The sequence below is a fragment of the Bradyrhizobium sp. Kon56 genome, from assembly GCF_055807635.1.
This window is the reverse complement of sequence record NZ_JBVVOU010000006.1, coordinates 283405-327379: the sequence shown is the minus strand read 5'-3', so window position 1 is coordinate 327379 and position 43975 is coordinate 283405. Positions and strand designations below refer to the sequence as shown.

Genomic DNA, 43975 nt, shown 5'->3' with positions numbered 1-43975 from the left:
TGATCTACGCCAATACTGTCGTGCAACGGGGCACGCCCTGGATCGAAAAAGCCGCCTAGCCTTTAATGGTTGCTACGATTGCGCCATTCGACTACACCGCCGCGCATACGAAGCCACTGCCCTTGCGCCGGATCTTCCCAACGGACGGCGAGGGGAAATGCGCGGTGCAGCACAACGTGTCGGTATCGCAATAGCGTTCCAGGAAGCTGCGGCGCGTCGTTGCCGCCTCGGCCTGATCGAGGTCAAACTTGACCGACAGCTCCGGATAGAGCGTCTGGATCGGCGAGTGCATGAGGTCGCCGGAGAACACGGCGTCGTCCTTGCCGTGGCCCATCGTGATGGCGATATGGCCCGGCGTGTGGCCCGGCGTCGGCAGAATACGAACGTGGTCGCCGATCTGGTGATCGTTGCCGACAAGCTCGTGGCGTTTGGCCTCGACCACCGGCAGCACGCTGTCGGCGAAGGGCGGCACCTCCGCCTTCGCGTTCTGCTCGGTCCAATGATCGAACTCCTGCTTGGCGAAGACGTAGCGCGCTTTCGGGAAGGTCGGCACCCAGCGGCCGTTCTCCAGACGCGTGTTCCAGCCGACGTGATCGACATGCAGATGCGTGCACATCACGAAGTCGATGTCGTCAGGCGAGAATCCGGCAGCGTTGAGTCCGCGCAGATAGGTGTCGTCGGTCTTCATGTTCCATTTCGGGCGCTGCGGCCGCGGCTTGTCGTTGCCGATGCAGCTGTCGACCAGAATGGTGTGGTGCGGCGTCTTGATCACATAGGACTGGAAGCACAGCATCAATGTGTCGCTGTCATCCAGGGCTTTCGCCTCCCTCATCCACGCGCGGTTCTCGGCCAGCAGCTCCGGTGTCAGCCCCGGCAACATCTCCAGCGCCGGGACGAACGAGGTTTCCTGCTCGATGATGCGATGGATGGTGAGATCGCCGACCGCGTATTTCAGGCTCATGCTCGCTTCCTTGCACTCAGCGTGCGTCACGCACGGACGGAATGACGATGTTGGAGAGGACGTCGATCGCGGCCAGCCCTTCCTTCGGCTGGCCGTATTGGGCAGCGGTGGTCATCATGACGAGGTCAAGCTCAGGCACGATGAAAATGCGTTGTCCGCCCCAGCCGAAGGCGCCAACCCATTTGATTTCCCTTCCGCCGGCCAGCGAGCGGCCCATCCACCATTGATAGCCGTAGAACAGCGTGCCGCCAAAATAGCCGATCGCCTGGAAGCGCGGCGCGATCGATTGTGCAATCCAATCGGCCGAGACGATCTGTTGGCCGTTCCACTGGCCGCGATCGAGCACGAGCTGGCCGAGCTTGGCGGCATCTCGCGGACGCAAGCGCAGGCCGGCGGCCGCCGCGATCTTGCCGTTCTTCGGGTAGGCCTTCCACTCGAAATCGGTGATCCCGAGCGGCTGGAACAGCACCTCGCGCGCAAACGTCTCCAGCGGCTTGCCCGAGACGCGTTCGAGGATGTTGCCGAGCAGTTCAGTCCCGCCGCCATTATAGGTCCGGAGTACATCCGGCGGTGCGGCGATCGGTCTTGCGAGCACATAGCTGATCGGATCGGCTTCAAAGGTGAGATGCGGTTCGTCGTTGTTCGGATCGGTCCATGCTCGCGCCTCGTCCCATTTCATTCCCGAGGACATCGTCAGCAGATGGCGCAGCGTGATGGCCTCCCAGCCCGCTTGCTTCACCGCCTGATGATCGGGGAAGAACTTGAGCACAGGCTCGTCGACGCCTTCGATCAGCTTGCGATCGATCGCGATGCCGACGAGCAGCGAAACGATGCTCTTCGATGCCGAACGGATGTCGTGCTTCGTCGTCGCGGTGAATTCGCGCTGGCCTTCCGGTTGTCCCCAGGGTTGGTCGTAGCCGGCGAAGTATTGCTCGAAGACGAGCTTGCCGTGGCGCGCGACGACAACCGAATGGACCGAAGTCGCGCGTTGGCCCAGTCGTGCCGCGATGCCGCAGAGTTGCGCGCCGTCCATGCCGACGCTGTCGGGCGACGCAGCCGTCCAGCCGTCGTCGGTTGACGATGGCGGTTCGCAGGCGAGGTTTCGCTGTCCAGGCACCATGCCGTCGGCTTGCACGGAAGTGGTTGAGACGGTCAACGCGAGCATGAGGCTCGCGCCGAGAATGCCGAGGCGGGGGAAGCGATCGAGCATCATCCTTCTCCCCGCCGTCGCGATACTACGCCGCTGGCGGCACTGAGATCTTCACGGAGGGCCGCTCCAGCATTTTCTGGTGGAACGCGTCGAGCTTCGGATAGGCCTTGCGCCAGCCGCAATCGGCGAAGCGGAAGTCGGCATAGCCGAGCACGCAGACGAGGCCGATCTGCGAGATGTCGAACGGACCGTTAAGGACATCGGGCATGTTCTCGAAGCGCGCCATGCCGGTCCAGGCCCGGTTCCAATGGTCGTCCGACCACGCCTGCCATTGCAGGCCCTGCGGCCGCACCATCTTCTCGTAGCGGCACAGCAGCATGGAATCGAGCATGCCGTTGATCAGGGAATGATTGGTCTTGGCCTTCCAGCGCCGCGGACCGTAATCGGGGATCAGGCTGCCGCCGGCCATCTCATTGAGATATTCGACGATGACATACGAGTCCAGGATGACGTCGCCGTCATTGGTGATCAGCACCGGCAGCTTTTTCAGCGGCGTGATGCGTGAATAGTCCTCGTTGGCCGTGCCGGGCGCGACGCTCGCCGGCGTGAGTTCGATCTTGTCGATCAGCCCGAGCTCGATCGCGGCGATGCGCACCTTGCGGGCAAAGGGCGAGGCGGGGGAGAAGGTGAGCTTCATGGGACAATTCCCTGCGATCGGTCTTGAGCAAATGGTGTCTCGTCCGTCATGGCCGGGCTTGACCCGGCCATCCACGCGCGTCCGCGTGGCTAGACTGTGAGACGTGGATGCCCGGGACAAGCCCGGGCATGACGACGAGTGTGCGCTGGCCGCGGCTTACGCCGCGACGATCTCCTGGCGCTGCTCGCCAAGACCCTCGATGCCGAGCGTGATGACGTCGCCGACATTGAGGAAGGTCGGCGGCTTCATGCCGAGGCCGACGCCGGGCGGGGTGCCTGTCGTGATGATGTCGCCCGGCAGCAGCGTCATGAACTGCGAGACATAGGAGATGCACTTGGCCATCGAGAAGATCATGGTCTTGGTCGAGCCGGTCTGACGGCGCTGGCCGTTCACGTCGAGCCACATCGGCAGGTTCTGCACGTCCTTGATCTCGTCCTTGGTGGCGAGCCAGGGACCGAGCGGGCCGAACGTGTCGTGCGACTTGCCCTTGGTCCACTGACCCAGGCGCTCGATCTGGAAGGCGCGCTCGGAGACGTCGTTGCAGACGCAGTAGCCGGCGACGTGGTTGAGCGCGTCGGCTTCCGAAACGTATTTTGCGCGCGTGCCGATGATCGCGGCGATCTCGACCTCCCAGTCGAGCTTGGTCGAGCCGCGCGGCTTCTCGATGGCGTCGTTCGGGCCGGACAGCGAGGTGTTGGCCTTCATGAAAATGATCGGCTCGCTCGGGATTTCCGCGCCGGTCTCCTTGGCGTGGTCGCTGTAGTTGAGGCCGATCGCCACGAATTTCGACATGCCGATAACGGGGGCGCCGAACCGCGGCTTGCCGGAGACGGCGGGCAGCGAGGCCGGATCGAGCGCCGCCAGCTTCTTCAGGCTCTCGGGCGAATAGGCCTCGCCGGTCAGGTCCTTCACATGCGCCGACAGGTCCCGCAACTGGCCGGATTTGTCGATCAGGCCGGGCTTTTCCGCACCCTTCTCGCCATAACGAACAAGCTTCATTCTCGTTTCTCCCTGGAATGGACCGATCGGTTAAACAGCTTCATGGAACAGGGCGGCGGGAAATTCAACCGCTCAAAGAGGGCGCATTGCAGCCCTCTCGATTCGGGAGGTTCGTCCGGGGCACGAGACTAGGCCAGCGCCTCGAACCTGAATGCGTCCCCATCCCGCTTGATGTGCCCGGCCGAAAAGTGCCCGCCGATCACCAGCGTCGGGGTGTCGGCAAACCGGCCGAACAATTCGCGCCGCGTCGCGGCAGATTGGCTCTGATCGGAATCCGCGTTCGAGGACCAGCCGAGATGCGCCATCTGGCAGGGATGATGGGCGACGTCGCCCGTCAGCAGTCCCTGCTCGCCGTCCGACCGGATCAGAACGCTCATATGCCCGGGGCTGTGGCCGGGGGTTGGGATCATGCTGATCTCCTCGCTGAGCCGGTGGTCGCTCGCGACCAACTCCGCCCGGCCGGCATCGACGATCGGCTTCACGGAATCGACAAACACGGCCTGCTTGTCCGGCTCGGTGGAGTGGTCGCGCCAGTGCTGGTATTCGGTCTTGCCGAAGACGTAGCGCGCGTTGGGGAAGCTCGGCACCCATTTGCCGTCGACCCATTTCGTGTTCCAGCCGACATGATCGACATGAAGATGCGTGCACAGCACGGTATCGATGCTGTCGGGCGGAAAGCCCGCCGCAATCATCGTCTCCAGGAATGGTGTGGTGCGATTGTTCCAGGTCGGGACGTTGCGGCCCTGCTTGTCGTTGCCAAGTCCGGTATCGACCACGATGCGGCGCGAAGGAGTTTCGAGCACCAGCGAATGGATCGACATTTTCAGCCGGCCTTCTTCCGTGGCGAAATGCGGGATCAGCCAGGGCAGCTTCCGGATTTCATCGTTGGTTGCTGCCGGGAGGATGAAGCGGGTTGAACCCACCGTCTCCATCTCGACGAGTTTGGTGATCTTGACCCTGCCGACTTTCCACTGCATCCGGCGCATCCCCATGTTCTTGTTTGATGTTCTTGCTTTGCGGGGGAACATGCGCAGTTTCGCCCTCAGGCGCAATGGATCATCTGACGCCGTGCGGCGTTATCGCGGGAACCCAGGGAAAGACAAAGGGCCAGCCATGCCAGAGCTTGCGATTTCCGCGGAGAAGGTCGCCTTCATCATCGAAAAGGCGCGTGAATTCGACGTCAAGCAGGCGGATTCCGATCCGGATTCCGGCTCGAATGCGACTGATGACGATGCGGTCGACGTCCTCGAGGATGACGGCTCCGATCCGGTCGTCAACGAACTCGGAAGTTTCATCGTGGCCATGAACGAGGACGAGCAGATCGATCTCGTCGCGCTGACCTGGCTCGGCCGCGGCGACGGCACGATCGACGATTGGGACGATTTGCGCGCACGCGCCGTGGAGGCACGCGCGGAGTATCGCAGTCCCCGGCGCGAGACGGCGCATTATCTGCTCGGTGAGCCGATGCTGGGCGATCTGCTCGCCGACGGGCTCGATGAATTCGGCGTCGACTGGACCGACGGAGACCTGGTGGCCGATTCATCCGCTCCAAGCCAGCGGGACGAAGACGAGATCACCAAGCAGCGGTGATTCCGGCCGATATCAGCGCGCGCAGTCGACCACCACGGTGCCGAGCTTGTCGCCTTTCTCGACGGCGACATGGGCCTGCGCCGTCTCCGACAGCGCAAACTGCGCCGCGACATTGTGGATTCGCGGCCCCGCTGCCAGCCATTTCGAGATGTCGGCCTGCGCCGCCGCAAGCAGCGCCGGCGGCAGCGCGAACAAGACGAGCGAGCGGAGCGTGATGCACTTCTCCATCAGCTCGCGCATCGGCACGGTCGGCGTGCGGTTGCCGTTCGTGGCGTAGACCGCGATTGTCGAATTCATGGCCATCAACTTCAGGGTCGTCGCGATGTTGCCGCCGAAATCGACATCGACCAATTGGTCGACCCCGCGTCCGCCGGTGAAGGCCATGGCCTTGGCAACGACATCTTCGTCCCTGTAATTGACCACGAGATCGGCACCGGCTTGTCGCGCATGCTCGCCTTTTATCGCCGAGCTGACGGTCGCGATCACCTGCGCGCCGCCCCATTTCGCGAGTTGCACGGCGTAATGTCCGACTGCACCCGCGCCGCCGGTGACCAGCACCGACTTGCCGACGATCGGCCCGTCCGCAAACAGGGAGCACCACGCCGTCATTGCGGGAATGCCCAGCGTCGCGCCTTCCGCAAAAGAGAGATTGTCCGGCAACGGCGTCACCAGATGCTCGGCAAGCGCGATATATTCGGCCGCGGTGCCAAAGGCGCGGCCGTTACGCTGGCCGTTGAACAGCCAGACCCTGTCGCCGATCTTGAACCGCGTCGCGCCATCGCCGATCTGGTCGATAAAGCCCGCGCCATCGCTGTTCGGAATGACGCGCGAAAATTCCTTGGCGCGATAGCCGCCCCCGCGCCGGCCGACATCGGCCGGATTGACGCCGGAGGCTTCCAGGCGAATACGAACTTCGCCTGGACCTGCGACCGGCGTGGCCATCTCACCATAGGTGAGGACGTCCGCCGCCGGTCCTGTCTCCTCGTACCAGACCGCCCTCACAGCGTTCCCGGGAAGGCACCGCCATCGAGCAGAAGGTTCTGCCCGGTGATGAAGCCGGCCTTGGCGCCGCACAGGAATGCGCAGGCATAGCCGAACTCCTCGGGATCGCCGAAGCGGCCCGCGGGATTGAGCTTGGCGCGCTCGGCCAGAACCTGGTCCGGCGTGATGCCGCGCTTCTCGGATTCCCCCTTCGCGGTGCTGCGCAGGCGATCGGTCTCAAACGGGCCCGGCAGCAGGCCGTTGATGGTGACGTTGTTGATCACGGTCTTGCGCGACAGGCCGGCAATGAATCCGGTGAGGCCGGCGCGCGCGCCGTTGGAGAGACCGAGGATGTCGATCGGCGCCTTCACCGCCGCTGAGGTGATGTTGACGATGCGGCCGAACTTGCGGGCCATCATGCCGTCCACCGTCGACTTGATCAGCTCGATCGGGGTCAGCATGTTGGCATCGATCGCCTTAATCCAGTCGTCGCGGGTCCAGTTGCGGAAATCGCCGGGCGGAGGTCCGCCGGCATTGTTGATCAGGATGTCCGGCTCGGGGCAGGCCTTGAGCACGGCCTCGCGGCCCGCCGGCGTCGTGATGTCGCCGACGATCTCGGTGACGGTCACATCAGGATAGGCTTTGCGGATGTCGTCGGCCGTCTTCTTCAGGGCCTCGGCGCCGCGCGCGGTCAGCGTGACGTGAACGCCGGCCTCGGCCAGCGAGATGGCGCAGGCGCGTCCGAGGCCTTTGCTGGATGCGCAGACGATGGCGCGGCGGCCTTTGATCCCAAGATCCACTGTTTCACTCCCGTAATGTCAGGCAGGTTTTTAGAGCCGCTATTCTAGCCAACCTTGGCGCCGCTGATAAGGGATTGGCTCGCATCAAAATGCATGCACGCTTGCGCGGCGATGCAAATGCGCCTCATCAGATGCGCCGCTCCTGCTTGAGACGGTCGATCGCGGAGGCCGCCTCCGGCGGCAGCGACTTGAAGCCCATCTGGCCGACCGTCGAGAACAGCGGCCGCAGATGCGAACCGGCGAGGAACGGCGGCTGCCGGTTGGCCGGCACGATCTGGTCGAACACCAGCACCAAGGTGGTGGCGACGAGGCCGACCCTGATGGCGCCGAGCGCGGCGCCGCCGAGGCGGTCGCCGATGCCGGCGTCGCGTATCGTGTCGCTCAGCGCCAGCCGGCCGAGATGTCCAAACAGCATGCCGACCACCACGAAGATGCCGAAGAACCAGATCCAGTTCTGCAGCAGCGGCGCATTCGGATTGCCCGCGACCTGCGGGACGATCAGCGGCATCAGCGCAACCGCGATGGGGGCGGCGAGGAGATAGGCCAGGATCGTCATGGCGCTGCCGAGCAGGCCGGTCCTGAAACCGAAGCCGATCGCGATGGCGAGCGCCGCATAGACGGCGAGATCGAAACTGTTCATGCGCGGGAGCCTGCCATGGAACGAGTGAACGCAGAACCGATCATTCCGGTTTCAGATCGTTAAAATCGTCTGTATTGATGGCCAAAACCGATGACCCCAAAGCTCAGGGACGCGCCCAATGTCAGACCTATTCGACGTCAGTCGAGAAACCATCCTCGTCACAGGTGCGAGCCAGGGCTTGGGGCGGCAATTTGCCCGGGTGTTGGCGGCACATGGCGCGGCCGTCGCGCTCGCGGCGCGGCAGACCGACAAGCTGAAGAGCCTGGAAGACGAGATCCGCGGCAAGGGCGGCCGCGCCGCCGCCGTCGCGCTCGACGTCACCGACATCGCATCGATCGCCAGGGCCCTCGATGCCACGGAAGCCGCGCTCGGCCCGGTCACGGTGCTGATCAACAATGCTGGCATCGCGATCGAAAAGCTCGCGACCGAGCAGACCGAGGCCGATTGGGACGCGGTGATGGGCGCCAATCTCAAGGGCGCCTATTTCCTCGCGACCGAGATCGCGCGCCGCATGATCGCGAGCAAGCAGGCAGGCAACATCGTCAACATCGCCTCCGTGCTCGGCACCGGCGTGCTGAAGGCGGTGTCGCCTTACGCGATCTCCAAGGCCGGCATCATCCAGGCGACCAAAGCGATGGCGCTGGAGCTTGCGGGGCAGAACATCCGCGTCAACGCGCTGGCACCCGGCTACATCGACACCGAGATGAACCACGCGTTCTGGGCGACGCCGCCGGGCGAGCGCCTGACCAAGCGCATTCCCCAGCGCCGCATCGGCGCCGAGTCCGATCTCGACGGCGCGATCCTGCTGCTGGCCTCGAAGGCCTCGCGGTACATGACGGGCAGTGTGGTGACGGTGGACGGCGGGTTCTTGCTGAATTGAGAAGCTGCTATCGTCCCGGCCCCCCATGCGCAATTGCGCACTAGGCCGGGACGACGAGGTAGAGTCACCGCATCTCGCCCCTGATCATATCCGCCGCCTTCTCGCCGATCATGATCGCCGGCGCATTGGTGTTGCCGCCGATCAGTGTCGGCATGATCGAGGCGTCGACGACGCGCAGACCTTCCACGCCGTGCACCTTCAGCGCCGGATCGACCACGGCCATCGCGTCGGTGCCCATCTTGCAGGTGCCGACGGGGTGATAGACGGTGTCGACACGCGCGCGCAGGATGGCGCGGATATCGTCGTCCGTTCTCACATCGGACGTGAACATGTCCTTCTTCTGCAACGCGCGCATCGCGGGCGTCTCCATCAGCCTTCGCGTCGTCTTGAAGCCCGCGACCATCGTCTCGAGATCCTCCGCCTCGCCCAAGAAATTCGGATCGATCAGCGGCGCTGCCAGCGGATCGGCGCTTTTCAGCCAGACGCTGCCACGGCTCTTCGGCCGCAACAGGCAGACATGGCACGAGAAGCCCGCCTCCTTGTGCTTCTTGCGGCCGTGGTCGTCGAGCGTCGCGATGATGAAGTGCAGCTGGATGTCGGGCACATCGAGGTCGGCCCGGGTCTTCAGGAAGCCGCCACACTCGGCGAAATTGGTGGTCATCAGGCCGCGCCGCTCCCGGCGGTATCGTTGGATGGCGCGGAGCAGGGATGGTAGCCGGCCGAGCGACGAATGGACGAAGTGTGGATAGTCGGAGGCGTAGACGAACACGAAATCCGGATGATCCTGCAGATTGCGTCCTACGCCCGGCAAATGATGCACGACGTCGATCCCGTGGGCGGCAAGCGCCTTGCCGTCGCCTATGCCCGACAGCATCAGCAATTGCGGTGACTGGAAGGCGCCGGAGGCGAGGATCACCTCGCGACGGGCGCGTAGCTTCTTTGTCTGCTTGCCCTGGACATATTCGATGCCGACCGCGCGCCCACTTTCGAACAGGATGCGCGTGGCATGCGCCTGCGTCTCGACACGCAGATTGGCGCGCTTGTCCATGTGGGGATGCAGATAGGCGCGCGCCGCGCTCCAGCGCTCACCATTGTGCTGGGTCACCTGGTAGCTGCCGAGCCCTTCGTGATCCTCTTCATTGAAGTCCTCGCGGATGCGGAACTGCGCCTCGCGGGCGGCCTGATGGAAGATGTCGTGGATCGGATTGTCCGCGCGCAGTCTGTTGACATGCAGCGGGCCGCCCTTGCCATGATAGGCGCCGTCGAAATCGGCGTTGTTCTCCGAGCGGTTGAAATAGGGCAGCACGTCGGCATATGACCAGCCGGCATTGCCGAGCGAGGCCCAGTGGTCGTAGTCCCATTTGTTGCCGCGGATATAGACCATGGCGTTGATCGCCGAGGATCCGCCGAGTCCCTTGCCGCGCGGTTGATAGCCGATCCGGCCGTTCAATCCCTTCTGCGGCACGGTATCGAAACCCCAGTTCGCCGCCTTGTATGGCAAAGCCAGTCCGAACGGCGTGGTGATCCGCCAATTGTCGTTCCGACCGCCGGCATCGAGCAGCGCCACGGATGTCCCCGCATCCTCCGACAGCCGCCCCGCCACCGCGCAGCCGCCGGAGCCCGCGCCCACGACGACGAAATCGAATGTGTCCGTCACTGATGTTTCCCCCTGCATTCATTCTTTCCGTCATTGCGAGCGCAAGCGAAGCAATCCAGACCTTTGCCGCGGAGGGATTCTGGATTGCTTCGCTGCGCTCGCAATGACAGGTGCTGAAACCTACGACACGAATCGCATCATCTTCTCCAGCCGCGCGATCTTGCCGCCATAAGGCGGATAGAGGTCGGCGAGGCGGTTGAATTTCGAGCGGTAGAACACCGGCTTCAGCTTGCCGAACGTGCGAAAGCCCCATTCGCCGTGATAGGCGCCGGTGCCGGATGCGCCGACGCCGCCCATCGGCTGGTTGATTTGCGCGAAGTGGAACAGACAGTCGTTGACCGTGACGCCGCCGGAGACGGTGCGCGCCAGCACCTCGTCGCGCGCAACGCGGTCCTTGCCGAACCAGTACAACGCCAGCGGCCGGTCGCGGGCGTTGACGAAGGCGATGGCGTCGGCCGGGTCGCGATAGCCGAGCACGGGGAGCACGGGGCCGAAAATCTCCTCCTGCATGGCCGCCATGTCTTCGCTCGCGCCCACGATCAGCGTCGGCGGGAATTTGCGGTGCGCCTTCCAGTTGGGATCGTCCGGCTTCGCCGGCTGCAGGATCTTTGCGCCGCGACGTGCCGCATCGGAGACGAGATTTTCCAGCCGCGCATAATGCCGGTCGGAGATCACGGAGGTGTAGTCCTTGTTCGAGGGGTCGGTGCCGAACATGCGTCGCATCTGCGCGCGAACTTTTTCGGCAAAGGCCTGCAACGCGCGCTCGGGCACCAGCACATAGTCGGGCGCGATGCAGGTCTGCCCGGCATTGAGCAGCTTGCCGTAGGCGATGCGCTCGGCGGCCTCTTCGAGATCAGCCGAGGCGTCGATGATAACAGGCGACTTGCCGCCGAGCTCGAGCGTGACGGGCGTGAGGTTACGCCCCGCGGCCTCCGCCACCAGCCGCCCCACCCGGGTCGAGCCGGTGAACACGAGATGATCGAACGGCAGATGCGCGAAGGCCTTTGCGACCTCGTCTTCGATGCCGGTGACGAGCAATTCCGCAGCGTCGAACCGCTCGGCGACCGTCTCCTTCAGCAGCGATGAGAAGTGCGGCACAAGCTCGCTCGGCTTGATAATGACGCGGTTGCCGGCGGCGAGCGCGCCGATCGCGGGCGCGAGCGTCAGCTGCAGCGGATAATTCCAGGGCGCGATGATGCCGACGACGCCGAGCGGCTGCGGCATCAGCCGGTTGCGCGCGGGCAGGAATTGCAGCGCCGTCGAAACGCGCTGCGGCGCCATCCAGCTCTTGAGGTGCTTGGTGGCATGACGGATCTCGGAGAACACCATCATGGTCTCGGCGATATTGGTCTCGACCGCGCAGCGGTGACCGAAATCGGCCGAGATCGCCTGCCGGAAGCGCTCCTCGTTGTCGGCGACGACAGTGCGCAACCGCGCCAGGCGGTCGAGCCGCTCGGCGAGGCCAGGCGCCGGCTCGGCCCGCGACCGCTCGACCATGGCATGGAAGGCGTCTTCGAGGCCCCGAAGCGGGGCGCTCGGCGGGGGGCGATCTGAGGGGCGATCCAAGGCGTGGTCCATGGCGTTCTCCCCCATTAAGTGGCGTTTCCGCCTGGTTTTGTTGCCGCAAGCTGGCCCCTTGTGGAACTTCTGGCAAGGGCCGGCCAAATAGGCCGCAAATTCGTCCACCGCGCTGTCATAAAGTCGAAAAAAACGTTCTCGCAGCCCTTTCCAAAGGCACCCCGGGTTGGTACATACCGCCCGCACCCAACGGGCTTTGCCCGGGGTTGCCTTCCAAGGAAGCCTTCGGGACGGACGAAGCAAGCCACGCGAACAGCGCCGGCCCTTCATTCACCGTCCCCGGCGCTTTCACGAAGGCAAAGCAACGGTTAACGCGGGGTGGAGCAGCCCGGTAGCTCGTCAGGCTCATAACCTGAAGGTCATAGGTTCAAATCCTATCCCCGCAACCAGATAAGATGCTGTTTTCAGCAGCAAAAATCCAAAAAGCCGCTCGGAAGAGCGGCTTTTTGTTTGAGTAGAATCGCCACCGAGTCGCCACCGTCGAAAACGTCGCCAAGGCGCTCCGCAGGAAGCTTCCGGAACAAGTTAGTCCGACCGGTTTTTCGCCATCCCCAGCCATTCGAAGACAGGAGGAGCATAGGTGTTCGTTTTCGCGTGAAGATTTGATACTGCAACCAGCACGTTATCGATCCGGGGGACGGCATGCTGACAGGTGAACTACGTTCCAAGATCGACAACGTCTGGAACGCCTTCTGGGCTGGCGGCATCGCCAATCCGATCGAGGTGATCGAGCAGATCACCTACCTCCTTTTCATCCGCGGCCTCGATGAGGCTCATACCCGCGAGGAGAACAGGGCCAACCGTCTCGGCAAACCAATGGAACGAGATATCTTCCCAAAAGGGAAGGACGGCATCGGCAAGGGCGGCGGCGTCGCCTACGAGGAGATGCGCTGGTCGCGGCTGAAGAACAAGGACCCCGCGACGATGTTCGCCATCGTCTCCGAACACGTCTTCCCCCTTCCTGCGCACGATGGCGGAAGAGGGCACCGCGCACGCCACCCACATGAAGGGCGCGCGCTTCACCATCCCGACGCCCGCGCTGCTCGCCAAGGTCGTCGATCTGCTCGCCGATATCCCAATGGAGGACCGCGACACCAAGGGCGACCTCTACGAATACATGCTCGGTAAGATCGCGACTGCCGGGCAAAACGGTCAGTTCCGCACGCCGCGCCACATCATCGCGCTGATGGTCGAGATGACGGCGCCGACGCCGAAAGACGTGATCTGCGATCCCGCCTGCGGCACCTGTGGCTTCCTGGTCGCGGCCGGCGAATATCTCCGCGACACCCATCCAAAACTGTTTCACGACAAGCAAAGCCGCGACCATTTCAACGAGGCGATGTTCCACGGCTTCGATTTTGACGGCACCATGCTGCGCATCGGCTCGATGAACATGACGTTGCACGGCGTTGAGGACCCCGACATCCGCTACAAGGATTCGCTGTCGCAGGAGCATGCCGGCGACGAAGATCGCTACAGCCTCGTGCTCGCCAACCCGCCGTTTGCCGGCTCGCTCGACTATGAGACGACAGCGAAAGACCTGTTGGCGCTGGTCAAGACCAAGAAGACCGAGCTCCTGTTCATGGCGCTGTTCCTCAAGCTGTTGAAGCCCGGCGGGCGCGCGGCGGTGATCGTTCCGGACGGCGTTCTGTTCGGGTCGTCCACAGCGCATAAGGCGATTCGAAAAATGCTTGTCGAAGACCATAAGCTCGATGGCATCGTGAAGCTGCCGTCGGGTGTGTTCAGGCCCTATGCCGGTGTGTCTACGGCGATTGTGTTGTTTACCAAGACCAACTCTGGCGGCACCGATCTGGTCTGGTTCTATGATTGCCAAGCCGACGGCTTTTCGCTTGATGACAAGCGCAACGCGCTGCTGCCGGCGGACAAGGTCGGCCCCAAGGCGAAGCTCGAAGCCGAGGAGCATGCCAAGAACAATCTTCCTGATATCGCAGCGCGATGGAAGGAGCGGGCGGGCTCCGAACAAGCGCGGCCGCGTTCTGAGCAGAGCTTTTGTGTACCCAAGGCGGAGATTGCCTTGGCCGACTATGATCTCTCCATCAATCGTTACAGGGAGGTAGTACACAAGGGAGCCAAGCATCGGTCGCCGAGAGAGATCATTGTAGAGCTTAACTGGCTCGAGAACGAAATCGCAAACGGTTTGGCGAAACTTGAGGCGATGTTGTGAACGTCCGGCTTGCCACTATCGGAGACTGTGTTGAGCCTGTTTCGACTTGGAGTCCTGTCTCCAAGCCTCACGAGATGTTTGTTTATGTCGATCTAAGCGCAGTCTCTCAGTCCGAGAAAAGAATTACTTCCGGGTCGTCCATAGCTGGTTCAGAGGCGCCAAGTCGCGCTCGCCAATTGATAAGGACGGGAGACATCCTTGTCTCCACGGTTCGTCCAAACCTGAACGGTGTCGCTGCAGTCACAGATGAGTTTGATGGCGCCACTGCATCTACCGGCTTTTGTGTCCTCAGGCCGCGTCCCGATAAACTATCAAGTCGTTATTTGCTGCACTGGGTGCGGTCGCTTCAATTTATTGAGCAAATGACGCGACAAGCGACTGGGGCAAGCTACCCCGCTGTTACAGACCGAATTGTAAAAGGCTCGCAAATTCCCCTTCCGCCACTCGACGAACAGAAGCGGATCGCGGCTATCCTAGACAAGGCGGACGTCCTGTGGCGGAAGCGGAGAAGGTCACTCGAATTGTTGAGCGATCTAGCGCAATCGATCTTTGCAGATATGTTCGAGGCGAGCCTTGTGAGTTTAGTGCGAGTGCCGTTGGGTGCGCTTGTCATGGAATTCCGCTATGGCACGTCAAGCAAGTCCGCTTCTCATGGGTATCCGGCCTTGCGCATTCCCAATGTTGTTGGTGGTGGGTTGGATCTATCTGATCTGAAATTAGTGCCGGTAGAAAGGCCCGAGCTAGATCGGCTAAGGCTGAGCGAGGGGGATATTCTTTTCGTGCGAACAAATGGAAATCCCGACTATGTCGGGCGTTGCGCTGTTGTTGATCCCGTTGAGCTCGAGAAAGCCGGCTACGAAATGTCAGATTGGATATTCGCTTCCTACCTCATTCGAGCGCGTCCGGATCTTGCTAGAATTGATCCTATTTATCTTCGAGAATATCTCTCAACTTCGGAAGGTCAAAAGGCGTTGCGAGAACGCTCGAAGACCTCCGCTGGCCAATTCAATATTAACACGGAGGGGCTTGGCAATATTCCCATCCCTCTTCCCCCGATCGACCATCAGCTAAACTATGCGCGCCGAGTTGCCGGCGTCGAGTCCATCAAAAAAAGGTACAATCGTTCCCTGTCACGAATGGAGGCTTTGTTTGCGTCCCTTCAATCTGTAGCGTTTAGCGAGGGACTTTAGCATGAGAGGAGAGTTTTTAGGATCTTGGTCTTATGTCTATCGGGAAGTTTGGTATCGATTTCTGCGTCAACGAGGCGCACCCGAGGAAATCGGCGGCGAAATATTTCGGGAAATAAATTCGGTGCTGGAGCGGCCAAAATCATCAAACGCGCTTGGTGAAATTCTCCAGGATAGAAAGGTAGCAGAGGAAGCTCTCGCGGAGTTGGGATCAGCTGATTTTAGGTCCGAGAGCGATATATTGAGCTGCCTAACAAGCGTAGCGGTTCTGATCGATGAATACGACGTGCCTGGACTTTCTTTGAGATATGCAGGGCTGTTTCATACATTCGTCAAGCAACATCAATTGCGATACAGGATTGCAAGGCCGTTCCGAATCGTGCCTCGAATCGAGGGCGTGTTTGATGCCCTGATTCACGAGCTGCGGATCATGGGGCGATCGTCTCCTGACCTTCGTGAATTATTGGAGGAGTTTGACCGATCATTTGGAGAGGCCGGAAATCCGTGTACCCCTCATCGAGTAAAGATCTGCCTTCAAAAGAATTTTAATTTCGCGGAAGGACTCTTGGGAGGGCAACCGGGAGTAGCGAGTGATACGCTCGGAAAAATGGCGAGAGAACTAAAAACCTGGCCACACGAAAAAGTACGTGAGGCGCTCGTTGCTCTCTACGCATTTGCTTCTGACTACCCCGGCATTCGGCACCGCGGTAAGGCTGCCCACAAACCGCGCGATCTCGAAGCGCGCGACCTAGTCGCTGTGCCGATCCTGTTGGCTGGCATTGCTGCCTATGTCGCGGATGGGCTACCACACGACCGAATATATGGTGGCGGATAGTAGGGACGTAGAAGGGGCGAAGGTCCTCCTTGACGATCGGGTCAATGCATCCGATGGTTGCGCGGTTCCCGTCTCACGAGCCCTGTGCACCTGAGCGATCGAATGTCGAATTTCACCTTCCTCGCTGCCGAATTCCCTGCCGTGCATGAGGCGGCGGTGGAAGCTGAGCGCCAGGCGGCAGTGTCACCGACCGCAGCTGCGTTCTTCGCCGGCAAGACGGTCGAGGTCGCCGTGAAATGGGCGTTCCGATCTGACCCCAGCCTCAAACTGCCCTATCAGGACAATATTTCCGCGCTGCTGCATGAGCCGAGCTTTCGCCGCGCCGCGGGCGAGGCCGTGTTCGCCAAGGCGAGGTACATCAATACGCTCCGCAATCGCGCTGTCCATGAAGAGCGCCGCATTAGCTCCGGCGATGCCACGGGCGCGGTGAAGGAGCTGTTTCACGTCTGCTTCTGGTTTGCGCGCACCTACGCGCGCAAAACTAAGCCGGCGGACGGTCTCGTCTTCGATCCGTCCGTGCTGTCGCGCCGGGACGAAGTGTTGAAGAAGGCCTTCGTCCAGCTCAAGACGCAGCAGGCCGAGCTTGACGCCAAGAACGGCGAGCTGACGAAGCTGCTTCTGGACAAGCAGAACCTCGACGAGGAACTGAAGAAAGTCCGTGCCGAGGTTGCCGCGGCCCGCAAGGTGGCGGAAGCGAGGCCTGATCGCCACGACTATAACGAGGCCGAGACCCGGGATCGCTATATCGATCTCCTGCTGCGCGAGGCCGGCTGGGCACTCGACAAGCCCGAGGACACCGAGTTTCGCGTCGAGGGCATCCCGAACAATGAGGGCATCGGTTTCGTTGACTATGTCCTCTGGGGCGCGGACGGCAAGCCGCTCGGCCTCGTCGAAGCCAAGCGGACCCGAAAGGATGCCCGCGCCGGTCAGCAGCAGGCCAAGCTTTATGCCGACTGTCTGGAAGCACGCTACGGCCAGCGGCCGGTGATCTTCTATTCCAATGGCTACGAGCACTGGATCTGGGACGACACTCGCTATCCGCCGCGCCAGATCGGCGGCTTCTACAAGCGCGACGAGCTGGAGCTTCTGGTACAGCGCCGGGTCAGCCGCAGATCGCTTGCCGCGGAGGCGATCAGCCGCAAGATAGTCGAGCGGCCATACCAGCACCGGGCCATCCGCTCCATCGCAAAGCATTTCGAGGAGGATGGTGAGCGCAAGGCGCTTCTCGTCATGGCGACCGGCTCTGGCAAGACGCGCACGGTGATCGCGCTGGTTGACCTCCTGATGCGCGCCGGCTGGGTCAAGCGTGTACTGTTCCTCGCCGATCGCGTCGCGCTGGTGAACCAGGCGGCCGGTGCCTTCAAGGCGCATTTGCCTGATTCCGCGCCGGTCAATCTCGTGACCGAACGGACCAGCGAAGGTCGTGTCTTCATATCGACCTATCCGACCATGATGGGCCTGATCGACGGCAAGCAGGAGGGAAAGGCCAAGTTCGGTCCCGGCCATTTCGACCTGATCGTCATCGACGAGGCGCATCGCTCGGTATACCAGCGCTACCGGGCCATCTTCGAGTATTTCGACTCCTTCCTCGTCGGCCTCACGGCGACACCGAAGGACGAGATCGATCGCAATACCTATTCTCTGTTCGACCTGGAAGACGGTATTCCGACCGACGCCTATTCGCTCGAAGAGGCTGTGGCCGAGGGTCATCTGGTGCCCCCCAAGACCATTTCCGTGCCCCTCAAAATAGTTCGCACAGGCCTCCGATATGACGACCTGTCCCCCGAGGAAAAAGACCAGTGGGACATGCTCGAATGGGGCGAGGACGAGGTTCCGGAAACTGTCGAAGCCGCCGAGGTGAACAAACGTCTCTTCAACGAGGAGACGGTCGATCTCGTCATCGCCCATCTCATGCAGAATGGTCTGAAGGTCGAGGGCGGTGACCGGCTCGGCAAGACGATCGTCTTTGCTAAGAACGAGGCACACGCAAAATTCATCGAGTTGCGATTCAATACCGCATATCCGGCACTCGCCGGCCATTTCGCCCGGGTCATCACCCACCAGACTGGCGCCTACACCCAAACTTTGATCGATGATTTCTCGATCAAGGCCAAGGCCCCGCACATCGCGATTTCCGTGGACATGCTCGATACCGGCATCGACGTGCCTGAGGTCGTCAATCTCGTCTTCTTCAAGCCGGTGCGGTCGAAGACGAAGTTTTGGCAAATGATCGGCCGTGGCACGCGCCTGTGTCCCGATCTGTTTGGCCCCAGACAGGACAAGGAGTTCTTCCGCGTCTTCGACTATTGCCAGAACATCGAGTTCTTCGGGGCCAATCCCGAATTGAAGGAGGCGAGCGCTGCGCGCTCGCTCTCCGAGCGTTTGTTTGCCGGGCGGGTCGACCTTGTTCGGGCATTGGATGAGAAGCATGCCAAGGTGGATGGCTTCGGCGCAGGCCAACAGGCTCCCTACAAGCCCGGGGACCAAGCGCCGCCGAGCGAGCCGGACATTCGCGCGTCCGCCGCTAAGACCTTGCAAGACATTGTCGGCGGAATGAACGAAGAAAACTTCATCGTGCGTCAGCATCGCCGTTCCGTAGAGAAGTTCCGGGAGCCAAAGGCATGGCAGACGATCGACGACGAGACACGCAAAGAGCTGGTCGACGAAGTCGCGCCGCTGCCGTCAAGCCACATGCTGGGCACAGAGGACGCCAAACGCTTCGACCTCCTGATGTTCCAGCTCGAACTGGCGCTGCTCAAGGGCTCGAAGCGTTTCGACACCCTGCGCAAGCAACTTCTCGAGATTGCCTCGGCCTTGGAGGGGCAAACTGCCATCCCGGCGATCGCGCAGCACGCCGAGCTGATCGAAGACATCCAGACCGATCAGTGGTGGGAAGGCGTCACCGTGCCGCTACTGGAACTGGTGCGCTTGCGCCTACGCGATCTCGTCCAGCACATCGAGAAAGGCAAGAAGGCCCTCGTCTATTCGAACTTTGCGGATGAGATCGGGGAAGGCGTCGAGCTGCAGTTGCCGCAAGTGGGCGAGGCCGACTTCGCACGCTTCAAGAGCAAAGCCCGCCATTTCCTGCGGGCTCACCAAGACAACATCGTTTTGCACAAGCTGCGGCAGGGCAAACCGCTAACCCCATCAGACTTGAACGAGTTAGAGAAGTTGCTTCTCGATGCTGGCGTCGGTGCAGCCGGCGACATCGAACGTGCGCGCGAGACGAGCCATGGATTTGGCCGGTTCGTTCGCTCGCTGGTCGGGCTAGACCGCGTTGCCGTGAGCGAAGCCTTCGGCGAATTCCTGGCGGCTGGCACCGCGAGTGCCGCTCAGATCGAGTTCATCAACATGGTGATCGAGCATCTGACCGATCAGGGCATGATGGACCCGTCGCTTTTATATGAGCCGCCTTTCACCGGCGTCGCGCCCACCGGGCCCGAGCATCTGTTCGATGAGGCCAAGGTGGTTCGCCTGGTCAGCAAGATTCGCGAGATCAACGATAGCGCGGTAGCTTAGGGTTGCCCCGTTTTTACCCAGGAAAACGTTGCTTGATGAATTGCTGAGTCTGACTCGGCGGCAGCTCTGACGTTGCGGCGCCGGTCCTAACGTAAAATCGCTCAACGCCGCCGTCTTTCACAAAGACCGGCGTCTTTGACGGCTGGCAATCGATCACCATCACCCTCGCATCCTGGTAGTCGTCGAATCGCGGCGAGATATAAAGCATCGACGTCGCCCCAATGCGATCTTTAATTATGTTGACCAGATGAAGATCCATCTTGTCCTCGTTGGGGAATTTGTCGGCGGCAATACCGACCGGCTCGCCGTCGTCCGACACGCCAATGACGAGAGTGCCCCCATTCATATTTAGGAATGCCGCGATGGTCTTCAGTACTACGAGCTCCATCTTGCTGTCTTTCTCCCCGGTATGAAGGTTCGTACGCAAGGTGGACTTGAATTCGATCGACGTTCCTTCATGAGCCTGGACCAGCTGTTCGACAGTGAGAGCTGAAGCCTTGGATTCGGTTGGTTCTCCCCCGGCCAGCTTCTGGTAGGCATCGCGAATGTTCGAAGCCATCAGCTCCCGCCGCTTCTTCAAGAATTCATGGTAGCCCATATTCTCCCAGCCTTCCGGCAGCGCGTGCCACGCGTACATTTGCGCCAATTCGGTGCCTTTGAACCGCTGGGCTAGGGCGGGGACATAGTCCGCCGGAGAGTCGCCGCTTATCTCTCCGTTGTCGCCCCATTCGACAAGCGTGAAATTAGCAATCTGATTGGTCTCCCTAGGGTCGGCAATGCCAATCTTCTTGAGATGCTCTTTTGGAAATAGGTGATGACGTTCCAGGGCGGATTTTTTCGATTTGGTAGACGGGTCCAGGAGCTCGGTAACCTTGTATTTTGAGAAAAGAACGCGCGCATCATGCAGAGTCAGAGCAGCAAAGAATGCGAACATTGAAGGGCTGCTTGCGGCAGCGGTGGCCAAATCATTAGGCAGTGTAATTGCCCAGTAATCGTTCGTGAGCGTTGCGTTGCAGATCTCTTCGATTACAGACACGAAACCGGCCGGGTCTTGGACCCCTCGAAGTCGCGCAAGGTCGAATTCCATCTTGGACTCGGGGGAGCTACTGTATCGGCCGGTAAGGGCCGTCATGAAAAACCATCGCGCGATAAGCTGGCGTAGCTTGAACTCATCAACCTTGTATTCGGTGCGTCCTAGCAGGTAGAGAATGTAAGCGAATACAATGTTGTTCTGTGAGCTGATTATTCTGCCGCTGCGGAAACCGGCTTGCATGATCGCTTTTAGAAAGTCGTGCCAGTACGTGAGATCGAGAACTCGTGCTTGTGCGTTTTTCAGAATCGCGAACTGCGCCTCGCGACGTTCTGTGCTAAATGCGCCCGTTTCCAGGTCTTTTCCTCTGAGTATCGAGTAGACATATTGCAGGCGCGCTCGTCTGAATCCGAGCCCAACACTCACGCGCAAGAGTTGATCCGGATCTGGTTCGATGAAGTGGTTGAATGAAGAGGGACCATTGCTGGGTGTTCGCGCTTGCCGACAGAAATCTTCGAGCTGGGTTCTGCCTTGATCCCAAAAGACAGACATGAGCGTGAGGATAAAGTCAGCCTGATTGAGCTTCTTGCCCTCGCTGTTAATGCGAACGAATATTTCGGCTACTTGCTCCTCGTCGATGCCGGCTGAAAGAGCTAGGGTCGTGAATGGAAAGCTGAGTAAATTTTGTAGCTTTGAGAATGCCTTCCGGATTCTCTTTCTTTCGTCCGGCGATACATCCCGCGCTTGAGCTAAGGTGTCGAGGTAACCGTCTACTAAGTCGAATAGATCGGTTTCCTTGGACCAGATCACGGATATATTTGGGATGAAGGCTGGATCTCTTTTTATAGCCGCGTCGAGAACTTCGAATTTTTCGAGAAGTGGATTGAACGCGATTTCGATCTTCTCAGATTGGTAGTCTTCACGGACAACTGGGACGCCTCTGGTGACAGCGTACAAGGACGTGAGACGCTGCTGTCCATCCACGATCAGAAGGCTGGGCGTTTTTTGCTTGCCGTCTGTCCCAATCGACTTACTACCTCCCTCGATTCCATTCTCCCAGAGAAGGAAGTAGCCGACCGGAAAGCCCCGATATATCGAATCGAAGAGGTTGCGAACTTTAGCGTTCTTCCAAACAAAAGGTCGTTGGATGTCTGGCAGGCCGATCGAGCCCATCTGAATTGAATCCATCAGAGTGCCAAGCGTGTAATCGACTTTGTTGAAAACCTGCTCGCTCATATTCTTTCCCCCAATTAGCCGCGGTTAGTGGATCCGGGGCCGCCTCCGAGCTCCGGAATCTGTAGTCGTTGCGGGTTTTTCCGAAGAAAAGGGCTAGTAGGAGAGCGCCTGAACCAGCGAGGACCCAACGCGCATCTGTCAGCTGCCTAGATATCTCCGTCGACCCAGTGCTCATCTAATTATCATCGATAAAATGCGACAACTATCAATAAGTACTACCGAACGCATGCAATCTGCAAGGTTCTGCGGCGAGAATGGGAGGCGCTTGATAGGCGGGCCGCGGAGCCGACGTTGGCTTCTTGCCTTAAGCATTGGCTCTTCCGCGTCGTCGTGGAGAGAACAGAATGAACGAACCTGACTCGGGTGAAGCTTCTAGAAGCGCGACGCTCTTCGATGTCCTTTTTTCACCATCGTCTCGGGAGAGGCTCTTTACGGGAAACCAGGGACCCTTCCCAGTACCATCCTGCATGAGGCCTTCTTGGTTAAACTCCGGAGCCCAAGTAGCCCTGCCTGAATCAAAGAGGTAGTCGTACTTTTTCGCTAAAGGACCCAAGACCCGAACCCTGACTTGCTGCATGCCTGCTGACGTCGCCGGTCGAAAAGGCCTATGCGTTCTTTTCAGTAGAGGCAATTTTCGATCATCAATGTGCCAATCGGCGTCCGCCTCCAAGCTGCCTCTGCCAACGTCAAGACCCTCTGCGCGACACGCCAGTGATGCTGCGGCTAAATGGACTTGGGATAGCGCCTCGGAGGGAGAGCCAGGAAGAGTATCGAACAGATGGATATGCACCTCTGTATCGAGAGATCGGATCTCACTGAGTTCCTCGGCGATTTCAAAATATACAACATCGTCTCGAGTTGGGGTTTGGCCCGCTGAACGGACTGCCACGATTACGACCGTTTTTCTGGGGTCGACCTCCCTGGGAGTGTCGTTAGCTTCGGCCCGGAGTCCGCCGAAAAACTCTCTTGTCCACCAAGCATACCCCTCCTTCATCGATGGATCATAGGGAGCCGCCTGTGCGAACGCTCGATCGACATGGCCTCTAATTTCGTTGAAGACCGGATCAGCAGAAGAGCCCTCGAGCAGTACTCCCGCCTCACCATTGAAGCCACGCAGGGCAAAGCCAGTCACATTGTGGGATCCGACAAATGCTGATGTTAATCTGGAATCTAACTCGAACAGAAAAATCTTGCTGTGCAACATTGGGTGGTAGCGTACGAACGGGTTGCGATTTCCCCCGCTAATTCGAGAATGACCCAAGTGGACGCGAAACACGGACGGCGCTGCCCCTGCGACTATTAGCTGGTCAATTGCTTCAAAGGCGCGATAGGTCCCTGCCCCGACGACAAAGCGGTCAAGCTTTCCCACGCGGGAAGGCGTACGCAAAGCAAGCGCTTCTATGCCGTCTGGGGTCACAAAGCCCGCGACGATCGCCACACTGCGACAACGGGTTAGCTGTGCGGTTAGCAGGGAAGCAACGTCGCGCTGGGGCTGTGAATGCAGAAATTGGACGCTGATCGGCAAAGCAATTTTCCTCTAATGTGTTGGGCAGTAAGCCTGATTTCGCTTCTTATTGGCTAGCAAGCCATGTGACGTCGCGGGACTGTTCGCTCTTATGAGAAACCAAAACGTCCCAAACTCGGTCAGTATCTGAGAAGCGAACGTAGATCCTGCCCGCGTCGTCTTGGCCATCGCTCATGTGGCGTTCCCACCACTGTTCGAGGCCTTTGAGCTTCTTCCAATTGGGAGGCAGCCGACCGATTGCGGTTCGTAGCTCCGCCAGGCCACGATAGAGAGCTCGACGGTTTGAGAATTCAGCAGCCACCACGTTCAGGCTGTCGCGCATCAATCGCACCTCCGGAAGAAGTGCGGCAAAGACAACTTCAATCTCATCCTTAATCTTGCCGACGCGAGGCGGCGGCCGATCCTGACGACCCGCGCTGAGCAGTTCCTGTGCCTCAGCCGCTGCCAAATCAGCTTGTTGCCTTGCCTCGCGTTCCAGGTCGACCGCGAGTTTGAGTTCCTCGATTTGAACGTGGCTGTCGGCGGCGTTCGTCGACTCGAGCTTCAGTCGTGCGATCTCGACGCGAAGCGCTGCTTCGCGCGCTTTGGCCGACGCGAGTTCCGTCGCGATGAGCTGCGCGCGATATTCGCCTAAGGTCTTATGGCTATTTCGTTCGGTAACTTGATCGCCGAGAACATTTCTGAGAACTGTTGATAGCGCGTCGTTTGAGCCGGTGGGTCGAGCGATGCGAACAAACCAATCTGCTTCGAAATCGTCCACAGGATCGCCAAGGTATCGTCCAGTCCTAATGACCTCATAACCGAAAGCCTTAAGGCGGTTGGATGCTTCTTCGCAGTCCGTAACGGTTCCCGATACAAGCACGTAGGCTTCGTCCACGCCCTCAATGATCGCGAAAGTTTTCCGGGCCGCTCGCCTCGCCCCGCTCGGAACGCACTCGCTTGGCGCGAATGCCTCGCTGCCCATCTCTATTCGATGGTCGGGAAGCTCGAGCGGATAGGCGAGGCCGCGCCAGATGGCTCCTTGCCGCCCGTCAGGCAGCGAGACGAGCTCGCAAGCCCTCGTCTCAAACAGCTGGTCGCTATTAAAAATTGCTATCATCATGATTGTGCTGTTAAAATATCACACGTTTTCGGAAACGCTAGATGCGTGCGGCTAGCCGGGGGGCTGGATTTTAATGGACATGCAGTTTGTCGCCGAGCTGATCTCTCGCAGAGAGACGGTCACTGGCGTAGGGGTCGTTCTAGTATTGTGGGCGTTTTTCTCTGGATTGTCGCTCCAGAGCGGCGCGAAGAAATTGATCCGCGCCCTGCGGGAAGCGTCGGGCGTGATCAGTAGCACAGCCACTGCGACGGACTTTGCCGCGAACTACGAGTCTATTTCAGCAAAGATCGCGGCAAGCCCAATTCTCGGGGCGCGTTGGCGCGAATACACTGAGTCGCTAGTTTTCCCCCAGGAGGGTAATCGGCCGATCCGCGCGACGACGAGAGCAGAAACTTGGTTCGACGTGGGCCTGCTGAGACTTCCCGCAATCGGCGTAGATGCGCGGTATCATGCTGCTCTACCAAACCTCTTGGTGGGGGCGGGCCTGCTGTTTACGTTTCTCGGATTGGCCGCTGCCCTTGGCACAGCCGGCGGGATCGTTGCAGGCGGAGATCAGGCAGATCGCAATGGCGCGCTCCGAGTGCTGCTCGACACAGCATCCTTCAAGTTCATCACCTCGCTGATCGGTCTGTTGCTTTCGATTCTCTACGCGCTGTTTCGAAAGGGGTGCCTGAAACGAATCGATCAGACGCTCGACGCGTTCCTGACAACGTTGGAAGTGCGGGTACCTCTATTGACACCTGCTGCGCTGCAGCAGGAAGCGAATGATTTGCTTAAGCGTCAGTCCGTGCAGCTGGAGACTTTTTCGACAGATCTCGCCGTCAATCTTGGAGCGGCATTTGATAGTGCTTTCAACGATCGCTTAGGCGAGCACATAGCGCCCCTCACCAACGCCATGCAGCGCCTTGCCGATGGGATAGGCTCACGGAACGAAGATGCGTTGAAGGCCATGCTGGAAACCTTTGTTCAGAGGCTCGAGGGTGGCACCGGCGACCGAATGCAGGATGTTGCGGCACAACTTGGCGGTCTAAGTTCGCGGTTGGAAGGCTTGCAGTCTGGCTTGGGCGACGCGGCGGTGCGAATGGCTCAATCGGCCGACGCAATGGCAAATCGAATGGGGGAGGGGGCTGAAGCGGCACTCGCGCGGATTACCGATCAAATCGGTGGCCTCGCTGACGGTCTCAAAAGCATTATCGATCAAACGTCTAAAGCCGGTGCAAGTGCTGGTCGGGATATGTCCGAACGGATCGAAGCCGCAGCGAAAATGTTCGAGCAAGCGGCTCTCGACATTTCCGATCGAATGTCGTCGGCCGTGTTGGCTAGTCAGGCGCGCATCAATGAGCACGCCGAAAAGGGATCAGCTCAGATATCTGAACAGCTTCAGTCCGTCGTGGACCAGCTGCGGCAGATGGCAGAGCACAGCCGCAGCGCCGGCACGGACCTTCTTGCGACACTCGCTGATCGCATTGGAGCAGCTGCAGCTGCGTTCGAGACGACTGCTGCCAAAGCTGCGGACGAGTTGGGAAATTCAGCTGGCACAGTTGGCAAAGCGTGGGAGCAAGAGGCTGAGCAAGCAGTCTTGCGCATCGCTGGTGCCTCGGAAGCCTTGGCTGAGCGGATCGCGGAAGTCAACACCGCCACCGGAAACATGGTCGTCAAGATGACCGACCTGCAGCGGGCCACCCAAGATGCTGCCGCTCCCTTGGCCGCAGGTGCGAACGATATGAAGCTGGCGAGCCAGGCGGCCAAGAGTGCCCTCGAGCCTCTCAACCAAGTAGCTCAAATCATTGGACTGTCGTTGGACCAGATCTCGGGAGTAGCGCAGCGAATCGATGCCACGCATGCTTCCGCTGGACGGCTAGTCGAGAGTTTGACCGCAGCTGCTCAGCGGTTCGAGGGGGTAGACCAAGATCTTTCGAAGACGTTGCTTGCGTTGCAAGGTGGGCTGCAAGCATTTACGCGCGATATCCAAGACTTTGTGACGTCTACTGATAGCAATCTCGCGAAAGCCGCAACTCAGCTGGGAAATCTAGTGAAGAGCTTAGAGGACACGCTCCAGGACTTCGGTCCGATCGGCGCCAATGGCGAGCCATTGCGACCGAACGCCTAACATTCAGTTGGGTCTGTCGCTAATAGTCATTTCACCATCTGTCGTCGGAGTAAGAAGCAATGGTCTCGATCGAAGCGGCTGGAGAAAGCGGCGGAGAAGGCTACTTTGCGTCCGTCAGTGACATGATGGTCGGCATTCTCTTCATCTTTCTGCTTCTGTTGACTGTTTTCGCGTTGAACTTTCGCGAAGCGGAGCACGAGCAGAAAATTAAGTATGCCGAGTTCCTCGCAGCACAAAAGCGGGCTAAGGCCGCCGAGGAATTGGCGAGGGAGGCAGAGCTCAAAGCGCGACGTGAAGCGGCTATTGCCGATGCGGCGAAAATTGAAAACGACAGGTTCAGAATGCTACTGCTCGATGCAGTAGCCCAGTTGGAAAAGGATCTTAAGGACCGCGAGACGAGCCGTAGCCAATTGCTGGTTTCGCTGCAGAATTCTCTCAGCACCCGTGGCGTGACTGTCTCGATTGATCCTGAATCTGGCATTCTTCGGCTACCCGAAGACCTTCTTTTTAAGACCGGCGATGCAACGATCAGACCCGAAAATTTGCCACGCGTGCAGACGCTCGCTGAAGTCTTGGCGGATATTTTGCCTTGCTACGTTGAGGGCGGCGATAACTCTAGATGTGGCGGCGGCGCCGCCCCTATCTTGGAGACAGTTCTGGTCGAAGGGCATACCGATCGTCAGGCCTTTAGAAGCCCGATTGTCGCGCCTGCTCCGCTGGTTAACGCGCCCTCTGCTAGGCCCTCAATCTTTTCGTCGGCGCCAGCGCCGCAGCCAGTGCCGGCTCTTCCTCAGGCCAAGTTGATTGTTACGAATGATTCCGAACTGAGGAACGATCGTCTCTCGACAGAGCGAGCGCTCAATGTGTTCAAAGAGCTCCGAAGAGTGCGGCCTTCACTAGATAGCTTGCGAAATGCGGAGCAACAGTCGCTGCTAGGGTTCTCTGGTTACGGGCCACGTCGGCCATTACCGGACGCCTTGGGATCAACGCAGGCCGACTATCAAAAAAATCGCCGCATCGATCTTCGTTTTGTGTTGTCGGCCCGCACGTCGGATGAATTGGCACGATTGCGGGAGCAGATTCGACAAGCTCTGGGCAGCGGTCAATGACGCACACTCGCCAAGCGCTTGACGGCTTAAAGGCAATTGCGCGCCACCTTCCTCGGGCAGCCTCGAAGCTTCCCGGGAAACCTGAGAGTGCTAAGGTGGTGGAGGCGTTGAGAGCGTCTGATCTCGCAGTAGCGGAGCCATCCGAAGCTGCTCTGGAACGGGTTAGAAACCGGCTCATCGAGGCTTCCGACAAGGGTGATTTCTCGCAGTCGCGGAGCGACCTCCGGGATGCGGCTTGGTTGCTATGGGCTGAGGATAGCCCATTGGTTGGGCTTCCTGGTTTGCTGGATGCTGTTTGGGTACAAGCGCATAAATCGAATGCAACCGCGCGTGCGCTAATTGAAGCCTGGTTGAGGGCATTCTCTCACGCCGACGAAGCGATTGCGCGGGAAGGAGCTAGCATAAGGCAGTACCTGATTTTGCGCTCTAACCCTCGGATGGAATCCTGGCGGCATGTTGATCAAAAAATTGAACTCTTCAGCGCTCAGAGGGGACCGCGCAACCTCGCTGGTTGGGTGATTGCGGGACCGGAGCCTGTTTCCGAGATTCTGTCAGAGACCGGCTTCGCCGATCCGTTGCGTGGTGCTGGCGGCTACATTCGAGCAGTCCAACGAGAGCTTTTGTCGATGGCGTCAGTGGCATTGATCAAATCTGATGCCGATGAAGCCCTCGGGCGCATTTTTCAGTTTCTCGCGCCTGATGGCGTATTGCGGTTTGCCGAACCGGACGCGCGCGGCGAAATCGCGCGTGGACTGCTGCAGCCATGGCTCCGGCAAGGCCAAGAGCCGGAAGAGGCCACACGTCGCCAGATCCAGAATTTCTTACTTGATCACCTCGGGGACCCTCGATTGAGAGCTCAGAGGTGGCATGAGGCTGGCGAGGCGGCTGCAAATCTCATGCGCAGGTGGTTGACGCGCGCATCGCTCAGAGCATTCTTCAATTTGATCTCTGAATACGCCTTGGACTCCCACTGGAGGTACCGCGAAGCGTTCTGGGCGGCGTGCATCGAAAAGAGTCCACAGGTCGAAGCGTGGTTAGCGCTCGGCAGTCGAATCCACGCTTCTGCACGAGGGATTGAAGATCTCAAAGGAGCGTATGCCCGCCTGGAAGGAGCGAGCGGGGACAAGGCGGCGTTGCTCTTGCGAGTCAAGAACACAGTCTTTTGTGAATGGAGCCACAGTGGAGCACTCCGGGCTTGGCCAACGGATTGGCCGAGCGCACCCATACTCGGTAGGAGTTCATATTCGCGCGCAAGCCTGATGGGCCAAAGTCTGCCGTTCCCAGCGAGCCGAAAGTACGGATCGCGGGGGACGACTGACGGCGGGGGATTGCATCATCACGGCTCAGATCAGAACCGTTGGCAAGGCAGCGCTGCCGAGCTTCTGCAGCGCCGAGCCCAGATTTCTTTGTCGCCAGTCGACTGGACACCTCGATGAGTTACCAATTCGGATACAGGGTAACACCTGAAGCGACTGAGATCCGTCTCAACGGCCGCAGTGGCCCATTGCTAACGGATACTTGGGCGATCGAGGCGCCAGCGACCTTGCTGTCGGGCGTCGATCTGACGCAGCGACTTATTGCGGCGGGCGCCGCAATTGCTGTTGAGGACGCAGTCTACGTAGAGCATCGGGCAATCTCGGGTCTTTCCGTTGCGGAGGCGAAGTGCCTCGGTTTGCCAGGCTTTGCGGATGCGATCATCCAGCTTGAGACGACAGGGGTCATAACTCGCCCCGATTTTCGCATCAAGTTGCAGTGGCGGCGTCGAACCGGGCAGCCGGTGATGTCAGCGGCCCGAATCGGCGCTTGGCTTCGCGTCGGCGAAGACTGGTATCGTGTGCCGGATGTCCTATTTGAGATTGCGAACCAAGTCGATCATATCAACGGCCTCACTGACGACGATAGCTCGGAGCGCTTGCGATCCATTGCATCTTTGCGCGAAGTTCTTCCCTCGGCGATTTCCTCCGCGCTTGCGGAAACGACGGGTCTCATCGGTCAAATTGATATCGCTGTCGCAGATGCCTTCTCGTTAGATCTAATCGAAAGCGCTGGCGACGCGAAGCTAGAGCCAATCCTGCATCGAGCAGGCGGAAATGCGGACGGGTTGCTCTTGGCTCCCGACGAGCAGGAGAGCTTCGGCCGAGATCAATTCAACAAGTTTGCGACCGCTCGACCCGTCTACAGCCTCGGAAAGGGCAAGTACGTTGTATTGTCTCCAATCCTTCGTAAGGCACTTTCCGAAGTGCGTCGGGTTCAATCGGCTCCGTTAGCTACAAAGAGCGCGCTCCTTGCTTCTCCTCGTGCCTTTTTGCGGGACGCGTTGGGTGCCGAGACCGATGATACGGTTATAGAAGCGGTTTTTCGCGAGACATCTAGGTACGCCGAAAGAGTGATAGGATTGGGGCTCTGGCAACCCCGAGTTCTCCCCTGGATCAAACTGGCAACGACGAACTGGTTTGGGCCGGAGAGCAATACTGCAAGCGGGCAATCTCCTGCTGGCACCGAGCTCCTAGGGCTTATCATTGGGGACAGGACAATACCCCTAACAGAGAAGGAAGCCGAGGACCTCAGCAAACGTATCGAGGATGCAATTGGCTCGCAGAAAAGTGTTGTGGCGCTGGAAGTGGACGGCCAGCCGATCAGTGTGCCGGCTTCTTATCAGACGCTCTCAGCTCTTGAACGCTTGCGGACGGCGCGATTTTCCGTCAGCGAAACCGCTGACGTATCTGGGGGCGACAAGAAGCCTGACAAGACGAACCTAGAGAGACTGGCGCTCGTCATCAAAGCCAACGAAGAGGAAGTCGAACTAGAGGCTCGCGTTGGTGGGCGGGCAACACCGCCGTTGGGCGTCCCGGCATCCTTGGCAACTCCTCCCAAGCAACATCAGCTTGATGGGCTTAGTTGGCTTCAAAAAGCCTGGCGCGCGGGTAATCCTGGAGTACTTCTCGCTGACGATATGGGTCTTGGAAAGACGCTGCAGGGACTCGCGTTTCTTGCCTGGCTGCGCGAGGGAATGGCATCAGGGACAATTACTCAAGCCCCGATCTTGATAGTAGCTCCGACCGGACTTCTCGAAAATTGGCGAGCAGAACACGATCGACATCTGTCGAAACCTGGCTTGGGCCACTGTGTTCAGGCGTATGGCCGGGAACTTGTCCGTATTCGATACACGTCTGCAGATGGAAAACCGTCTCTGCATATCTCGGCTCTTCAGGCTACAGATTGGGTGCTCACGACTTACGAGACGTTGCGAGACTACGATCGCGAATTTGGTCAAGTTAGGTTCTGTTGCTTACTCTTCGATGAGGCGCAAAAGATAAAAACGCCAGGCGTTCGTGTTACGGATGCCGCTAAGGCTATGAATGCTGAGTTTCGTGTTGCGTTGACTGGTACCCCAGTCGAAAATCGGCTAGCGGATCTCTGGTGTATAACAGATGCGGTTCACCCAGCGTGCCTGGGAGACTTACGGCGTTTCAGTGCTTCCTATGAGAAGAATCCTGATGTTCAGAGTCTCAAACTTCTAAAGTCGTCGCTGGATGTCTGGCATGGTGGAAGACCTCCTTTGATGCTTCGCCGCCTCAAGGAGGACAAACTCCCGGACCTACCCAAGCCTATCGAGCGCATATGCGACGCTGCGATGCAAGGTTTACAGTTGGAGCAATACCAAGCAGCCATCCTAGGCGCTCGCCAAATTAAGAAGCCTGGCGCTGTTCTGGAGGCTCTGCAAAGAATCAGGGCAATATCGCTTTGTCCCGAACTATCGTTCACGTCAGATCGCGAATTTATTGAATCGTCTGCAAGATTGGTTACGGCGTTCCAGGCCCTAGATGCGATCGCTACTCGCAAGGAAAAGGTGCTTCTCTTCCTTGATGACCTTGAACTTCAGTCAAAGCTGACCGGAATTATTCAGCGTCGATACGGCCTGTTAGCGCCGCCGATGATCATCAATGGTCAAGTCGACGGCAGGACCCGTCAAGCTCGTGTTGACAAATTCCAGATCGATCTGGACGAGTTTGCTGTTATGATTCTCTCCCCGCGAGCCGGTGGTGTCGGACTTACACTTACTCAGGCAAACCATGTGATCCATCTGTCTCGGTGGTGGAATCCTGCCGTAGAAGATCAATGCACCGGGCGAGTGGTGCGCATTGGACAAACGCGAAATGTGGAGGTGCATATTCCGATCGCCTTATTGCCGGATGGCAAGGCCTCCTTCGACCAAAACCTGAATGCGCTGCTCGAAAGGAAGCGGCGGCTCATGCGAGATGCGCTCTTGCCGCCAAACGCTACAGAGGCTGATAGAAACGAGCTCTTCGAAGCAACGGTAAGTCAGACATGAAAATCTGACGACCTGACAGTGTAGTCGGCTGGTACATCGCGTGTGAGAGCAACTTACCGATATATTAATTCAAGCCCGACAAGGGAATGCGAAGCCGGCGAAATCTCGCTGAAGTATACTGCAAACGACGCCAACCTTATGCTCAAGCTTCTCGTGTCGCGCAACTTGGTCGAAGGGAACATGTTGTGCGTCAAACATCTGTGGTCGTTTTTTGTTTGAGTTTATGCAGTGGATCAGCCGTCGGAGAAACGGGCGTCGAAGACTTGCTCGCGAAATGCGTGCCATTGTTGCAAGACACGGCGCGGTACGAGGGCTGGAATTCAAATGGTGGCTGGGAGGTAGCCCGAAAATGGGAAGCATTAACTGCCAACCGGTCTGTAACGCTTCGAAGGCTGGCCACGTTTAAAGCGGACTGGCCCAAAAAGGCCACTGACGCCACTGCTGAGAGCAGAGAGCCGGAACTGTCTGTGGAGTGTGATGCCACGGGGCCAAGTGTCGAGTTCACGTTCGCGAGCGCAGTAGTCAAACGGCCAAGAAAGGTGAGCGTGGTTCTAAAATGGGATGACGAGGGGCCGCGATTAGACAGCAAGTGGACCGGTTCAGGAGATGGAGCGTGGCCTGGTCCCCTGACTGGTGAGACGGGGCAATTTGAAATAGTCAAACGAATATTCGATTCCTCGGCGCTTTCTATCTGCATAATGAATAGCAAAGGAGCACCAATGGTCGAACACTTTGATCTCAAGGGTATCGGCGAGCGAGGCGCCGAAATTCGTCGCGAATGCAAGATTCCGTAAGCGTATTGAGACCGGCAAGAGAATAGCTTCGCGGAAATAATGTGAGGGTCGTCAGTCCCGGTAAACACACGTTGGCCCAGCCGCACGCCCCTGCGTCCGGTGGCATTGCGCTGCGCGCTCTGTGCTTGACAGCGATTGATCAGAGCCGGTGCTCCACTGTTGCAGCCGTCAGCCCTTGCTCCGACGGACCTGTTTCCGGCTCGCGGAAACGCTTGTGGCGTCTTCTCGTCCTCGGTCAGATCGTGTGCAGCGTCCGCAGCAATAGTCGACATCCTCGGAACGCTCGGCTCAAATGGAGAGGGCAAGCGGAGTCGGCCACCCGCTTCTCTGCAAGCAAAAGAGCCACTTGATTTCCACTGGCGGTCTAAAATGGGAAAATTCTCAGACTAGGCTAAATCCTCTTCGGCGCCGGTATCGCTTCTTAGTGTCACCGGAAATCAGGCGCGGCGAGGGTCCTAGCCGCAGCCGCTGCCTTCGGCCGCCTGCTTGCGGCTTATTCTCCAATCCACTCGATCCAGATCTGGATCGCCTTTTTGACCTTGTCCGTCGTCTTTGACCGCAGCATCGTGATCGCATTGTCAAGAATGGCCGACGCCAGCCGCTACCCAGTCGAGAGCATTCCGGGACGTGGTTTCGGGAAGACGCGCCATTTCATTCAGGTCGTGAAGTTGCCGCGCCCGCTGCGCTCTCATCCAATTTTGTCTCAGGACGCCGCGGCGGAGCTCCACCTGCGACCGTACTGAGTAGATTATCTAGAAATTAGGTCGAACCTTATTTTCGAACGGCTCTGCTGATCAAAAATCGTGTACTTGCCTGACATTGTTAATAGAAAAGCGTTTTAGGTGTGAGTTACATTTTTCGTTGATCGGTAGCAGCGAGCAAGTTGACGAGTGGATCAGTCGTACTCGGCGCGCCGCGAGGTTGCGAATTTTTATGTGCACAACTTTGCGCGAAGTCCCATTGTCGCTTGATTCGCCTACAGAACAAGAGATGCTAAATCATATTCTACTTGTGCGAGTGACCAGGGCTCGGGGGAGCAATGTTCTCGTGGGAGCAGTTGCGCAAATTTCATGGGCGCAAGAAGCGCTTTGATTTTCTTGGTTTGACGTCGGGCGTCCCGCCTACAGGCCGCTTTTCGCCGATTGTAACGCGCCGCGGGATCCTCGCGGGGGCGGCAGCGACTGCTGCGGCGGGCGCCGGGCAGACCTTCGGGCTGTTCGACTATTCTCTCCATATTACTAGGAAAGACCACGACGTTGTCGTTCGCGTCGGTTCGCATGAGTGGAAGGTTGCGCGTGCGGCATTCGGCGAGACCGCGTTTCTGACGTTGACTGAAGATACGGAGCGCCGCGGCTTCGTGTTGCGACGCGCGCGATTGCCCGGTACGGAGCTCACGTTCGATCTCATCGTTGCTTTTGAGCGCGACTGGCTCGACCGCCTCGGTGGATGGCGGATGATCCTGAAGGGGAGGGGGATTCCTATCTCCACATCCGTCGCGTTCATTCCCTGGCTGCTCGGAGCGGTCGAGGCTGCAAGTGAGCTGGATGCCGTCGCAGCATCCAAGGTTCTGGGACGTTTTACGCGCGGCGAAGCATTTGCAAGCGCGCCGGCGAGCCTGTCTTTCGCGCCGGACTTGACTTGGGCTTTGACGGCGGCACAAGGAGCGCCGTTCTCTCTCGCGTCTTCGACGGTGCAAGCCGGTCTTGCGCGGATCGCCGCTTTCGCGCCGGGCGCCGGCGGCCTCGGGGCGCTCATCGACGACTTTCCTCCGAGCGCGTCGACGGCAGTGTTGTTCGAGCGTGCGACCGCCGGGGAAGGCCTGATTGAGGTTGGCCGTGACAGTGTACGCAACACGTTGCGCCTAGTCACAAAATCGGTCCAGGCCGTCTGCGTACAAACCTTTGAAACCTCACCTCCGACCCTTGTGACTGGACTCATCGGCTCATTCACCGCTTCGCTCGAAGGACTGGGTTCGCGGCGGAGCCAGATCGAAACCGGCGATGGCATCGTGGTCATGGGCCAGCGCGGTGGAGGCGCATTCCGCATGGCTTCGTTGCCGGTTGCATCGAAGCCTCATCTCGTCATGGGGGACGATTGCGGGCTCGTCTTTCATGGAGAGGACGCAGGCCATGTTCTCGAGGCTCAGGGCCGCAATGGAAGGTTGCGGACGTTTGCGGCGCGGGGCGCAGTTACCAACGTGGCGACGGCGGTAGAGGGCGCCGACTACGTCCGTCTCGACTTTTCCGATACCGAGGCGCGCATCACGCTTGGCGATGTGCCTGATCCGGACCAGCGGCCGAACCCCTATGCGGTGTCGGAATTGCCCGTTGTGCTTGCGCAAGCCCGCGGAGATGCGGTGGCTTACCCGGCGGAGCAACCAGCGGCGCCGCGCGCCAGGCAGCGGCATGCGAAGTCGGGCAAGGGCGCAACCATAAAGAAGAAAGACAATCCGGAGCCGGCCGCGGCATCCGCCGCCGCGCCGTCGCTACGCGCGGGTGTCGCTTTGTTCGACCTGTCCGGTCACGGTGGCTACGAAATCCCGCTGGCCGGCGCCAAGTTGCGCCTGGTGCGCGGCGAGGATCTGCTCAGCCTCAAATTCCGCTTTCATCATCTCAAGCTGGTCGGCGGGCCCAAGATCAAGCCTTACATCGCCGACGAGGATACGCCCTATGCCTGCAAGCAGCGCAAGGATGCGTGGAAGCCACGGCTGATCGTCGAATTCCCGCCGCAACATGTGGCGGAGGAAGCCTTCTTTCGCCTGGTGGAATCCGAGCCGGAAGAAACCATCCCGACGGTTCTGAACAAGGCCAGCTATCCCAATGTGCCGTTTGACGACAGCACGATCCCGCGAAACGACGGCAGCGGCGCGCCGCTCCCCGTCGAAACGGTTGAGGACAAGGTTGAAGCCGCAAAGGAAGCGATCGATCCGGACTATAAATGGTTTCGCGGCGAATTCGCGCGACTGACGCAGGCGGCGCCGACGCCTGCGTTGCCGTTGCCGGCTGTCTCCGGCCGCGATGCGCTCTACCTTTCGGGCAAGACGCCGCGCGGCGCGCCAAACGGCGACGTCTACAAGAAGCATGTTGAGGTCCTGACGGCGCTGCTCCCAACCTGGCATCTCGCCAAGATGGCGCGAAAGACAACGCACCCGGACGTGCCGATCGACATCAGCGCCGTTCCAAAAACCAAACCGGACGGTACGCCGCTCACCGACGAGCAATTCGAGGACAGCGTCGAAGCGCTTAAGGACACGAAAGATCCGGACTACGCCAAATTCCGGGAAAAGTTCGGCGAACTGGCCACGAAGCCGCCGCACAGCCTCCCGGGACGCGACGCGATCTATATCGGCGGCAAGACGCCGCGAGGTGCGCCGGACAACGACATTTCCAGGAAGCAGGCGGCCGTCATGGCCGAGCTGGTCGCACAGCGGAAACTCGCCAAGAAGGAGCCTTCGCCCTTCAATGAGGACTTGCCGCCCGCAGCACGCGCCCGGCTATCGGGCCCGTCGCGTCTGGTATTCCATCTGCCGTGCCGCGACGGAGCCGGTGAAAAGCGCAAGATCATGGACTTCACGGCCGCTGCGCTGACCAACTGGTCCGCCTTCGACCTTGCGGTCGTCAATCGCGTCGAGCGCCCGTTCAAGGAAGCGGGCGGTGAACTGGTTCTTGGCTCCGACAAGAAGCCGCAGCCGGAAACCGACCTCGCGGAAATCCTCAAGCGTCAATTCATCGAGCCGGGCAAGAGCTGGGTCGAGCGCCGGCAGAAAATGCAGGAGTCCTCTGGTGCCGAGCCAACCGATATCGAGACCGCGCTCGAACTGCCGTTCCGGTTGTTTCTGTCTCCTGCGCAGGACGCCCGCTTCCACACGCCGCCGATTGGCGAGACGCCGCTTCCGAAGCCTAGCCAGTCGCGAACGGTGCCGTTATGGCACGCCGAGCTCGATGAAGGACCCTACGGTGCGGGCACCCGTGCAATCTGGTCTCCCGACTATAATCCGAAGCGCTTCGAACCCGGTGTGGATGCACCGGAGCGTGGCCCGATAGCGCCATGGCGGGCCAGACGTACCGCGCCTCCGCCGGCGCCCGGTCAGCCGGCACAGGTTGATGCGAAACGGCGGTTTCGCGCCTCGATGTCGTCTTACGATCGGCACGAACTGGTCGCGCTCACGTCGGTCTGGGGGATGCCGACGCTGCCGCGCAAGCCGGACAGCAATGCGGCGGCGGGCGGCACCGGTCCAGACAAGGACCGCAAGCGACCGCGGCCAAGCAATTTCGATCCGCCGCCTGGCTTCGCGCTCAGCGATCCTGAACTGCAGGAGCAGGGAATCTATATCCCGCCGCCGCTCAATATCCAGGAGATGACGCTTACTGCGCTGGGCGCCTCGCTCGATTTCGACACCCGCTTTGAGCCGCCAGCCTCGCCTTATTTGAAGACGGATCCTCAGAAAAATCTCTTCCCGGCATTCTCGGTCGAGCGCTGGAAGCATCGAACGACGCTCGGACGCGACGTCACCGTCGAGATCGTCTACAAGGGTTTCCTCTATCCGCTCGGCAACCGCGCCTCGCTGGTCAAGGTTACCGAGCGCAAGTTCCTGACGAACCCGCTCGGCCGCTTCCCGACAGCCTACTTGATCCAGCGAATGTTCATTCGCGTCGGCAAGCCGCTGAAAAAGTACCCCGGAATAGGCCATCCATTCGAGGCGCGCGACTATTGCGTCAAACAATCGTTGGTTCTGACCAAACGCACGCCCGACATCCTCGATCCGACCACGCCGGCGGCTGCTGATCCGAATCATACTGCGGCCACTCAGTACGGTCGGCTTCCGGGCGATGCTAACGACAAATCCATCGAGGGCCTGTGTTTCTGGCCACGAACGCGACCGGGGCTCGGCGGCGAGGTTCGCTTCAAGGTGCAGATCGACGGCAAGGAGGGGGCGATGACCTTGCCGCTCCTGTTCGTCGACAACACCGCGGCTCACGATGCGCCGACGATGAACCGGATCGCGGTCTACTACGAGAAATTGCGCAAGGACGACGAGAAAGTCCGCGAATTGTGCACCGCTCGCCACGGCGGTGCCAAGCGCCGTTACGCACCAGAGAACAAGAGCGGCGAGGCCACGTTCGAAACCGATTATTGGCGGCTCGGTGTTCGCGGCCGGATCATCGCAAATCCGGATACCAGGATCGACGAACAGAATTTTGCGATGGACGCGGCGATGGAGGGCGACGATCAGCCGCCCTTCTATCCCTGGATTGAGGAAGCGGGAGTAAAGCTGCGGCAAGTGGCCCAGTTCACCGGCAGCGGTGCCGGCTGGGTGCGGGCCGGCTTCCCCGATCTCTATGTGAAACACGGCTTCGGTCCCGCTGAAAATCCGTCCAAGCTCTTTCTGCAACTCGTCGACGGCGTCTCGCTGAATGTCTCGCAGGCCGGAGATCGCGCCGGTGGCCTCGTCAAGCCGAACGCAATGGTCTGGGCGCTCGCGCTGGACAAGGGAGCGATCGGCGGCAAGCCGGATTCCGGCGGCGCGCAACAGACAGGCGCGGCCTTGCCGGCGGTCGCAGGGGGTGCGGCAGCGACGAAACCGCCGCCACTCAGCCTCGGACAACCTCCGCGCGCCGGACTGGCCGCGGCACGGGCCGGCCAGTTTGACCCCGCCGAGTTCTTCGGCGGCGCGCTATCGGAAGCCAAGCTGCTCGGTCTGCTGTCGCTGAAGGATCTCATCAAGATCGTCTCGATCGCTGGCGCGCCCAAGCTGAAGGAGACGATCTCCTACGCGACTGACGCAGCCAAGAGTGATGCGGTCGATGTTCTCAACACGCTGAAGCAGCAAATCGATCCGATTCGGAAGACGCTGCAGGAAGTCGTGGATCAGCTGAAGGAGCAGGCCGAGCGCGCAGCTGCCAGGATTCCCGGTATCGCCGGCACCCTTCCGGGGAAGGCGCTCGAGCGCTTGTACCCCAGCTTCGCTAGAGCGTTGCAATCGTTTCACGATAGCCTCAAGGAGCTAGAACCGCCCGCAAAGGACGTGTCCGAATTCATCGGTCTGGTGAGCGTGGCAGTAGAAGCCGGTCGTCAGCTGGTTGACGAGGTCGGACGCTTGATCGCGAACCCGGTACCGGTGTTCATCCAGGAGTGGATCGAAACCCTGGTCAAGCTGCGCGACGTCTTGCGCAAGTCAATCGAGGACATCAAGGCCGACATCGTCAACAAGGTGCGGCGCGCGGCGGTCGAACAGTTGAAGACGCTGCTCTGTAAGCCGGCGCGGCCGATGTTCGGGCTCGCCGTATTCGGTCCTGCGCTCGACGCGGCCTGCGCGGCTCTCAATCCCGACGATCCCAAGGTTTTCGAGAAGTTCGTTGAGAGCTTCCGCGACCTGGCGCAGGCCGAGGCGGAGGATCTGCAGCGCGACGTCAATGACATCAAGGAGGATTTCGAGCAGCAGATCGCTGCGGCCAAGGATCAGTTGGAAAAAGAGGAACTGGCGTTCAAGCGCGATCTGGAGTTAGCGCAGTATCGCGCGCTGCAGGCGGGGGAAGCCCTGTTGTTCGATCGTGTGGGACGTCCACTCCTGCTGGTGCTTATCGAACTGGAGAAAATTCGCGAGGAAGCCAAGCAGGACGTCGCGGCGGCGGGCGAACGGTTGCTTGCGCTGATCGCGCGGCTGTTCGACGCCGCCGATGCGCTCATGCTGGCACCGGCTCTGCAAAAGGCGCTGGCAGACGTGGCCGGAACCGTCACGGCGCAATGCCAGGAGGCATCGAAGTTCCTCAAGGCGGCGGTCGATTCTCTCGGCTTCCCCGATCTCGGGCCGATAAAAAAGGAAGCCGAAGCACTCCGCGTTGGTTTTGCCGGTCTCGCCAAGCTCGAGACTGATCTTCGAAGCGGCATTCCAACTATTCCGGCCAGTGACCGGCAGAAAGCAACGACGGTGCTCGACAGCGTGGCGCGCGTTCGCGCTGCATGTGCCGCCGGGGTCGATCGGCTTGCAAAGACACTGCTTGACGCTCAGGCGGCCTACGAGCAGACGCAAAAGTATGGGATCGACGACGTCTGTAAACTGCTCGACAACGAGGTTTTGAAGAAGACTCTTCAGTTCCAGCAGCTCTGGTTTTCCGCCGCCCAACAGCTCTTTGCACTTCGTCTGCGGGCAATGGGCGAAATCGGCGACTTGTTCGGCAAGCTCGCCGGCGCTCTCGATCCGGCAGGCACTGCCTCACTGGCACCGGTGCTGGTGGCCCCGGCGGCCGCCGGCGTCGGCGTGCGCAGCTTGGCAGACAACTCCGCCGACGAGCTCGCCAAATCGGTCAAGTCGTTGGGCGAGGCCCTTTGCGGCCTGCTCAACGAGATCGGACGGATTGGCAAGCGCGCACTGACCGGCGGCCAGCCAGATCCAACAATCAAGTCCTTTCTCGATGCAGCAAACAATATTGCCAACCAGCTCTCGACGGCGGAAGTCTTGCGGTTTCGTCAGGAAATCGAGGGCCGCGTCGACGCCATCAAGAAGCAGGGCGGTGAACTCGCCACTGAATGGCAAACGACGCTTGCCACGGGCTGGCCGGCCAACCTGACCGATCCCGGCGCGTTCGCCAAGGCGGCGACGCATGCGCGCAAGATCGGCGGCCTGGCGGTCAAGACCGGAATCCTCAGCCGCGATCAGGAACGCCAGTTGATCGCGACGATCTCGTCGGCGCTCACGGTCGCGGTAGACCGGACAATCGCAATTGTCGGGTCTACCCCGGCTCAAATCGAGGCTGAAATCAAGGCGGCCCTCGACGTGTCCAGGAAGGAGGTGGAGGGTACGGTCGCCGAGCTTCTGAAGCCTCCACTGCAGCTGATCATCGAGGTCTATGACCTGGCGCGCGTTCCGCTCACGGCGGTGTCCGACGCGCTGAAGAGCGACAGCCTCAAGCAGGGCGTGGGACAATTCCTGCAGATCGGTGATGTCGCAAAGATATTCGATCCCACGCAGATCGATGACGATCAGACCAAGCTGAACAGCGCTCTTACGGAGGCGCAGTCGGGCAATGCGCAGAGGTCGCTTTCCATTCTGAAGGGCGTGCGGGACGACTGGTCGCAGAAAGGCGGCCCGGCGCTGATCCGCGTCGGGCGCAATACGGAGGCCCTTGCCGACAAGGTGTTGCACGGCAAGCTTGGCGATTTCATCGACGTCGGCGCTATCCAGCAAAGAATCGAGGAAGAGCTCAGCAAGCTGATCCCGACGCGCTACGAGCTAAAATACGATTTCAACACCAAGGTTGGCGATCTCGGCGACCTGTTCAAGATGATCGATGACGAACTCCGGACGGAGCCCTGGGGGACGGATGAAGGCCGCAAGCGGGATCTCGTCATCACCGCGCATCTGACCGTCAATCTGCTCGATCCGCTCAATCCGAAGAGCCGCAAGTTGGCGATCAGCGGTGTGCTGCAGCCATTCTCAGTCAAGCTGCTGCCGGTGCTCGATGCTGTGACCCTTAATTTCGCGCCGGCGAAATTCACAGCCAGCGAGGGTGAGAAGCCGAAGTTCGACGTGAAGGTCAATACCGTCACCATCGGACCGGCGCTTGAATTCCTCAAGACTCTCGCGCCGTTCCTCTCGCCGGGCGGCAAGGACGGCTTTTTCATCCATCCAAAGTTCGCACCGCCTGGCATCGAAGCCGGCTTCGGTATCGACCTCGGGACCATCTCGATCGGCACGGTCAGTTTCATGAACGTGTCGATCAACGCCAGCTGCGAGCTGCCGTTCGACGACCGGCCGGCGCACTTCAAAGTCAGCCTGTCGCGGCGGGACGCGCCGTTCATCATTTCAGCTGCACCCTATGGCGGCGGAGGCTTCTTTGCCCTGATCGGCACGTCCAAGGGCATAGTCGGCTTCGAGGCTGCATTCGAATTCGGCGCTGCCGCCGCGTTCAGTTACGGGCCGCTGACCGGGCAGGGCCGGGTAACGCTCGGCATATACGTCTCGAAGAACGAGGTGAGTGCGCAGATCGGCGGATACTTTTTCGCAGGTGGTTCGGCGCGCATCGCCTGTTTCGCGGTTTCTTGCTCGCTGCTGGTCACATTCGTCCAGACCCTTGGCGGCGACCTCGAGGGTGAAGCGACGTTCACCTTCTCGTTCTCGGTCGGCCTGTGCGATTTCGAATATTCGGTCGGCGTCGCTCACACGGTTCCGGGTGGCTTCGGCGGTGGCGGCGGGCAGGCTCTGCTGATCGATCACGACGAGTTCGAGCCGCGATATGCCGCTGCCGATATCAAGACGATGGAATTCTCCTCGCAAAGCCGCAAGCGCGGCGCTGCGGCTATCGCCGCGCGTCCGAAGCCGACGGTGCGGCGCCGGACCAAATGCATGAGCCGGAACTTCGACGAGTACCGCAAATATTTCGATCACGACCTGTAGAGGCGTAGCAATGGATCTTCCTGCCGTGGCCAGCCCGCCATCCGAACCGTCGCCGGTGCCAGTTCGCGTTCTGACGCGGGTGGTGGCGGCCGGCATCGTCAAGGTCGGCGAAGAGCATCGTTTGCGCGCATCGCTTGCGTTCCTGCCTGAACCCGCCAGCGCGGAAGAGATTTTCGCAGACAAGACCAAGCCAAAGCCCGAGCTTGTTGACCTTACCAAGTGGCCGAGTGAGATCGAGAAAAGGTTCCCCGGTGGCGGCACCCTCGCGCTGAACGTCGCGAAGGTCACCAGGGAAGACGGCAAGGTGCTTGCCGATGACGTCGGCAGCACGACGACCTGGCAGCGCACAGCGCCGGCCCGTGATCCTGCCACGATGAGCTATCTGGTGAGCCTGTGGCGAGATCTGTTGGCGCCGTCGGTCAAGATCGAGGATCTGATCTTCGATCAACCGGGAGCCGAAGCGAGGAGTCCAACGAACGACAGCCGGCGGGTTCTCGAAACCCACTGGGAGCAATATGTCGATGCGACGGCTGCTTTCGCGGATCCCTGGGGTCATCTGTGTGCAGCCCTGCGCCAGTCGCTGGCGGGATCGGCGGTGCAAAAAGTCGTGGACGAAGGAACGAAGGCGCCGCGGATTTCCTCAGTTCCCTACGCGGAGGCCGCCGTAGCGTTGTCGGCGTTCCGGATGCAGGCGGCGATTGAGACGGTCCGTCCCGGTGTTTTCCAGCGAGCCCGCGAGCAGGTCGAATTCGTGCCGGACGGCCCGAGCGGAGTCATGACGAAGCTTGGGCGTCTTGCTGCCGGGCCGCGCCCTCCGGGAGACGGCGACATTATTTCTCGCGCCGTCGGTTACGCCGCAGCTCGTAATGTGCTGGTCGGTCCGCAGACCTTCAGCGAGCTCGCAAGGCTAAATGCGGATCGAAATGTGCGGATTGCCGCCAATGCGACTGTCGCTTTTGCCAGCCGACACGGCAACGTCGTCGCCGCAACCGGGACCGACCGATTCTTTTGGCAGGGGGAGCAACGCGAGCGCGTGCGGTGGCGCTACGCGGACGTATTCGAAGACAAGGCGTTCGCCGCAAAGCTCACCGAGCAACAGAAGGCCTTGACTGGAACGGGGCGGCAAGTGTCCACGGTTACGCTTGGCCGTCAAGCGCTCGATGTGTTCGCTAGGCGCAGCAGCAAGGCCCTCGTGCAGCATTTCTGGTCGATGCGGACAGTTCCGCATGAACTTACCGCCGCGCAGAAGGCCGATGTCATCGGCAAGGTCGCGGCGAAGAAAAAGGAGAGCACGGATCCGCGCAGCGAGCGAGCGAAAGTGGAGGCCGAGTGGCGCAGATATGATCGTGTGGCCCGGCAGATCATCGATGCGCCGGGCAGGCGCTTCTTCGGGCTACAGGCGTTCCCGACCCTTGCGCGACTGTTCAACTTGGTGATCGACGTCGAGATCACCCTCGAGACCTTCAACAAAGCAGCCGGGATACCTCAAGTGGCAGCGGCGCCGGGGGCGGCGCCTGCGCCGCCTTCGGATTGGCTGTACCGTGACGAGGCGGCGGTCGATTTCGAGGCCAGTGAGATCGATCTGCACCACAGCGGGCCGCGCACGGCGCGGGCCGTCTATCTGCAGCTTGCGCTTCTTCCGGCCGGGGTACCGGCCGCCATGCAGCGCGCGCGGGCGATCTG

Annotated in this window: 25 protein-coding genes, 1 tRNA gene and 1 pseudogene (1 of these 27 cut by a window edge); 14 read left to right on the top strand and 13 right to left on the bottom strand. The window is 60.0% G+C overall.

Annotation, left to right across the window (positions count from 1 at the left end):
• Positions 1-91 precede the first annotated feature (91 nt).
• The 5 genes from AC0L3B_RS13020 to AC0L3B_RS13000 form a co-directional block, all read right to left on the bottom strand.
• Complete coding sequence (locus AC0L3B_RS13020) at positions 92-961, bottom strand: MBL fold metallo-hydrolase (RefSeq protein WP_473380490.1); 870 nt, start codon at positions 959-961, stop codon at positions 92-94.
• A 16-nt stretch (positions 962-977) separates the two neighbouring features.
• Entirely contained in the window at positions 978-2174 is a 1197-nt protein-coding gene (locus AC0L3B_RS13015; RefSeq protein WP_473380489.1) for a serine hydrolase domain-containing protein, read from the bottom strand.
• Positions 2175-2196: 22 nt separating this feature from the next.
• Positions 2197-2808 carry a glutathione S-transferase family protein gene (locus AC0L3B_RS13010; RefSeq protein WP_018457568.1) on the bottom strand — a complete coding sequence of 204 codons (612 nt, stop codon included), beginning with the start codon at positions 2806-2808 and terminating at the stop codon, positions 2197-2199.
• 156 nt (positions 2809-2964) lie between these two features.
• The gene (locus AC0L3B_RS13005; protein ID WP_085361660.1) at positions 2965-3807 is read right to left on the bottom strand and encodes a fumarylacetoacetate hydrolase family protein; all 843 of its coding nucleotides are present in this window, start codon (positions 3805-3807) and stop codon (positions 2965-2967) included.
• Positions 3808-3935: 128 nt separating this feature from the next.
• Positions 3936-4784: an MBL fold metallo-hydrolase gene (locus AC0L3B_RS13000; RefSeq protein ID WP_026233400.1), complete on the bottom strand. Its 849-nt coding sequence runs from the start codon at positions 4782-4784 to the stop codon at positions 3936-3938.
• Positions 4785-4920: 136 nt separating this feature from the next.
• On the opposite strand from AC0L3B_RS13000, the gene AC0L3B_RS12995 reads away from it, so the two are divergent.
• Positions 4921-5397 (top strand): DUF3775 domain-containing protein, encoded by a 477-nt coding sequence (locus tag AC0L3B_RS12995; RefSeq protein ID WP_018457565.1) that lies wholly within the window; start codon positions 4921-4923, stop codon positions 5395-5397.
• Positions 5398-5409: 12 nt separating this feature from the next.
• Here AC0L3B_RS12995 and AC0L3B_RS12990 read toward each other — a convergent pair whose 3' ends face one another.
• The 3 genes from AC0L3B_RS12990 to AC0L3B_RS12980 form a co-directional block, all read right to left on the bottom strand.
• The gene (locus AC0L3B_RS12990; RefSeq protein WP_018457564.1) at positions 5410-6399 is read right to left on the bottom strand and encodes an NADPH:quinone reductase; all 990 of its coding nucleotides are present in this window, start codon (positions 6397-6399) and stop codon (positions 5410-5412) included.
• Complete coding sequence (locus AC0L3B_RS12985) at positions 6396-7178, bottom strand: SDR family oxidoreductase (RefSeq protein ID WP_007605221.1); 783 nt, start codon at positions 7176-7178, stop codon at positions 6396-6398. The genes AC0L3B_RS12990 and AC0L3B_RS12985 overlap by 4 nt, the downstream gene beginning before the upstream one ends.
• A gap of 127 nt (positions 7179-7305) precedes the next feature.
• A complete protein-coding gene (locus tag AC0L3B_RS12980; protein ID WP_018457563.1) occupies positions 7306-7818 on the bottom strand; it encodes a CvpA family protein in 513 nt (170 codons plus the stop codon).
• A 118-nt stretch (positions 7819-7936) separates the two neighbouring features.
• On the opposite strand from AC0L3B_RS12980, the gene AC0L3B_RS12975 reads away from it, so the two are divergent.
• Positions 7937-8698, top strand: a complete 762-nt coding sequence (locus tag AC0L3B_RS12975) for an SDR family oxidoreductase (protein ID WP_026233399.1) — start codon at positions 7937-7939, stop codon at positions 8696-8698.
• Between the two features lie 64 nt (positions 8699-8762).
• Here the strand turns inward: AC0L3B_RS12975 and AC0L3B_RS12970 are convergent, their stop codons facing one another.
• Together AC0L3B_RS12970 and AC0L3B_RS12965 are read right to left on the bottom strand one after the other, a co-directional pair.
• Complete coding sequence (locus AC0L3B_RS12970; protein ID WP_018457561.1) at positions 8763-10355, bottom strand: GMC family oxidoreductase; 1593 nt, start codon at positions 10353-10355, stop codon at positions 8763-8765.
• A 120-nt stretch (positions 10356-10475) separates the two neighbouring features.
• Positions 10476-11933 (bottom strand): coniferyl aldehyde dehydrogenase, encoded by a 1458-nt coding sequence (locus AC0L3B_RS12965; protein WP_026233398.1) that lies wholly within the window; start codon positions 11931-11933, stop codon positions 10476-10478.
• Between the two features lie 312 nt (positions 11934-12245).
• Between AC0L3B_RS12965 and AC0L3B_RS12960 the strand changes: the two genes are divergently transcribed.
• From AC0L3B_RS12960 to AC0L3B_RS12940, 5 genes and pseudogenes are all read left to right on the top strand, one after another.
• Positions 12246-12322, top strand: a tRNA-Met gene (locus AC0L3B_RS12960).
• 253 nt (positions 12323-12575) lie between these two features.
• Positions 12576-14118: pseudogene (locus AC0L3B_RS12955) on the top strand (type I restriction-modification system subunit M).
• Positions 14119-14192: 74 nt separating this feature from the next.
• The gene (locus AC0L3B_RS12950; RefSeq protein ID WP_473380488.1) at positions 14193-15308 is read left to right on the top strand and encodes a restriction endonuclease subunit S; all 1116 of its coding nucleotides are present in this window, start codon (positions 14193-14195) and stop codon (positions 15306-15308) included.
• Between the two features lies 1 nt (position 15309).
• Positions 15310-16140: a hypothetical protein gene (locus AC0L3B_RS12945; protein ID WP_473380487.1), complete on the top strand. Its 831-nt coding sequence runs from the start codon at positions 15310-15312 to the stop codon at positions 16138-16140.
• Positions 16141-16242: 102 nt separating this feature from the next.
• On the top strand, positions 16243-19659 hold the full coding sequence (locus AC0L3B_RS12940) for a DEAD/DEAH box helicase family protein (RefSeq protein ID WP_473380486.1): 3417 nt from the start codon (positions 16243-16245) through the stop codon (positions 19657-19659).
• A gap of 13 nt (positions 19660-19672) precedes the next feature.
• Here the strand turns inward: AC0L3B_RS12940 and AC0L3B_RS12935 are convergent, their stop codons facing one another.
• The 3 genes from AC0L3B_RS12935 to AC0L3B_RS12925 form a co-directional block, all read right to left on the bottom strand.
• A complete protein-coding gene (locus AC0L3B_RS12935) occupies positions 19673-21925 on the bottom strand; it encodes a GmrSD restriction endonuclease domain-containing protein (protein WP_473380485.1) in 2253 nt (750 codons plus the stop codon).
• 304 nt (positions 21926-22229) lie between these two features.
• Entirely contained in the window at positions 22230-23450 is a 1221-nt protein-coding gene (locus AC0L3B_RS12930; protein ID WP_473380484.1) for a hypothetical protein, read from the bottom strand.
• 46 nt (positions 23451-23496) lie between these two features.
• Positions 23497-24552 carry a hypothetical protein gene (locus AC0L3B_RS12925; RefSeq protein ID WP_473380483.1) on the bottom strand — a complete coding sequence of 352 codons (1056 nt, stop codon included), beginning with the start codon at positions 24550-24552 and terminating at the stop codon, positions 23497-23499.
• Between the two features lie 79 nt (positions 24553-24631).
• Between AC0L3B_RS12925 and zorA the strand changes: the two genes are divergently transcribed.
• The 7 genes from zorA to AC0L3B_RS12890 form a co-directional block, all read left to right on the top strand.
• The gene (gene zorA / locus AC0L3B_RS12920; RefSeq protein WP_473380482.1) at positions 24632-26662 is read left to right on the top strand and encodes an anti-phage ZorAB system protein ZorA; all 2031 of its coding nucleotides are present in this window, start codon (positions 24632-24634) and stop codon (positions 26660-26662) included.
• Positions 26663-26721: 59 nt separating this feature from the next.
• Complete coding sequence (locus AC0L3B_RS12915) at positions 26722-27771, top strand: OmpA/MotB family protein (RefSeq protein ID WP_473380481.1); 1050 nt, start codon at positions 26722-26724, stop codon at positions 27769-27771.
• Positions 27768-29207 carry an EH signature domain-containing protein gene (locus AC0L3B_RS12910; protein ID WP_473380480.1) on the top strand — a complete coding sequence of 480 codons (1440 nt, stop codon included), beginning with the start codon at positions 27768-27770 and terminating at the stop codon, positions 29205-29207. The genes AC0L3B_RS12915 and AC0L3B_RS12910 overlap by 4 nt, the downstream gene beginning before the upstream one ends.
• Positions 29204-32104 (top strand): DEAD/DEAH box helicase, encoded by a 2901-nt coding sequence (locus AC0L3B_RS12905; RefSeq protein ID WP_473380479.1) that lies wholly within the window; start codon positions 29204-29206, stop codon positions 32102-32104. Before AC0L3B_RS12910 ends, AC0L3B_RS12905 begins: the two co-directional genes overlap by 4 nt.
• A 1327-nt stretch (positions 32105-33431) precedes the next feature.
• Complete coding sequence (locus AC0L3B_RS12900) at positions 33432-33641, top strand: hypothetical protein (protein WP_473380478.1); 210 nt, start codon at positions 33432-33434, stop codon at positions 33639-33641.
• 584 nt (positions 33642-34225) lie between these two features.
• A complete protein-coding gene (locus AC0L3B_RS12895) occupies positions 34226-42292 on the top strand; it encodes a hypothetical protein (RefSeq protein WP_473380477.1) in 8067 nt (2688 codons plus the stop codon).
• A 10-nt stretch (positions 42293-42302) separates the two neighbouring features.
• Positions 42303-43975: the 5' end (the start) of a hypothetical protein gene (locus AC0L3B_RS12890; RefSeq protein ID WP_473380476.1), read on the top strand. The gene runs 4324 nt beyond the window's last position; the window shows 1673 of its 5997 coding nt (coding positions 1-1673); its start codon is at positions 42303-42305; its stop codon lies off the right edge, out of view.

Coding starts and splice junctions, on each gene's coding strand:
- AC0L3B_RS13020 (WP_473380490.1), bottom strand. CDS start 961: ATGAGCCTGAAATACGCGGTCGGCGATCTCACCATCCATCGCATCATC.
- AC0L3B_RS13015 (WP_473380489.1), bottom strand. CDS start 2,174: ATGATGCTCGATCGCTTCCCCCGCCTCGGCATTCTCGGCGCGAGCCTC.
- AC0L3B_RS13010 (WP_018457568.1), bottom strand. CDS start 2,808: ATGAAGCTCACCTTCTCCCCCGCCTCGCCCTTTGCCCGCAAGGTGCGC.
- AC0L3B_RS13005 (WP_085361660.1), bottom strand. CDS start 3,807: ATGAAGCTTGTTCGTTATGGCGAGAAGGGTGCGGAAAAGCCCGGCCTG.
- AC0L3B_RS13000 (WP_026233400.1), bottom strand. CDS start 4,784: ATGCAGTGGAAAGTCGGCAGGGTCAAGATCACCAAACTCGTCGAGATG.
- AC0L3B_RS12995 (WP_018457565.1), top strand. CDS start 4,921: ATGCCAGAGCTTGCGATTTCCGCGGAGAAGGTCGCCTTCATCATCGAA.
- AC0L3B_RS12980 (WP_018457563.1), bottom strand. CDS start 7,818: ATGAACAGTTTCGATCTCGCCGTCTATGCGGCGCTCGCCATCGCGATC.
- AC0L3B_RS12975 (WP_026233399.1), top strand. CDS start 7,937: ATGTCAGACCTATTCGACGTCAGTCGAGAAACCATCCTCGTCACAGGT.
- AC0L3B_RS12965 (WP_026233398.1), bottom strand. CDS start 11,933: ATGGACCACGCCTTGGATCGCCCCTCAGATCGCCCCCCGCCGAGCGCC.
- AC0L3B_RS12950 (WP_473380488.1), top strand. CDS start 14,193: ATGTTTGTTTATGTCGATCTAAGCGCAGTCTCTCAGTCCGAGAAAAGA.
- AC0L3B_RS12945 (WP_473380487.1), top strand. CDS start 15,310: ATGAGAGGAGAGTTTTTAGGATCTTGGTCTTATGTCTATCGGGAAGTT.
- AC0L3B_RS12940 (WP_473380486.1), top strand. CDS start 16,243: ATGTCGAATTTCACCTTCCTCGCTGCCGAATTCCCTGCCGTGCATGAG.
- AC0L3B_RS12935 (WP_473380485.1), bottom strand. CDS start 21,925: ATGAGCGAGCAGGTTTTCAACAAAGTCGATTACACGCTTGGCACTCTG.
- AC0L3B_RS12925 (WP_473380483.1), bottom strand. CDS start 24,552: ATGATGATAGCAATTTTTAATAGCGACCAGCTGTTTGAGACGAGGGCT.
- zorA (WP_473380482.1), top strand. CDS start 24,632: ATGCAGTTTGTCGCCGAGCTGATCTCTCGCAGAGAGACGGTCACTGGC.
- AC0L3B_RS12915 (WP_473380481.1), top strand. CDS start 26,722: ATGGTCTCGATCGAAGCGGCTGGAGAAAGCGGCGGAGAAGGCTACTTT.
- AC0L3B_RS12910 (WP_473380480.1), top strand. CDS start 27,768: ATGACGCACACTCGCCAAGCGCTTGACGGCTTAAAGGCAATTGCGCGC.
- AC0L3B_RS12905 (WP_473380479.1), top strand. CDS start 29,204: ATGAGTTACCAATTCGGATACAGGGTAACACCTGAAGCGACTGAGATC.